Origin of the sequence: Herpetosiphon sp. (assembly GCF_003512625.1) — a bacterium.
Classification (GTDB): Bacteria; Chloroflexota; Chloroflexia; order Chloroflexales; family Herpetosiphonaceae; genus Herpetosiphon; species Herpetosiphon aurantiacus.
On record NZ_DOPT01000018.1, the window covers coordinates 34470 to 92140 of the forward strand.

At 49.6% G+C, this 57671-nt stretch carries 49 protein-coding genes and 3 tRNA genes (1 of these 52 only partly in view); 17 read left to right on the forward strand and 35 right to left on the reverse strand.

The genetic code is table 11. From position 1 onward, the window contains the following. Positions 1-194: 194 nt before the first annotated feature. The 5 genes from DEF47_RS03865 to glgP form a co-directional block, all read right to left on the reverse strand. Positions 195-1085, reverse strand: coding sequence for a carbohydrate ABC transporter permease (locus DEF47_RS03865; protein WP_012188707.1), 891 nt, complete (start codon positions 1083-1085; stop codon positions 195-197). A 7-nt stretch (positions 1086-1092) separates the two neighbouring features. Further along, the gene (locus tag DEF47_RS03870; RefSeq protein ID WP_012188706.1) at positions 1093-2037 is read right to left on the reverse strand and encodes a carbohydrate ABC transporter permease; all 945 of its coding nucleotides are present in this window, start codon (positions 2035-2037) and stop codon (positions 1093-1095) included. Positions 2038-2099: 62 nt separating this feature from the next. Then, positions 2100-3425: an ABC transporter substrate-binding protein gene (locus tag DEF47_RS03875; protein ID WP_012188705.1), complete on the reverse strand. Its 1326-nt coding sequence runs from the start codon at positions 3423-3425 to the stop codon at positions 2100-2102. Positions 3426-3770: 345 nt separating this feature from the next. Beyond that, on the reverse strand, positions 3771-4628 hold the full coding sequence (locus DEF47_RS03880; protein WP_012188704.1) for a hypothetical protein: 858 nt from the start codon (positions 4626-4628) through the stop codon (positions 3771-3773). A gap of 637 nt (positions 4629-5265) precedes the next feature. Then, positions 5266-7404 carry an alpha-glucan family phosphorylase gene (glgP, locus tag DEF47_RS03885; protein ID WP_012188703.1) on the reverse strand — a complete coding sequence of 713 codons (2139 nt, stop codon included), beginning with the start codon at positions 7402-7404 and terminating at the stop codon, positions 5266-5268. A 538-nt stretch (positions 7405-7942) separates the two neighbouring features. Between glgP and DEF47_RS03890 the strand changes: the two genes are divergently transcribed. The 5 genes from DEF47_RS03890 to DEF47_RS03910 all read left to right on the forward strand — a co-directional run bounded on the left by DEF47_RS03890 (position 7943) and on the right by DEF47_RS03910 (position 13473). Then, positions 7943-8413, forward strand: coding sequence for a hypothetical protein (locus DEF47_RS03890; RefSeq protein ID WP_012188702.1), 471 nt, complete (start codon positions 7943-7945; stop codon positions 8411-8413). Positions 8414-8947: 534 nt separating this feature from the next. Next, positions 8948-9079 (forward strand) — tRNA-OTHER (locus DEF47_RS03895). A 153-nt stretch (positions 9080-9232) separates the two neighbouring features. Further along, positions 9233-9340, forward strand: a tRNA-OTHER gene (locus tag DEF47_RS03900). A 151-nt stretch (positions 9341-9491) separates the two neighbouring features. After that, positions 9492-11078: a TROVE domain-containing protein gene (locus DEF47_RS03905; RefSeq protein ID WP_041304130.1), complete on the forward strand. Its 1587-nt coding sequence runs from the start codon at positions 9492-9494 to the stop codon at positions 11076-11078. A gap of 184 nt (positions 11079-11262) precedes the next feature. Next, a complete protein-coding gene (locus DEF47_RS03910) occupies positions 11263-13473 on the forward strand; it encodes an ATP-binding protein (protein WP_012188700.1) in 2211 nt (736 codons plus the stop codon). A 69-nt stretch (positions 13474-13542) separates the two neighbouring features. On the opposite strand, the gene DEF47_RS03915 is transcribed toward DEF47_RS03910, so the two are convergent. Both DEF47_RS03915 and DEF47_RS03920 read right to left on the reverse strand, forming a co-directional pair. Further along, positions 13543-14778 (reverse strand): patatin-like phospholipase family protein, encoded by a 1236-nt coding sequence (locus DEF47_RS03915; RefSeq protein WP_012188699.1) that lies wholly within the window; start codon positions 14776-14778, stop codon positions 13543-13545. Positions 14779-14840: 62 nt separating this feature from the next. Next, a complete protein-coding gene (locus DEF47_RS03920) occupies positions 14841-15347 on the reverse strand; it encodes a polyhydroxyalkanoate synthesis regulator DNA-binding domain-containing protein (RefSeq protein WP_012188698.1) in 507 nt (168 codons plus the stop codon). 200 nt (positions 15348-15547) lie between these two features. On the opposite strand from DEF47_RS03920, the gene DEF47_RS03925 reads away from it, so the two are divergent. Next, positions 15548-17443, forward strand: a complete 1896-nt coding sequence (locus DEF47_RS03925) for a PAS domain-containing sensor histidine kinase (RefSeq protein ID WP_012188697.1) — start codon at positions 15548-15550, stop codon at positions 17441-17443. Between the two features lie 275 nt (positions 17444-17718). Next, positions 17719-19140: a glutamine synthetase family protein gene (locus DEF47_RS03930; protein ID WP_012188696.1), complete on the forward strand. Its 1422-nt coding sequence runs from the start codon at positions 17719-17721 to the stop codon at positions 19138-19140. Positions 19141-19328: 188 nt separating this feature from the next. Here the strand turns inward: DEF47_RS03930 and DEF47_RS03935 are convergent, their stop codons facing one another. After that, a complete protein-coding gene (locus DEF47_RS03935) occupies positions 19329-20150 on the reverse strand; it encodes an expansin EXLX1 family cellulose-binding protein (RefSeq protein ID WP_012188695.1) in 822 nt (273 codons plus the stop codon). A 130-nt stretch (positions 20151-20280) separates the two neighbouring features. Further along, positions 20281-21468 (reverse strand): MFS transporter, encoded by a 1188-nt coding sequence (locus DEF47_RS03940; RefSeq protein WP_012188694.1) that lies wholly within the window; start codon positions 21466-21468, stop codon positions 20281-20283. A gap of 398 nt (positions 21469-21866) precedes the next feature. Between DEF47_RS03940 and DEF47_RS03945 the strand changes: the two genes are divergently transcribed. After that, positions 21867-22937: a DNA/RNA non-specific endonuclease gene (locus DEF47_RS03945; RefSeq protein WP_012188693.1), complete on the forward strand. Its 1071-nt coding sequence runs from the start codon at positions 21867-21869 to the stop codon at positions 22935-22937. Between the two features lie 62 nt (positions 22938-22999). Here the strand turns inward: DEF47_RS03945 and DEF47_RS03950 are convergent, their stop codons facing one another. After that, positions 23000-23881 carry a roadblock/LC7 domain-containing protein gene (locus DEF47_RS03950; RefSeq protein WP_012188692.1) on the reverse strand — a complete coding sequence of 294 codons (882 nt, stop codon included), beginning with the start codon at positions 23879-23881 and terminating at the stop codon, positions 23000-23002. A gap of 305 nt (positions 23882-24186) precedes the next feature. Between DEF47_RS03950 and DEF47_RS03955 the strand changes: the two genes are divergently transcribed. Continuing rightward, entirely contained in the window at positions 24187-25935 is a 1749-nt protein-coding gene (locus DEF47_RS03955) for a tetratricopeptide repeat-containing diguanylate cyclase (RefSeq protein ID WP_012188691.1), read from the forward strand. 244 nt (positions 25936-26179) lie between these two features. Here the strand turns inward: DEF47_RS03955 and lspA are convergent, their stop codons facing one another. From lspA to DEF47_RS03990, 7 genes are read right to left on the reverse strand one after another with little or no spacing between them, the layout of a single operon-like run. Further along, positions 26180-26680, reverse strand: coding sequence for a signal peptidase II (gene lspA / locus DEF47_RS03960; RefSeq protein WP_012188690.1), 501 nt, complete (start codon positions 26678-26680; stop codon positions 26180-26182). Continuing rightward, the gene (gene map, locus DEF47_RS03965; protein ID WP_012188689.1) at positions 26677-27429 is read right to left on the reverse strand and encodes a type I methionyl aminopeptidase; all 753 of its coding nucleotides are present in this window, start codon (positions 27427-27429) and stop codon (positions 26677-26679) included. Before map (DEF47_RS03965) ends, lspA begins: the two co-directional genes overlap by 4 nt. Positions 27430-27432: 3 nt before the next feature. Next, complete coding sequence (gene map / locus DEF47_RS03970) at positions 27433-28182, reverse strand: type I methionyl aminopeptidase (protein ID WP_012188688.1); 750 nt, start codon at positions 28180-28182, stop codon at positions 27433-27435. Between the two features lie 4 nt (positions 28183-28186). After that, positions 28187-28849 (reverse strand): phosphorylase family protein, encoded by a 663-nt coding sequence (locus DEF47_RS03975; RefSeq protein ID WP_012188687.1) that lies wholly within the window; start codon positions 28847-28849, stop codon positions 28187-28189. Further along, positions 28846-29607 carry an MTAP family purine nucleoside phosphorylase gene (locus tag DEF47_RS03980; RefSeq protein WP_012188686.1) on the reverse strand — a complete coding sequence of 254 codons (762 nt, stop codon included), beginning with the start codon at positions 29605-29607 and terminating at the stop codon, positions 28846-28848. The genes DEF47_RS03975 and DEF47_RS03980 overlap by 4 nt, the downstream gene beginning before the upstream one ends. Then, complete coding sequence (locus DEF47_RS03985) at positions 29604-30092, reverse strand: hypothetical protein (RefSeq protein ID WP_012188685.1); 489 nt, start codon at positions 30090-30092, stop codon at positions 29604-29606. The genes DEF47_RS03980 and DEF47_RS03985 overlap by 4 nt, the downstream gene beginning before the upstream one ends. Before the next feature lie 9 nt (positions 30093-30101). Next, positions 30102-30779 (reverse strand): maleylpyruvate isomerase family mycothiol-dependent enzyme, encoded by a 678-nt coding sequence (locus DEF47_RS03990; protein WP_012188684.1) that lies wholly within the window; start codon positions 30777-30779, stop codon positions 30102-30104. A gap of 144 nt (positions 30780-30923) precedes the next feature. Here DEF47_RS03990 and DEF47_RS25260 point away from each other — a divergent pair, with 144 nt between their 5' ends. From DEF47_RS25260 to DEF47_RS04005, 3 genes are all read left to right on the forward strand, one after another. Next, the gene (locus DEF47_RS25260; protein WP_287044976.1) at positions 30924-31346 is read left to right on the forward strand and encodes a hypothetical protein; all 423 of its coding nucleotides are present in this window, start codon (positions 30924-30926) and stop codon (positions 31344-31346) included. Beyond that, positions 31267-31917: a DNA methyltransferase gene (locus DEF47_RS25265; protein ID WP_287044977.1), complete on the forward strand. Its 651-nt coding sequence runs from the start codon at positions 31267-31269 to the stop codon at positions 31915-31917. Before DEF47_RS25260 ends, DEF47_RS25265 begins: the two co-directional genes overlap by 80 nt. Positions 31918-32012: 95 nt before the next feature. After that, entirely contained in the window at positions 32013-32780 is a 768-nt protein-coding gene (locus DEF47_RS04005) for a transposase (protein WP_012188682.1), read from the forward strand. Here the strand turns inward: DEF47_RS04005 and DEF47_RS04010 are convergent. From DEF47_RS04010 to DEF47_RS04080, 15 genes are all read right to left on the reverse strand, one after another. Next, positions 32757-33203: a hypothetical protein gene (locus tag DEF47_RS04010; RefSeq protein WP_012188681.1), complete on the reverse strand. Its 447-nt coding sequence runs from the start codon at positions 33201-33203 to the stop codon at positions 32757-32759. The two genes, DEF47_RS04005 and DEF47_RS04010, sit on opposite strands and share 24 nt — an antisense overlap. Before the next feature lie 12 nt (positions 33204-33215). Next, positions 33216-33698: a tetratricopeptide repeat protein gene (locus DEF47_RS04015; protein WP_012188680.1), complete on the reverse strand. Its 483-nt coding sequence runs from the start codon at positions 33696-33698 to the stop codon at positions 33216-33218. A 196-nt stretch (positions 33699-33894) separates the two neighbouring features. Continuing rightward, positions 33895-35085, reverse strand: coding sequence for an Rv3626c family coenzyme F420 biosynthesis-associated protein (locus tag DEF47_RS04020; RefSeq protein WP_012188679.1), 1191 nt, complete (start codon positions 35083-35085; stop codon positions 33895-33897). Positions 35086-35188: 103 nt separating this feature from the next. Further along, positions 35189-37072: a selenocysteine-specific translation elongation factor gene (selB, locus tag DEF47_RS04025; RefSeq protein WP_012188678.1), complete on the reverse strand. Its 1884-nt coding sequence runs from the start codon at positions 37070-37072 to the stop codon at positions 35189-35191. After that, a complete protein-coding gene (locus DEF47_RS04030) occupies positions 37072-39114 on the reverse strand; it encodes a glycosyltransferase family 39 protein (protein ID WP_012188677.1) in 2043 nt (680 codons plus the stop codon). The genes selB and DEF47_RS04030 overlap by 1 nt, the downstream gene beginning before the upstream one ends. Before the next feature lie 21 nt (positions 39115-39135). Next, the gene (locus DEF47_RS04035) at positions 39136-40017 is read right to left on the reverse strand and encodes a class I SAM-dependent methyltransferase (protein WP_012188676.1); all 882 of its coding nucleotides are present in this window, start codon (positions 40015-40017) and stop codon (positions 39136-39138) included. Between the two features lie 9 nt (positions 40018-40026). After that, a complete protein-coding gene (locus tag DEF47_RS04040; RefSeq protein ID WP_012188675.1) occupies positions 40027-41187 on the reverse strand; it encodes a glycosyltransferase family 4 protein in 1161 nt (386 codons plus the stop codon). A 251-nt stretch (positions 41188-41438) separates the two neighbouring features. Continuing rightward, positions 41439-42254: a Cof-type HAD-IIB family hydrolase gene (locus DEF47_RS04045; RefSeq protein WP_012188674.1), complete on the reverse strand. Its 816-nt coding sequence runs from the start codon at positions 42252-42254 to the stop codon at positions 41439-41441. 92 nt (positions 42255-42346) lie between these two features. Continuing rightward, positions 42347-42967 carry a hypothetical protein gene (locus DEF47_RS04050; protein WP_012188673.1) on the reverse strand — a complete coding sequence of 207 codons (621 nt, stop codon included), beginning with the start codon at positions 42965-42967 and terminating at the stop codon, positions 42347-42349. Positions 42968-42989: 22 nt separating this feature from the next. Then, positions 42990-43739, reverse strand: a complete 750-nt coding sequence (locus tag DEF47_RS04055; RefSeq protein WP_041304124.1) for a VirB3 family type IV secretion system protein — start codon at positions 43737-43739, stop codon at positions 42990-42992. A gap of 18 nt (positions 43740-43757) precedes the next feature. Then, complete coding sequence (locus DEF47_RS04060) at positions 43758-45446, reverse strand: VWA domain-containing protein (protein ID WP_012188671.1); 1689 nt, start codon at positions 45444-45446, stop codon at positions 43758-43760. Positions 45447-45462: 16 nt separating this feature from the next. Beyond that, a complete protein-coding gene (locus tag DEF47_RS04065; protein WP_012188670.1) occupies positions 45463-46626 on the reverse strand; it encodes a substrate-binding domain-containing protein in 1164 nt (387 codons plus the stop codon). A 204-nt stretch (positions 46627-46830) separates the two neighbouring features. Beyond that, the gene (locus tag DEF47_RS04070; protein WP_012188669.1) at positions 46831-47901 is read right to left on the reverse strand and encodes a dipeptide epimerase; all 1071 of its coding nucleotides are present in this window, start codon (positions 47899-47901) and stop codon (positions 46831-46833) included. Positions 47902-47939: 38 nt separating this feature from the next. Then, the gene (locus DEF47_RS04075) at positions 47940-49376 is read right to left on the reverse strand and encodes a tetratricopeptide repeat protein (RefSeq protein ID WP_012188668.1); all 1437 of its coding nucleotides are present in this window, start codon (positions 49374-49376) and stop codon (positions 47940-47942) included. A 1-nt stretch (position 49377) separates the two neighbouring features. Continuing rightward, positions 49378-50721, reverse strand: coding sequence for an NB-ARC domain-containing protein (locus tag DEF47_RS04080; protein WP_012188667.1), 1344 nt, complete (start codon positions 50719-50721; stop codon positions 49378-49380). A 211-nt stretch (positions 50722-50932) separates the two neighbouring features. Between DEF47_RS04080 and DEF47_RS04085 the strand changes: the two genes are divergently transcribed. Then, positions 50933-51364: a CHAP domain-containing protein gene (locus DEF47_RS04085; protein WP_012188666.1), complete on the forward strand. Its 432-nt coding sequence runs from the start codon at positions 50933-50935 to the stop codon at positions 51362-51364. Between the two features lie 66 nt (positions 51365-51430). Here the strand turns inward: DEF47_RS04085 and DEF47_RS04090 are convergent. Next, positions 51431-51505, reverse strand: a tRNA-Cys gene (locus DEF47_RS04090). A 138-nt stretch (positions 51506-51643) separates the two neighbouring features. Between DEF47_RS04090 and DEF47_RS04095 the strand changes: the two genes are divergently transcribed. Continuing rightward, positions 51644-52216 carry a PspC domain-containing protein gene (locus DEF47_RS04095; protein ID WP_012188665.1) on the forward strand — a complete coding sequence of 191 codons (573 nt, stop codon included), beginning with the start codon at positions 51644-51646 and terminating at the stop codon, positions 52214-52216. 156 nt (positions 52217-52372) lie between these two features. After that, positions 52373-52792 carry a hypothetical protein gene (locus DEF47_RS04100; protein WP_012188664.1) on the forward strand — a complete coding sequence of 140 codons (420 nt, stop codon included), beginning with the start codon at positions 52373-52375 and terminating at the stop codon, positions 52790-52792. Between the two features lie 391 nt (positions 52793-53183). Here the strand turns inward: DEF47_RS04100 and DEF47_RS04105 are convergent, their stop codons facing one another. After that, entirely contained in the window at positions 53184-54962 is a 1779-nt protein-coding gene (locus DEF47_RS04105; protein ID WP_287044978.1) for an EAL domain-containing protein, read from the reverse strand. A gap of 175 nt (positions 54963-55137) precedes the next feature. Then, on the reverse strand, positions 55138-56262 hold the full coding sequence (locus DEF47_RS04110) for an SPL family radical SAM protein (RefSeq protein WP_012188662.1): 1125 nt from the start codon (positions 56260-56262) through the stop codon (positions 55138-55140). A gap of 259 nt (positions 56263-56521) precedes the next feature. Here DEF47_RS04110 and DEF47_RS04115 point away from each other — a divergent pair, with 259 nt between their 5' ends. Together DEF47_RS04115 and DEF47_RS04120 are read left to right on the forward strand one after the other, a co-directional pair. Further along, on the forward strand, positions 56522-56989 hold the full coding sequence (locus tag DEF47_RS04115; protein ID WP_012188661.1) for a hypothetical protein: 468 nt from the start codon (positions 56522-56524) through the stop codon (positions 56987-56989). Next, positions 56973-57671 carry the beginning of a sensor histidine kinase gene (locus DEF47_RS04120; protein WP_012188660.1) on the forward strand. It continues 942 nt past the right edge of the window, so 699 of the gene's 1641 nt are visible here — the first part of the coding sequence; the start codon lies at positions 56973-56975; the stop codon falls past the right edge of the window. Before DEF47_RS04115 ends, DEF47_RS04120 begins: the two co-directional genes overlap by 17 nt.

Below are 57671 nucleotides of genomic sequence, written 5' to 3' on the forward strand. Positions count from 1 at the left end.
CTTCCGTCCCGCCTCAAGGCGGGAGACGCAGGGGGCTTTAATCCCCCTGCACCCCCTAAAGTACATACAGTGGTAGTTAACCATTCACCGATGAACCATGGATTCCGTGGTTCGCAATGGAAACCTACTCTTGGAAAAACCCCTCTGCCACGGCGGCGGGAGAGGGGGCTAGGGGATGAGGGCAATCAGTATGTTTAGCCCTTGACCCCCGATGAGGCCACCGATTGAACGAACCATTTTTGGAACAGCAGGAAAATAATCAGCACTGGTAGCGTTACCATCGTGGCGAAGGCCATAATATCGCCCCATTGGCGTGGCATTTGGCCAAAAAAGGCTTGCATACCAACCGTCAATGGTCGCACCGCTGGATCACGTACCACCATCAATGGCCACAAGAAATCGCCCCAGTGGGTCAGAAATTGCAGAATGGCGACGGTCGCAAAAACTGGGCGTGAAAGTGGCACAATGATCTGTGAATACATCCGAAAACGGCTGGCTCCATCGACCAAGGCCGCTTCCTCAATATCCTTGGGAATATTTAGGAAAAACTGGTAGAACAGGAAAATCGAAAAAGCATCGGCAATAAATGGAATGATCTGCACATGATAGCTATCGAGCCAGGTCATGCGGCCATCAAACCATGGCAACTGATTGACGATCAGCAGCAAAGGCACGGCAACTGCCTGAAATGGAATGATAATCAATGCCACGACAATTGCCAAGAGCAATTTTTGGCCGCGAAATTGCATACGGGCCAAGGCATAGGCGATCAAGCTATTGACAAACAGCCCACAGATCACAATTGACAAGGCAATAATTACCGAATTGATTAGATATTGGGCAAATGGTACGCGCTCAAAGACATCGCGAAAGTTTTGCAGCGAAAGTTCTCCAGTTGGCAAAAACGCTGCAAATGTGCTCATTTCACGCAAAATCTGCGATTCATCAGCTTTGATCGCCGTGACCAACATAAATAGGATGGGAAACAGGGTAAACAGCGCGATTCCCGTCATCAGCAGGTAGATGCCGAATGTGCGTGAGCTTTTTTGCCAGCGCTTGGTTGGTTCAATTGCAGGACGTTGCATGATTAACCTACCTTTCTGAGCGGGTAAAAATTCGTTGGCCCAGCGAGATCAGCAACACAATGATGAAAAACACTACCGAAAGTGCCGAGGCATAGCCAACTTTTTGGGTACGAAACCCGCTATTGACGATATGCAACATAGCGGTGACAGTAGCATCGTTAGGGCCGCCCTTGGTCATAATCTCAACTTGATCGAACAGCTTGAAGGCCATAATTGTGGTTGAGATCACCACAAAAATTGAGGTATTGCGCAATTGAGGCAGGGTGACAAAGCGAAACTGTTGCCAAGCACTCGCTCCATCCAACTGAGCTGCTTCGTATAATTCGCCAGGAATTTCTTGCAAGCCCGCCAGATAAATCACCATCTGAAAGCCAACGCCCTGCCAGATCGACATCAACATAATCGCCGGAAACGCTAATTTAGGGTCTTCGAGCCAGCGATAGGGGCCAAGTTGACCAAAGCTAATCGTCTGAATAAATTTGTTGATAATGCCCTGATCGGGATTGTAAAGAAACGTCCAAACGACCGCCACAATCGCCATAATTGTGACGACTGGAATAAAGTAGATTGTGCGAAAAAAGTTGATTGCTTTGATTTTTTGGTTGACCAAAACTGCCAGAAATAAGGCAAAACTGGTTTGAACTGGCACAACTACCGCCACAAACAAGAAATTATTCAGCAAAGCACGGACAAAGGTCGCATCTTGCCACATTGCCAGATAATGTTTGAGGCCAACAAAGCGCGTTGGTAAGTTGGGATTGGGCACGAGGCGTTGGTCGGTCAGCGAAAGATAAAAAGCCAAGCCAAAGGGCGCGATCAAAAAGATCAGGAGCAATAGCAGTGCCGGAGCCACAAATGCCCACGCAACCCGTTGTTCGCGGCGTTTCCAACTAAGCATTGGGCGGCTGGTGGTGGGTTTGGCGCTGGCAGTTTGCGATTTTGAAATAGCCATCAGACACACTCCTTGTGAAGCACCAAGCCGCTGAAATCAACGGCTTGGTGGTTGATCAACAGTTACTTCACGGGATAGCCTTGATTATCTTCAATATCGGCATCGATCTTTTGGGCCGCTTTATCCAACTCGGCTTGCACATCGGCTCCAGCCACAATGTTATCGACGGCTTCGGCAAAGGCGACGGTAATGACTGGGTAGGCTGGGGTAATTGGGCGCGGCATGGCAACGCCATTGGTCAATTGTTGCACATAGAGGTTCAACGGAGCGCCATCACCAAACAATTTGGATTTGGCAATTGCTGAAGTACGCGCTGGCACAGCGCCATTGGCATCGCTCATGCGCAGCACTTCTTCGGGCGAGACGATGAACGAAAGCACTTCAGCGGCAGCCGCCGGATTAGCACACTTGCTGGTAATGCCCCAATTCCACGAACCCATGCCCGTTTTCGCACCCTTGCCCAAATCGGCGGCAGGCAGCACCAACAATTTATCGCCCAAGGCTTTGGCATAATCAGGGTAGGCCCAGTGCCCAACCCAACTCAAAGCCGCTTTACCCTCAGCAAAATCGGTGCTGCCAGCAGGCTTAGGATTAACATAGCCATTGGTGAAGAGGCCTTGGAACCACTTCATTGCTTCGACCGAAGCCGCGCTATTCAAGCTGCCGCTGGCTTTTTGATACGTTGAGCGATCGATCAAATCGCCGCCAAAAGATTGCAAGAAGGGTGAAAAGCCATAACTAAACCACTCGCCACGGCCATAGTCCATTTTCAAGTCAAGTGGATATTCCAAACCATTGGCTTTAAGTTCGCTCAAGGCCTCATCAAGCTCAGCGCGAGTCCATGGCTGGGCTAAAGTTGGAATGCGCACCCCAGCTTTTTCCAACAATTCCTTGTTGGCATAGAAGCCTAAGCCCGAATCGAACTGCCCAAGGCTATACAATTTGCCGTTGTAAGTGCCTTGTTCAATGATTGAAGGCAGAAAATCGGCTTTGACATCGGCAGCGATCAAACTATCCAATGGTTGCAAATAGCCCGACCATGCATAGTTATAGACAAATGGGCCATCAAAATCGAGCAAGCAGGGCAATTCGCCAGCCAAGGCAGCAGCATTGACTTGATCGTTATATGCGCCTTCAGGCAATTCAATGGCTTCAACTTTGATTGCTGAGTTTTTGGCTGCAAATGCTTGGAGCGTTGCGTTTAAGGCATCGCGTTCAGCACCTTGACCGGAGTGAAACCACAACGTGACCGTGCCACTAGCCGCACTGCTAGCGCCAGTTGCCGTAGTTGGGTTGGTCGGGGGCGTGGTTGGCGTAGTCGCCTCGCCACATGCCGCCAAAATTAAGCCGATCAGCAAGGTAAACGAGCGAATCCATGGTCGTTGCATAGTGGTACATCCTCATTGATTAAACCAAACGTCAAGCTAACAGCGAAATTGGGTGGATGCGGCAGATTGGCAGCGGCGAGGTATCCTCCTATATCATACGTCAATTTTTCATGAAAACGTTTCCATAATTATGATAAAAAAATCCCGCATTGGGAAGGCATTTAGGGCTAATACCAAACAGGAATAACGGTCACTTGACGGCCAACGTTGGTGATTCAGGCCTTGATTGAGCATTTGAAGTAATGGAAGCGTTTCCATTACAATACGCCAAAAGTAGATCATTGTCAAGGGGGAGTTTTGATCACGAAAGGTATGGTCACGTCACCGACGACAAACAGGGTGGTTTTAGTGTGGTTTGTGCCTGCTGAATCCACGCTGTACATTCGTATTCGTCACAGTACCGACGACCAACAGGGCGGTTTTAGCGCTGCGCGGTGTGCTGGTACTGCCACCACTAGTTGGCGTGGCGGGCACGGGCATGATGCTGGTTGGTGTCGCAGTGACCGGAATTGGCGTGCCATTGGGATCAAGCCATTGGCGCGTTTCAAGATTGAAACGTAGAACAACCGTGGTTGTATTGGCGACGGTTGCAAAATAAATCTGCGCACCATCCGTATGATGAATATATAAGGGTTCTATTGTGCGAGGAGTACCATAGCGTGCTGTAGTAACATCCTGTGTTTGGATCGTCTGCGTTTCAACCAGTATATATGATACGCTAGGGTCTGCATCTTTTGTATAGAGTACCAATTCATATCGGGATAGATTATCCACCATGAACCAACAATCATGGACGGTTATCGTTCGATTAGGAATATCAAAACATCCATAATGCCTCCCAATAACTCTTGGCACTGGTGACAAAAATGGGGTAAGAAGAGTGCCATTTGCCTTTGCTGTTGCGATATCAGCGGAATCAGGGCTGAGGGTGCGCGTCGGTCTACCCGCCGCGACAGTCGCTGCATAATATTCTGATTCGCGATTCCGATCAGCCCAGTAGGTTGCCTCAGCAGCTGGTTCAAGGGTTGGGCTTTGCGCAAATGCCGTTGCTTGTGCATGCAGGGTTGCATTAATCGCATCAACCGTTTCAGTTGGATTGATCGCGGTCGTAGGCAATGGCAGTGCTTGGTCACAACCTGTTAATACCCCTAGCGCTAAGCCTATCGATAGCAATCGATGTGCTGTATCCTTGCTCAATTTCATGAATTTAGTACCCCATGCAATATCAGTTAACCACGGCAACTGAACAGCTGCACATGAAGAACACCACCCACTTAAGCGGCACCGTAGACAACATTTCTTGCCAATTGGTCTTGATTGGGCACAAAGCCACCGTTACTAGCCATGGTAATTTTGCTTATGTCAGTATCGAGCGGTGTTTGCAGCAGATTGACTAGTTGGAGCTAGTGGGAGTATTAACCACCCAAGGCCACATGGGCTGCGGCCAACGGGCACGATTGTTTATGAGGCATGTCCTCCATCAACTCACAACACTTGTTCAGCCTAGCACACCGGTTGCAGGCGGGTCAATGATAGCTGGCTGAAAAGTGAGGGATGAAGGATGAAATTTAACCACGAAGGACACGAAGGAGACATGGCGTTTGGCTATCGGAACAATGGTTGGTATTTCCTATCAATCTCCGATAGCCCATAGCCAAAAGCCTAGAGCTTCACCTGCATATAACAAAGATCGGTAGGCGAACGAAGTTTAGGGCTAAAAATGCCAAACGAGCAAGATTTTGCGCTTTTTCAAAACCTTGCTCGTTTGTTTGACTGACAAACATTGTCAAAAAGCCAAAAAAGCCTTGCTGTAGCACAGGCTCACGCTACAAACGGCGGCTTATTCGGCTTGCATGCCTGGCACGTAGTATTGGGCTACGTAATCTTTGAGCATGCGACGGAAGCTAAATTGTGGGGCAACCGTGCGAATCGATTCCTTCATGGTCGCAATCCATTTGTGGGGCAAGCCATTGGCATCACGATCATAGAACGATGGAATAACTTCGTTTTCCAACAAGCTATACAACGATTCAGCATCGTCAATATCTTGTTGTTCAAGATCGTCGTAGCCAGCTTCGCGCCCAATCGCCCAACCGTTCTTGCCGTTGTAGGCTTCGCGCCACCAGCCGTCAAGCACGCTTAGGTTTGGCACACCGTTCATGCCCGCTTTTTCGCCGCTGGTTCCCGATGCTTCCAATGGTCGGCGTGGGTTGTTCAACCATACGTCAACACTTTGTACCAAATGGCGGCCAACGTTAATATCATATTCTTCGATAAAGAAGATCTTGCCACGCAGCTCTGGGTCGCGAGCCATATTGTAAACGGCGCGAATAAAGCTCTTGCCTGGCTCATCGGCTGGGTGCGATTTACCAGCGAAAATGATTTGAACGGGACGCTCAGCGTTGTTCAAAATCCGCTTGATCCGATCCAAATCGCGGAAAATCAAGGTCGCCCGTTTGTAGGTGGCAAATCGGCGTGCGAAGCCAATCAACAACGCGTTGGGGTTAACATCGCCGCTAATTGCATCGTCGCGATGGTAGCCTAAACGACGTTGGCGCTGCCAAGCGCGTTCGCGAATAAAGCGAGCCAAATCGTGCTTTTGGCCTGAGTGTACGCCCCAAAGCACTTCATCGGGCATCGTCGTGATGCGATCCCATGTTGCAGGGTCGTCCATCCGTTCGCGCCAACCAGCGCCAAGCACCGAGTCGTACATATTGGCCATGGCTGGAGCCAACCACGTATCCGAGTGCACGCCGTTGGTCACATGGCCAATTGGCACTTCGTCAACTGATTTGCCTGGATACAGGAATTGCCACATTTGACGAGCCACAGCGCCGTGCAATTCGCTCACGCCGTTATGATATTCCGATAAGCGCAATGCGAGCACGGTCATGCTGAAGGTTGGCCCCCAGCTTTGTTGCTGCAACGCAATATTCATAAAGGTGTCGCGATCAATGCCCAATTGTGGCCAGTAGTTGTGGAAGAATTGATCGATCAGATCGAGTGGGAAGGCATCGTTGCCAGCAGGCACTGGCGTATGGGTGGTAAAGACTGAGCGTTTGCGCACTTCGCTGACGGCATGTTCAAGGTTTTCGCCACGTTGAACTCGTTCGCGCAACAATTCCAAGCCCAAGAATGCTGAGTGACCTTCATTCATGTGCCAAACTGTTGGATTGATATTGAGAGCGCGTAACACTCGCACGCCAGCAATCCCCAAGATGATTTCTTGAGCGACCCGCAGCCATTGATCGCCGCCATACAAACGAGCCGACAATTCGCGATCTTCAGGGCGATTTTCGTCAACATCGGTATCCATCAGCAGCAGCGTGATGCGGCCAACCTGGAAGCGCCAAACTTTGACAAACACCATGCGCCCGGGCAAATCGACGCTCACGCGTAATTCGCTGCCATCGCTATTGCGCACAGCCAAGGCTGGCAACTCAGCAAAATTCAAGCGTTCGTAGAGCGCTTCTTGGGTGCCTTCGCTATTGATAAATTGGCGAAAATAACCTTGAGGATATAAAAAGCCAACCCCAACGAATGGCAAACCAATATCGCTGGCTTCTTTACAATGGTCGCCCGACAAAATGCCCAAGCCACCAGAGTAAATTGGCAACGACTCGTGAATGCCAAATTCAGCCGAAAAATAGGCAATCGTTTGATCTTTAAGCTCAGGATGGGTGCGGGCAAACCACGTTTGATCATCACGCATATAATGATCAAATTTGATCGTTACCCGATCATACTGGGCCAAATAATTGCTATCAAGGGCTTTTTGTTCGAGGCTAGCCAAGCTAACTTCACGCAAAAATTTCACCGGATTATGGCCTGTGCGCTCCCACAACGTTGCATCAATCGTTTGGTAAAGCGCTTGGGCTTCTGGTTGCCAGCTCCACCAAAGGTTATAAGCCAACTCATAGAGTCGGTTGATCCGTTGGGGTAGGGGGGCAAACAGCGGTGGTAATTCAGCAACGTTCATTGCAACTCCTTGTACTACGATTAATTAAAAAACGATGCCGCCAGCCAGAAAAAGCCTGTCGCAACATCGCGTTGTTTGTTTTGAGCCTGAACGTTAGTGCCTATTATGGCTTAAAAGCGGGGGAGTTGCAACCGTTTTGCCAGAAATCAAAAGTCAAAAGTCAGAATGCAGAGATATGTTCTTTCCTCAGCCTAATGGCTTAGAAATTTCCGCCCGACGACTGATGCAAGCCTGATTAACAGCGCTTATAGTTAGCCCATCACCAAATCAGAGTTCGATTGCAAATTAGGAAAGGGACGAGCACCATGCGACGGCTACTCACTAATCCACAACCAAAACGCCAGTCAAGCACACATTACGCGCCAATAGCCCACATTTGTGGCTCATTGCGTAATGTAGATTTAGGCTATGGTTTTGCTGGCGAGCTGAGTTGGACGAAGGATGGATGGCGACCAATAGTGTGACGCGTACTGACACACGCTAATGCTATGGTCGTCACAGCAGTGACGACTATTTTGTTTTAGCTAGAGGTTTGCTCATGACGCTCGAAGATCCTACCCGCATTGATATTGTTGCGGGTTCACTCGACCCCGCCCGGCCTGGGTTGGATTTATGGATCGTAGACAATGGTTCAGTCGCTGATGACAGCCTCCGCTATCGTTTGCTGATTGCGAAAGTCTTGATCTATGCCAATTATATTGCCAGCCCTATGTTTACCGTTCAACATCCTAAGATTAAACGCTCCGATGTTTTGATTCGGGTGGTTTGCTTAACTGCGCCAACCAAAACGATGCGCGATGTAACTGGGATTGTTTCTTGGTTTGATCAAACCTTGCGGGTGCCTGTGGTGGTGGAAGATGCCGCCAAAGTTGCCAAGCGCTTGGATGCTTGCCAAGGTGAAGTGCGCCGCTATGTGCGTAAGGTGTTGGAATTGGCGCAGATTGAGACAGCGCCCGAACCAACTTCATGGCGTTTACCATGGCGCGGAAAAGCCAAAAAGACCGCTTGAGGGAGAGAACGAGCGGAGTAGGAATTAACCAATAGCTTGAGGTATCGCTAGCCAATGATCGATTGCAACATCAAGGGGTTAGCGCTTGTGGGAGAGAATCAACAAGTTGGCGAGGTGAAGTGTTTACGATTTAGCCAGCTTCCTCGCCAGCTTGTGGGAGACAAGTGAGAGTTTGCTGAGGTGCTTGTGGGACATACTTCGCTTGAACCACGAAGTTCCACGCCTTTTCCTCAGCAGCCCTGAACGTTCAGCATACCGATTGAAGGAGTCGTATGCCGCTACCAGAGGAACCAACCAATGTTAATGTGGCGAATGCGGGCTTTAATCAGCCGCTTCTTGGAACCCTTGTAACACGATGGTAGTCTAGCAATAGATCTTGATCCACGAAGGCTGTAACCGCGAAGAGCGCGAAGATCACGAAGAAGGTTTTAGGCTGATAGCTAGTGGTTATCGGGAAATTTGCAGGTTTGGTACGTGTGGTTGGGATGGAAAACGTTACCGATCCCCAGCCCCTGACCGCCGAACTATAAACGTGAGCACATAGTTTAACGGCAGAACATCAGGATGTGCTTCGGCACAGTACTTCAACAACTCTTCCTCAATTTGAGGTGATCGTGGGAGTTACTTCGTTGACCTGACGTATAGGTTCGATTCCTATTGTGCTCACCTACATTGATCCACGAAGGCTGTAACCGCGAAGAACGCAAAGGGCACGAAGAAGGGTTTAAAGCAGAGGCGCAGAGAGCAAGGCGCTGAGCTATTGGCAGCATCTGTGGGTTTGGCTTCATCCTTCATCCCTTATCCTTCATCCTTAATTTCGGGCCTATAGCTCAGTTGGTAGAGCAAACTGCTTCTGCGTCAACTTCCTCGTTCACGAGGTGATAGTAGGGGCTACTTAGGTCGCAGGTTCGAGTCCTGCTAGGCCCGACCTATTCTGACACCATGGTCTAGACGAATCAGCTGTGATGTAGTTGCCCAAACCAATTCATAGCGTTTGATCCGCAAGTGTGATTCGGGCTAGACCATGGTTGCTTTGTTGAGAAGAGTCGTTTTCCTACCTTATAACTTGGAGGTGGCCATGAACATTGTTCGCCGCCTGTTTGCTCGCACGCCTGATGCAGCACATGGGCTTAACCACGAGGGCTTCCCTACCTATCAACGCAGTTTGGCTGAACGGTATATGCAAACTTTGTTGACCAATACCATTGGCTCAACCTTTTACGCCTCGCAAGGTAGCAATTATGCCTTGGCCTTGGAGTTGCATCAAGCCATGTTAGCCCATAACCCACTCTTTGCTGCAAAAGCCTTAGTGTATGCTCGCGAACAAGGAACCATGCGCCTTCAGCCAATTATCGGCTTGGTTGTGCTATCAACTGTCGATTTGGGCTTGTTTCACCTAATATTCAAGCGCATTATTCTAACGCCAGGCGATTTGCAAGATTTTGTGCAAATTGTGCGTTCGCGTCAGATTCGGCCTGGTATGGGTCGGGCAATCAAGCAAACAATCAATGATTGGTTGCTTAACCTGAGCGAATATCACGTAATTAAATATGGTGGCACGAATGCAGGCAGCATGACCCTACGCGATGTGCTACGCCTAACGCGTCCGCAACCTATCGATGATCGTACTAATGCTTTGTTCAGTTATTTGATCGATCGTGAGCGCTGGCGCACAACTTGGGCTGAGCAAGCATCCACGCTGTTGCCGCAAATCGCAGCGGTCGAGCAACTCAAGCGCACGAGCGATCCGACTGAGCAGCGAGCGTTGGTTGAGGCTGGTCGTCTGCCCTACGAAATTGTCACAGGTACGGGCAAGCCAGATTTGGCCATGTGGCGAACGTTGATCGAGCAAATGCCCTATTTGGCCTTGCTACGCAATTTGGCTAGCCTACAACGAGCAGGTGTGTTCCACGATGCGGCGATGATTGAGTATGTGGTTGGGCGTTTGGGCGACCTTGAGGCCTTGCGCCGCGCCAAGATTTTGCCCTTCCGTTTGCACGCAGCTTGGTTGGCCTTCACGCCACTAAGCGAGCAGGAAAAGCTGATTCAGCAAACGCTTGAGCAGATGATCGAAATGGCCTTCGTCAACATGCCCGAAATTCCTGGGCGGGTCGTGGTTGCCCCAGATGTTTCTGGCTCGATGCGCGGCTCTATCAATCCGAAGTCGCAAGTACGTTATGTCGATGTTGCAGGCATTTTCGCTGGCTCGCTCTATCGCAGCAACCCAACCGCCCAACTGCTACCTTTTAATACCAGCATTGTTCAGATGGAGACTTGGCGCGAAACCAAATTGATGTGGTTGACAAAGCAAATTACGGCCAAACTTGGTGGTGGAACCGCGGTTTCCGCCCCAATTTCCTACTTGTACGAGCGCCGTGAGGTGGTCGATGTAGTAATTGCGATTACTGACAACGAAGAATGGGCACGTGATAGCGATAGTGGAACAAGTTTTGTCAGTGTCTGGCGTAAATATTTGGCCAAGGTTAATCCCAAAGCTCAAGCATTTTTAATCACGATTGCGCCCTATCCACACGCGGTTGCCCCGCCCGATGAGCCAAATGTCAGCTTTATTTTTGGCTGGGCCGAGCATGTGCCAGCCTATATCGCCCAAAGCTTGCTTGGATATGCCGATCAGCTGAGCACGATCGAGCAGATTACACTCTAATCAAGCCAATGCTAACAATCCCTGTAGCACAATTCTACAGGGATTACTGCATTTAAATTGAATTTTCGTGTATGATTAACCAATGCAACGGCTCATCGATTGGGCTACGCACGACAACTAACATGCAACGGAGCATGGCAGCTATCAGTGCTGATGGCTTTAGCAGAAACCAATTGGTGTGAATATGCAGACAGAACATTCCGATCTCCTTCCACGTTACACCACTGCTCTAATTGGGCGTGATGCTGAAACTGCTGAAATTGGGGCTTTATTGGCCCAAGGTCAGCGGTTAATTAGTTTAGTTGGGGCAAGCGGCGCGGGCAAAACCCGTTTGGCGGTTGATTGTGCCCGTTTATATGCCGACCAATTTGTTGGTGGCTGTTTTTTTGTGTCGTTGGTGCCGATTCGGGCGGCGGGTTTAGTGCTAGCAACGATTGCCGAAAGCCTCGGTATCGCTCCCACCTCCGATCAACCATTGCTCACCACGATTGCCGCCCATTTTCCACATCAACCGAGCTTGTTAATTCTCGATAATATTGATCATGTAGTCGAGGCTGCCTCGGATGTGCAAGCCTTAGTCACAGCCGTGCCGCAATTAACCATTTTGGTCACTAGCCAAGTGGCGCTGAACGTGGCTGCTGAAACGATCTATCGGGTGCCATTATTGAGCGTGCCTGCCGAAGATGCTCGCTTGAGCGCCAGCGAAATTTTGCAATATGGCGCTGTGCAATTGTTTAGCGAACGATTGCGACGGTTGCAGCCAATGCTCAAAGTCGATCAACCACAAGCTCAGGCGATCGCCGAAATATGTCGTTTGGTGCAGGGCTTGCCGTTGGCCGTCGAGCTTGTCGCTAGCCATAGTCGCAGCTTACCGCCCTCTGATTTGGTGCGCATGGTGCGGCATCACTTGCGCTTGGGTGCGGCTATGATCGACAAAAACAGCACCATGCAACGCAAAGAAATTTTGTGGCCAGTGCTCGATTGGTGCTATCGCCTGCTTTCGCCAACGCTGCAAGTGTTGTTTATTCGCTTGGGGATCTTTCGCGGCAGTTGGACGCTCGAATCGGCTGAAGCGATTTGCGCGGGCATTCCCGACGTACCGATCAATGTGGTTGAAGGCTTACAAACCTTGGTCGATAAATCGTTGGTACAGCTTGAAACTCTGCCCAACGGCGATCATCGCTATCTGATGCTTGATGCGGTGCATGCTTATGCCGAGGGTCGTTTACAACGTCGCCGCGAAGCTAACCACTTGCAACGATTGTATAGCTCATACTTTACCCATTTGGCTGAGAGTGCCGAAAAACCCTTGCTCGGAGCCGATCAACCGCTATGGATGGCTCGCTTGCAGAGTGATATTTACAACTTGCGCTCGGTGCTGGATTGGGCGGTTGAGCAGCATCCCGCCACAGCCTTGCGGATTGCTGGCTCGTTGTGGTTGTTTTGGTTTACCAAAGGCTATGCCCAAGAAGCGCGGGTCTGGATTCGCCAAGCATGGCGGCGCGAACACGAAATTGAGCCTGTGGTTCGCGCTAAAGCAGCGATTGCCGCAGGCATTTGTGCCCAATATTTTGCCGATCATGCTGATGCAACGTTATGGTATGAGCGTGGTCAAGCCTTATTCAAGCAAGTTGGCGATACCTTTGGCGAAACCCGCGCCTTGCATAATTTATCGTCATTGGCCTATCAACAACGCTACTATCAAAAAGCAGTGGAGCTTGGCGAAGATGTTGTGGCACGCTGGCAAGCCATGGATGATCGTTCAGGTGAAGCTGCGGCCTTGAGCAATTTGGCCAGCTCCTACACTGGTTTGGGTCGTTTCGATGATGCTGAACGTTGCTACCAACAAAGCTTGCAGATCAATCGTAGCCTTGGCAATCAAGTTGGGATTATTCTCTGTCAGAGTGCTCGTGGCTGGCTCGCCTGTGCGATTGATGATTTGGAATTAGCCCAAGAGGCACTGGAGGAATCACTCAATCTAGCCCTGCAAAACGATGCTCGCAACTTAATTCCTGGTTCGCAGAGTGCATTGGCTAGAGTTTGGTATAAAAAAGGCCAAATCCAACGTGCTTTCGAGCTTTTGCGCCCAGTTTTTGATATTCAAGCTCAATTGCAAAATTTGGAGCAATCGGGCGAAGAGATGATCACTCTCGCGGCAATTTTGGCTGAGCATTATCCCAAATTGGCCCAACAAGCCTTGGAGTTTGCTGAGCGCATGCAAGATCCTTATAACCAAGAGCTTCAGCCTGATCCAGCCACACTGCTCTTTTTCAAGCAAACTGCCGAGCAGGTGAGCCATTTTGTGGGGCAAGCTGCGGCTACATCAACCCTGCCAACAATTAGCGAATTTCTCGATTCGGTCGATCAAACGGTTGATCCACGAGTTTTAGGTTAGCTAACGAATCAAAACAACCCCTCTCTTCATGGTCACGAGAGGGGTTGGGGTAAGCAAAGCAAACCTTCGCTATTCCAAATTGCCGAGTCGGGCATCGAGGTCGTCGAGGGTGTGGGCGAGGTTGACCGTGCGCCAGCTTTTTTGGGGGTGGGTCAAACGCTTGCCATTGGGATCGTTCTCTAATAATGAGTGCAAAGTATCGGCATCATCGCTCGCAAACAGGTGATGTAATTCTTTGGCAACCCGTTGGCGACTGATCTGTACGCCGTGTTTGGCCAAAATCGCCTTGTAATCTTGATATTTATCGGCTAGGCGAATTGTAGCTGATTCGTAGCCATGGCGAGCTAGCAACATGCGCTCATCGTAATGCAGCACATGTTCAGCAAAGACAATTGCATCGTCGGCGCGTGGCTCGATCAAAATAATATCAACATCAGGGTGCTGTTGGCGCAATTTTTTGATGTGATAGTGCAAGCCAGCCTGAATAAACGTGCGAAATACCTGATTGCCAATCGCCTGAATGCCAGCATCGGCGATGCGGCTGCCAAGCTGATGTTTGCGATTATCAAAGGCTACCAGTGGATTGACACAAACAATCAGTTTTGCTCCACGATCAATCGCCACATCGAGGCTGGCTGTGCCGCGCACCCCACCATCAATATAATCAACCCCATTGATCCGAACTGGCTCATAAACGATTGGCATGGCGCTAGAGGCTGCAACCGCCGCCGAAATTGGCACATTACGTAGGTTGCCCTCGCCAAAAACTGCGCGGTCGCCGCTATCCAGCTCGGTCGCTACAATATAAAGCTCACGCTGTAACTCAGCAAAGTGGTTGCTACCGCGCTCAGTCAAGAAATGGCGCAGATAACGTTCTAAGCTATTGGTTGAATAAATGCCATTGGGTAAGCCTTCGAGCAACTTCCAAGCCCAATCGAGGGGGGCAAAATCTTGCGGGCGACGCAAAGTTTCGATTGCTCGTTGGGCTAACAGGCGTGGCAAACGGCGACCACGCTTGATCAAGCCGCGCAAATTGAGCGCCAGAATTTGGTCGCGTTGTAGCCGTTTGGCATCGGGCAAAGCACCTTCGAGAATGCGCAACAACTCGCGGGTGGTGATGCCATTGGCCAAGCACGAGCTAATTAGGCTGCCAGCACTTGTGCCAACATACATATCAAAATCGTTGATGCTTAGGGTTGTGAGGAGATCATCGATGGCACGGAGAGCGCCAATTTCGTAAACGGCACCAGAGATGCCACCACCAGCGAGGACAAGAGCGCGTTTGGATGGGGTTGATTTCTTCATTGATCGTGGCCTCATTGCCATTGGCGATAAATCAGCAAACGAAATGGTGAAACGAAGATTGATTATTTATCGTGCAACAGTTGCTCAACTAGATTGGCTAGTTGCTCAACTTGGCTTTTCAAGCGTTCAACATCAGAGCGATCAGGCAGGTTTTCGGCGTGGGCATGGCCCGAATCTTTCAGCAATAATTGACCCATATGTTGACAGACATCTTCGCTAATTTTGCCTTCATCGAGCAAATGTTCGAGACGTAAGCGAATTTCGGCATCAACAATTTGGCTCCCGCCCAGCGATTGAAACAGATTCCGGCGCATCTGCGAGAGCGTCTCGCCGCTGGTTTGAATCAGATCAGACAAAATCGGAATTGGCAGCGAGCCTGAACGGCGGCCTTTGCTATTGAGCAAAATTTGCGATAAGGTTTGCACCGTCAAATCTTCGCCAGTCACATTATCGACGACCCGAACATCACTGCCTGCCCGAATCAACTTGGCAATGCCATGCAGGGTAATATATTGTTTGGCATTGGTATGATAAAGCTTCCGATTGCCGTATTTCTTAATTAATTCCACAACGCCTCCTACGATCTGAATTGTGCTGCGGGAAACTCATTATAGCACGGTCGTTGCGGGTTGCTGTGCAGTGCGTCATATATTAATAGTGTACCGCTAAATTGGCTTAAAAAGCCGCTAAAACTACTTGGATCGTGGGCTTTCTCATACTACAATACAGCATAGACCTTAGGCTTGAAACTTGTGTTGTGAGGATCGTTATGCCTCGGAAATTGAAATGGCCACTCGCTGGAGCATGGCAACGCCGCTTGATTAAAGCAACTCGCCGTAAAGATGTAACGCTTGAGCAATTTCCGGTTGGCTTGGTTTGGTTTCAAGGCTCACAGGTTTTTTTTAATCAAGCGGTCACGGCGATGATTGGCTATAGCAATGCGGAAATTGCGACAACTGAGCAATGGTTTAGCACCTTGTATGGCCCTGAAGCCGCCAGCATGCGCCAATTGTATGCAACAACCTCGGCAGCGACCTTAGGCCAGACAATCCATGGCTTTGTCGTGAATCGCCAGAACCAAAGTTGCCTTTTAGAATGTACGTTGGCTTCCCATGGCCATCGTCAGGTTTGGTTGGTACGCGATATTACCGAGAGCAATCGGCTTGAGCGCTTGCTGTTGCAAACTGAACAAACCGCCCGCGTCGGCGGCTGGGAGATCGATTTGCGCACCAACCAAGTATTTTGGACGCGCGAAATGTACCATATTTTGGATACCACAGCACACGAATACACGCCCACGATTGAGAATCAGAATTTTTTCCATACCAATGCCACGTTAATCCAACTTGAGGCAATTTTTCGCCAAATGATCGAGCAGCGTGGCTCGTTTGATATGAGTGTGGAAATGCGGACGTTTCGGGGGCGTTCGTTCTGGGGTCGTTTTACTGGGCGAGTTGAGCTAGAGTTTGGCCAGCCAATCAAAATTTATGGCTCGTTGCAAGATGTAACTGAGCACCATCAATTAACTGAGGCCTTGCGGGTGGCCGAGCACGACTATCGCACAATTTTTGAAACCACCAAAATTGGCATCTTTCGCATTACTCCCGATGGACGGGTGTTACGGGCTAATCCGGCGTTGGTGCGCTTGGCGGGCTTTGCCCATGAACATGAATTGGTCGATTATGTGGCCGATTTAACCACGATGTATGTTGAGCCGCAGCGCTTTGAATACTTGCGTGAGCTGCTGCAAACCAATGGCTCGTATGATGAAATTGAATCGGAAGTTTATCGGCCTGCCACTGGCGAACGGATTTGGATCAGCGAGACCTCGCGTTTGGTGTATGCTGAGGATGGCTCGATGCTCTACGCCGAAGGCACGATTCAAGAAATTACGGCACGCAAACAGGTCGAAGAGGCGTTGCGCCATGCCCGTGATGCTGCCGAAGCCGCCAATCATGCCAAAAGCACTTTTTTGGCCAATATGAGCCACGAGCTGCGCACGCCACTGAATGCAATTATTGGCTATAGCGAATTGCTGATGGACGATACTGATTTTGATGATCCGACGATGGTTGAGCAGTTTCGCCATGATATTGCGCAAATTAATGATGCAGGTCATCAATTGCTCAATTTGGTCAACGATGTGCTTGATTTGGCCAAAGTTGAGGCTGGCAAATATCAAGTTGCTGCTGAAACCTTCGATCTCAACAGCCTTGTACGTGATTTGATTGCCACAATTAACCCAATGGCTCAGAAAAATGCCAATAGCCTTTACTTTGAGCCAAACAAACATCTGCCGTTAATTCATACTGATCGCTCGATGTTGCGCCAGATTTTGCTGAATTTATTGAGTAATGCCGCCAAATTTACCAAAGCAGGCAGCATCAACATCAGCGTCAGCTTTGATCCAGCCAGCCAACATGTGCAATGTCGGGTGCGCGATACTGGCATTGGTATGAACGATGAGCAAATGCAGCGTTTGTTTGAGCCATTTACCCAAGGTGATGCCTCGACGACGCGGCGCTATGGTGGCACTGGCTTGGGCTTGGCGCTTTGTCGCCATTTTATCGAACTATTGAATGGCTCAATTCAAGTTGAAAGTGTCTTTGGCCAAGGCTCGATCTTTACCATTGTCTTTCCATGCTTGGTTGAGGCAATTGATTAGGCAGATTGCTACATACTTTGGGAATTTAAGCATGCTGGCTGAGGCCGCTAGCGGCAAGCAATTTAACAACCTTTTGTGCACTTTGTACAAATAGCGTGATTTAAAGTTTGGATAGAATACACAAGTTCTGGTGTGGTGGGATTGCGTATAATGCGACCTGTTGAATGGATCGCGCGTTCCTTGGCAATATCCCAAAACTTTCCCAAGCACAATACTAAACCACCATGCTCGCGGGACACCGAGTATGGCTTTGTTAGTACAAAGGATGACACACCATGACACTTCGCGATTTTCTCGAAATTCCCTACGAAGAGTTGGAAGAACTGAACCTGGCTGCTAAAGCCCAACGGGTTGGCCGCACGCCATTGGACAAGTTGCAAGAAGAGCGCATGCGTTATTTGAATGACGAAAAGCGCATCAAGGCCGTGACCGTCTGTTTCACCGACCTTGAAGGCCGCTTGCATATGCTCGATTACGACAAGAAATTCTTGTTGAAATCAGCTGATAACTTGACCTTTGATGGCTCGTCGATCCGTGGCTTCTCACAACAATCAGAATCCGACTTGCGCTTGGGCATCGATTGGGGTGCATTCTATTGGTTGCCAGCCGATATCTTTGGGCCTGGTAAAGTCTTGGTGTTCGGCCAAGTGTTGGAACGCGATGGTTCGGCCTATCCTGCCGACTTCCGCTCACGCTTGCAAGCCTACACCGCTGAATTATTTGCCAAACAAGGGATTGTTTGTAACGTTGCTAACGAAATTGAAGGCTTCTTGTTCAAGGGCCGCAACGCCGAGCAACACTATCGCGATACTGGTCACTTCGATTTTGTGAGCACTGGCGGCTATTACAACTCATTGCCAGGCGATCCACTGCGCTTGTTCATCGATGCTGCTGCTGAAGCACAACGCGCAATGGGCTTTGCCAATGAAAAAGATCACCCAGAAGTTGCGCCTTCACAGTTCGAAATGAACTACTCCTACACCGAAGCTTCGGTCGCAGCCGACCAAGTGTTGCTGTATAAATTGATTTGTCGCCAATTGGCCTACAAACTCGATTTGACCGCCAGCTTCTTGCCCAAGCCAGTGACTGGTGTCAATGGTAGCGGGATGCACACCAACATGTCGTTGGCCAAGGGCGATACCAACTTGTTCTATGATGCTAACGGCGAAGAAGGCCTCTCAGAATATGGCTGGAGCTATGTTGATCGCATCTTGACCAGTGGCTTGGATCTGTGTTTGTTGCTGAATTCCAGCGTCAACTCATATCGCCGCCTCGACCCACACTACGAAGCGCCAAACCAAATCAAGGCTTCGGCGATCGACCGTGGTTCGATGGTGCGGATTCCATTGGGCAACGCTCGTTCAGCACGGATCGAAGTGCGCTCGATTGCTCCAGATGCCAACCCACACATGGCGATTTACTCGATCTTGAAAGTTGGTTTGGAAGGGCCAAAGGCCGATACTTCAGTTCGCAAGGGCGCAAAAGTATTGCCAGACAACATCTACGATGCAATTGATGCCTTCCAAGCAAGCGAAATTATCGCTTCAGTCTTGGGCGAAGAAATTCAATCCAAGTATGCTGAATTGAAAATTGCCTCGGCTGATCGCTGTCCACATCGCTTGGGCACGTTGATCAAGCGCTCGGAAGTTCAATTCCACCACGAAGTGACCAACCAATTCCTCTGGAGCAAGTTCTAATTCTTGGTTCGAGGTTAAGTCAACGCCCAGGGCAATTGCTCTGGGCGTTGCTGTTTTTAGGCTTTTCATGCCCTCACCCCCTAGTCCCCTCTCCCGCCGAGCAGGCGAGGGGGAAACCTTCGATCATGATCATTGGATCTCCCCTCGCCCGCCGCAGTGGGCGAGGGGTCGGGGGTAAGGGCACTTATCTATTTACGAGTATAAGGCAGCCAAACATGTTCAGTTAGGCTTTCGGGTGGGATGGTTGGCCGTGGCGTTGGGCTGGGGGTTGGGGTGGCCGAGCCAGGCGGAGCCATATAGGGAAATTGCTGAGTCCCAGTGCGAATTACATCATCACCAAGCACAATATTTTCATCAACAATCATATTGCCATACACATCGGTGGTGCGAAAGCTGTAGGGGCCAGTACCCATGCCAGCCTCGGCAATAAAATAATTGAAAATAAAGCGTGGAGCAACTTTATACGCCGCCTGACCCATGCGATATTCAAATTTGGCAATCGCATTACGATGATTGCGGGGCTGCACCGCCGTCCACCATTGACTGCTACCATCTTTAAAATGATAACTGACCTTGCCTGTGGTCGCTGGATTGCTGATTAATTGCCAAGTAATTGGCACAATGCCCGTAACTCGATTAGCGATGCGATCGAAGGCTTGCGGGCTGAGGTCGATATGCCCAGTTTGGCATTCAGGGCAGCGGTCGGTAATTTGAACTGTGACCGATCCTAATGGCCCTGTAATTTTAACGAACGCGCCACAATAATCAGCGGTGGCATAATCGGGGTTATTCATAGCTCCAAATAGCAAATCGCTGGGCACAGGAATACTACAATTGCCCAAACCAGTGGCGGTGTAATAGGTAGCTTGGCCTTGGCGAATTGCCCATGGATTGGTGATTGTGGCCGGATTTTGGGCAAAGCTCTGTTGCTGCCAAGCATAACTCCCAAATATCACCATGAACAAACTTACAAACAATAGCCAACGTACAGCATGAGTGCGAACAAGCATACAACCTACCTTTAACTAATAATTAATAGTTGCCACTCTACGCAATGCGGTGGTTGCTGTCAAGTTTGGTTAACATCAAAACAGCACCACCCGTTGATGGGTGGTGCTGCGAGTAAATCACATAGCGAATTTAGGCGTTGGTTTGCGCGATTGGTTTGAACCAATTCAGTTTTAAGCCTAGCCAAACGACCAAGGTTGCCAAGCCAATGCACAAGCCTGATGCAATAAAGACCAATTGTGGCCCTGATATATCGAACATATAGCCACCCGCTTGGGTAGCCAACAACGGCGACAAACCACCAGCAATCGCACTGATCAAGCCTTGCGCGGTTGCCAGCAAGGTGGTTGGAATGCGCTCGGTAATTAGGCGAATGATCGCCACCGAGTACAAGCCAAATCCACAAGCCCGAAACATGCCAATTGGAATTAACATCCAAGCTTCGCTCACCATGCCGCTGCCAATAAACCCTAGCCCAAGAATCAAGGTTGAAACGGCTAGTGTTTTAGCTGTGCCAAAGCGAGCGATCACCCGATCGGCGTTGAGCATCACTGGCACTTCGGTACTGGCGATGACACATGGCAAAACCCCCAGCATGATGGTGCTCCCACTGATCCGTTGAATCAGGTTGCCATCGAACATTGAAACCATGCTAAAGGCAGCCCCAACCAAACTAGTGATCACGACAATTGCGATAAAAGCGGCATCACGGGGCGCTTTCGCCGATTTGGCAGCAGTTTTGCGCAATTCAGGCGTATGATCAAGGCTATTGGCTACGATCGCGACCAAGCCAGTCATCAAGCCAGTCAATATAAACATGGTTGGATAGCCCGTTTTGGCCCACCAAATACCACCTAATAATGAGGTGACGGCATAGCCAACTGAACCCCAGAGCCGCAATTTGCCATAGGCCAGTTGATGACGCACGGCCATGCCTGCGATCATGCTATCAGCCAATGGCGCAATTGGCCCGCGTACCACTGCCAAAACGACCATCACTGGCAAGATTGTAAAGAAGGTTGTTGGAAATGCCAAGGCAATTTGGCTTAACCCCGTTAAGGCCAACATGCTTAGGAGTAACTGCACATGCCAGCCACGTCGATCGGCTGTTGCACCCACCAATGGGTTGAACAACAGCACTGCTAGCGGGCTAATTGCCCCAAACATGGCTATTTGTTGCCCACTTAAGCCAAGGTTGGTGAAATATACATTAATGAATGGAATATACATCCCAACGCTTGACCAAAAACATAAATAGTACAAACTACCCCGAACCCCGGGACGTGCATTCGACCGCCAGAGCGCCAAACGGCTGCCCATACGCTGACTCCTCATAGATTCCAACAATATGCCAACGAGTGAAAGGAAGCCATGCTGGGTATTTTGCGCATACAACAAAGCTGGCGAGTGCTACGCCTGCCTCGCCAGCTTCATTGCCGCGGTTCTGCATCTGTAGATTGCAAAAAAACGAGCGCTTTCTAGAGCGGCTCGTTCTTGCAAAGCATGGGTCTTACTTCACTTCTGTAACGATACAGCTAATTTCTGAAATTGCAAGTATGATCATATGATAACGTTCGAGTAGTCCCTCATCCCCCACGCAGGTGAGGGGATAGGCAAGCGGGATTTTGCTGAGGCCGCATTGTTGATTAACGCCTAGACAGCTATGGTACAGTATGCAAGCTATCATCATACTTTCATTGCGAAAGGACATTGCTGTCATGACTGGTCTGCGTCGGCTTCTTGGTTTACTCGTTTTAGGATTGTTGGCGCTAGGCCTGCGTCAACCGACTACTCAAGCGGCTCCCAACGATAGTTTACACCTCACGCTGGGCAACCCTAGCAATGCTGTAGCTGATCCTTTAGTGCCAAATAATTATTTAATTGAACGTACCCAGTATGCCTTGGCCTATCAGCGCGATGCGGGAATTCCAGCATGGGTCAGTTGGCATTTGGAAGTGCAAGATTTGGGCAGCACTTCGCGCGGCGATTTTGCGGTTGATACCAGCTTGCCCAGTGGTTGGTATCGTGTCGCGACCAGCGACTATAGCGGTAGCGGCTATGATCGTGGTCATATGACCCCATCGGGCGATCGCACCAGTTCGCGGGCAGCCAACGATCAAACCTTCATTATGTCGAATATTATTCCTCAAGCGCCCGACAACAACCAAGGCCCATGGAACGATTTGGAAAACGATAGTCGTACCTGGGCACGCGCTGGCAATGAGTTATACATTATTAGTGGTGGCTATGGTACGAAAGGCACGATTGCTAGTGGTCGGGTGTTAATTCCTGCGGTAACGTGGAAGGTGATTGTGGTGCTGCCAGTGGGGAATGATGATGCCAATCGTGTGGCCGCCAATACCCGCGTGATCGGGATTTGGATGCCAAATGATCAAGGAATTCGGAGTAATGCTTGGGAGCAATATCGGGTCAGCGTCGATTATATTGAAAGTATGACTGGCTACGATTTTCTCTCGAATGTACCAACTGCGATTCAAGCGATTGTCGAGGCGCAGGTTGATGGTTCGCCGGTAGTAACCGTCACGCCTGGAACGGTTTCGCCAACTGCGACGCGCACGCCAACCGCGACTCCAACTGCTACCCGTACCGCTACCCCTACAGCAACGACTAGCGCAACCGCTACGCCAAGCAATACGCTTACCCCAACTGCGACAGTAACCACAATTCCTAGCGTAACCCCATCGATCACGGCCAGTGCTACGCCTTCAGTCAGCGCAACTGTGGTTATTCCTCAATATTATTCGTTTTTGCCCTACGTCACTCAATAACTAAAAAAATGCCGCATCCTGCTAGCGATACTCCTAGCAGGATGCGCTTGTCGAGCGGTTCATCAGGCAGCCAATAACTCAGTTAAAGGCTGCTCGATTTCAGCAAGATTGAGCCAATAGAGGCCAAGATTGGCGTGTGGATTCAGCAGCGTAATTAAAATATGGTTGTGAATTGGCCGAATCAGACACAAGCCTTGCTCCGTCCGAATAATGCTTTCTTCGGTTTGTCCTAGGGCGGCACTAGCCGCAACTTTATCGGCAATCCGCAGCCATGGGCTACCGATTGCGGCAAGTTGCTCGGCATTAATCGCTTGGGGCAAGGTTGAAACCAGCAGATCGCCATTAACAGCGATTAATGCTGCGCCAATCAGATCGGTGCTATGGTGGGCTAATTGCTCAAATAGCGCTTGCACTTTAGCTGATTGATCAAAGTGATTGGGAGTAATATATTCTTTTTGGATAGAGCTAGCGGTGGGAAGTGTACCACCCAAGGCGGTCATGATCCGTTGGATTGATTCTGGTTTATTCATGTTGTAACTGTCTACTATGTGATGGCTTGAATGATCTAAGGCGTTGCGGAGATGGTCGGGTAAGTTGGATTGCTGTGATACAAGCAAAACGACAGGGCCAGTGATCCAGGGCTGGATTTGGTCGGCCAATGTGAGCATAGCTGCATTATCGTTGATTGAATCGATTAACACAATACAGCTAGTTACGGTTTGCGCGAGGTCATGCAACACAGGGCTAGCACTCGCGGGGATGCCATACCAGACTGAACGCTGTTCGGCGTAGTCTAAATGGCCTATATCCATGGCGATGCATTGCGAGCTTGGCATGCTCGAAAGCTCTAGCTCATGGCTGCTCCAGGTGTCACAGATTTGCTGAATAAACTGGGTTTTTGGTGCTGCTTCAGCACCAACGACTAAGATTCGCTGAGTTGTCATGGCTACGATGCTCCTGTATGATCGTTGGTGTTGAGCCTAAACTGCATTTAGTATGCAGCTAAAAAGAGCGTTTGTAGACAGTCTATATCAATTTCCTAACAAAATTGCTTACGTAAGCAAACTAATCACCTACGTTGCAAAAAATCTACCCTAAGCGGTAGATTTCACCAAATATGGGTTGCACCATATAGGGGATGGCACAAAGATTATGCTTATGTTAAAGTTTTGTTATTGATTATAGGTTGATTGCTGAATCGCAATTTTAGCTATCTATAGAGCAAGAAGCTTGCCAACGAAAGTTTACTATGGTAGTAACACTCCAAATCCAAGACGCATTAAAACAATCGACAAATCCTGCCCATACGATCGATTTATTGAATGTATGGGCCGCAAATTTACGCCACACCGATTTAGCGCAAGCTTGGAAATTAAATTATCAAGCCGAACATCATGCTCGTAATGGCATGTTTGCCCATACTCCTTATTATCAAGGTTTAGTTGAATGTTGGTATTGGCGCGGCAAATTTTATAGCGTGCATAAAAAATATGCTGATGCACTTGGTTGTTTTTATAAAGCAATCGAATATTGTGATTATGTTGATGATGCATTACTTAGCTTTGAGAATCAGGCTGCTTGCTATTATCAAGATGCGCCCGATCAGTTTATTGAAAATTGGGTTGATAAATTAGCATTGCATAATATTCTTGGCGTAACCTTAGCCTTGCAGTCGCAGCTTGATGCAGCTCTGGAGCATTATCTGATTGCTGAAGAAATTGCAATTATGCACCAAAATGAATGGATGCAAACAATTCTCAATAGCAATATTGCCTATTTATATCGTGTGCTTGAGCAACCAATCGAGGCCGAAAATTATTTGCAACGGGCTTTTCAGCGCTTACCCGAAGCTTTAGAAACTCAAGCCCAAAAACGTTTGTATGCCACGATGCTAGATAATACCTGTTGGGTTGCGCTTGAACATGGTCAATTGTACGATGCTTTAATCTATGCCAATGCCAGCTTGGAATTGTATCAAGCTCTGAATTGGTCGCAGGGCATTGTCGAGGTTTTGAATATTCTAGGGGTGGTTTATCAGCGATTTGATCAAGCTGAACGGGCCATGGCCGAGTTTGAAGCCAGTTTTGAGTTAGCTCAACGCCTTGGCTTTCAAGAAGATATGATTTTTTCCTTGATCCAGCGTGGTATGCTAGTAGCAACCCAACCGGATTACACCCAAGCCCTAACCTTGATTCACGCTGGTTTGGCCTTGGCCTTGGATACCGATGATCTTAGCCAACAAGCCTTGGCTCATAAAGCCCTAGCCGATGTGTACGAACAAACCAACGCTTGTGCCGAGGCCTTGTACCACTTCAAACACTACCATCAGATTCGCGAAAACCTGTTTAACGAGCGCTCAGATCAACGGTTACGGCTATTGCAAGTGACACATCAAGTACTTCAGGCTCAACATCAAGTACGGTTTTATTATCAAAAAACACAGGAATTGGTGGCTGAGATGCAAGAACGTGATCGCCAACGAATTGAATTGGAACGATTAGCAACGATCGATAGCTTAACTGGCTTATACAATCGTCGCCATTTTTTGGGCTTGGCTCAAAGCTTGTTGGAGCAGGCTTGGCAGGCTGGCAATGCTTTGGCCATTTTGCTGTTTGATATTGATCATTTTAAGCAAATTAACGATCGCCATGGCCATCATATTGGCGATCAAATGTTGCAATTGGTGGCCACGACGGCCCAAGCAGCCTTGCGCCAATCTGATTTGCTTGGGCGTTATGGCGGTGAGGAATTTGTGGTGATGCTGACGCGGGTGAGTAATGCCGAGGCGCTGTTGGTGGCCGAACGCTTGCGCAGCGCGATCGAACAGCTAATATTAACCGACAACCAGCAATCGGTTACGACTTCGATTAGCGTTGGTTTGACGCTGAGCTACCCGCATGCTGAAATCCCCTTGGAGCGCTTGATTCAACAAGCCGACCATGCGCTCTACCAAGCCAAAGCCGCTGGCCGCAACAATGTGCAAATCTATTCAGCCTAAATTGATTGCGCTCACCCTCTAGTCTATAAGGGTAGTGTATTGTTCACCACCCTTCCGTCCCGCCTCAAGGCGGGAGACGCAGGGGGCTTTAATCCCCCTGCACCCCCTAAATGACAATTTAGGGTTTAGGTGCATTCACTAATGAACCAGCGTATTGGTGGTTCTCAATTGAGACCTACCCTATTATGAAGACTGGAACACCCCTCGATCGCCGCAGTGGGCGAGGGGTTGAGGTGAGGGTCATCTAGGCAGTTTGTTCGCTGCGCCGTTTGGCCGCATCTTCGCGCCAGAGGGTGATAAACAAGCCCACTGCGCCAAACGAAATCGCCATATCGGCAATATTAAACACTTGGAAAATTGGCAGCGGAATCAAATGAATCATATCGACCACAAAGCCATAGATAAAGCGATCGATAACGTTGCCCAATCCGCCAGCAATAATCGCTGCCACCGAAATTTGACCAAGCAAACCCGCCTCGCCAAACCATGTGCGTGAACGAATCAACATAAAAGCAATTACGCCCAGCGCCATAATGCCAAGCAGCAGCGAGTTATTTTGCAAAAAGCCAAACGCCACGCCGCGATTTTCAACATAGACCAGCCGTAAAATGCCAGGAATTGGCTCATGGCCTGGATTGCCCAAGGGCGTAAGCGTGTCGAGCGCCCACCATTTGACCCAGCGATCAAGCGCCAAAATCGCCAAAACCATTATTCCAAGGCTTAGATAGCGTTTGGTTAATTTCATAATTTGGTTAAAATTTCCGGATCACCAGTGGTGATCGCTAGTTGATGTTCAAATTGAGCCGAACGAGAGCCATCGGCGGTTTTGGCAGTCCAGCCATCGCGTAGCAAGCGAGTGCGGGCCGAGCCGATGTTGACAATTGGTTCGATTGTGAGCGTCATGCCTGCTCGCAGTTTTAGCCCTTTGCCCCATTCGCCAAAATTAAAAACATCAGGTGGCGTTTCATGCATTTTGCGGCCAATACCATGGCCCGTGTATTCGCGCACCACCGAAAACCCTTGGCTTTCGGTGTATTCTTGCATTGCTGCGCCAATATCGCCGATGGTTTTGCCGGCGCGGGCTTGGGCGATCCCACGCCACATCGCTTCCTCAGTTACCTTCATCAACTTGGCGCTTTGCGAATCGAGCTTGCCTACCGCGTAGGTTACACACGAATCGCCATGCCAGCCATCTAAACATGCTCCAATATCGATTGAAACAATATCACCATTGCTCAGCCGCGATTTATCAGGAATGCCATGACATACTACATCGTTGACCGAGATACAGGTTGAGGCTGGAAAACCGCCATGGCCTTTGAATGATGGGGTTGCGCCATGATCACGCAAAAATTGCTCGACCCGCTGATCAAGCTCCAGTAAGACTGCTCCAGCCACCACATATTCGCGCAACATCGCATGGGCTTTGGCAACCAATTGGCCAGCTTTGCGCATTTCATTAATTTGCGATTGATTGTAGATTCTGATTGCCATTGTTTAAAGCACCGTTAAAATATCTGGTTCACCATCGGTGACCGCTAGTTGATGTTCAAATTGAGCTGAGCGTGAGCCATCGACCGTTTTAACCGTCCAGCCATCTTTGAGCAAGCGCGTGGCATAGCTACCAACATTGACCATTGGCTCGATTGTGAAGGTCATGCCAGCGCGTAAGCGCAAGCCTTTGCCCCACTCGCCATAATGCAAAACGGTTGGTGCTTCGTGCATGTTGCGGCCAATCCCATGGCCTGTGTATTCACGCACAACGGAGAAGCCTTGACTTTCGGTATATTCTTGGATGGCCGCGCCGATATCGCCAAGCGTATTGCCAGCCCGCGCTTGGGCGATGCCCCGCCACATGGCTTCTTTGGTGACATCCATCAATTTTTGGCTTTGCGCGTCGATCGTGCCAACCGGATAGGTCACGCATGAATCGCCATGCCAGCCATCGAGAAACGCGCCAATATCGATTGCCACCAAATCGCCATCTTTTAAGCGCGATTTATCCGGGATGCCATGGCAAATCACATCATTAATTGAAATACAGGTTGACGCTGGAAAGCCTTTATAATTTTTAAACGATGGGGTTGCGCCATGTTCACGCAGATATTCCTCGACCAATTGATCGAGATCAAGCAAAACTGCGCCAGGAACAACATATTCGCGCAGCATGGCATGGGTTTGGGCAACCAAACGGCCTGCATTGCGCATTTTTTCGATTTGTGTGCTGTTGCGTAAAACGAGTGTCATGTGTTTATTCCCCAATCCATGTACGCCAATCGTCGCCAACCAAGCCACGATCCCGCGCAGATTGCATGGTCTGGCGGCAGGCACAGGTTGGTGCTGTGGGCAAATGTTGTGCAACGCTTGCAATTAATGTATTGCCAAGTTTACTGGCGGCTGTGCCGACAATTCCGACAACAGCGTAACATAATTCTAATTCTTTCGCGAGGTAGGCCGCTGGTGCTGCGCTGCGACTCAGGCCATGGGCTTGCCAAGTTTGGGCAGCCTCAAGCGTGGTGTCGGCCTCGCCAACCGCCAGTGTACCACGACTAAACACCCGTTGGCTGATGCTTTGGGCGGCGGTTAATAAACTAGCTCGCAAATCGGGACACCAAACCGAGTTCTGGCCAATAAAGCCATAGCCGCGATTGCGAAAGAAGGTCGATGACCGTTGCTGGGTCAAATCCACCAGTTGGTCTGGAATTAAGATATCATCAGGTTGCAGCAAGCCATCGCACGGCAGCATGCTGACCGCTTCGATGATCCAAGTGACCCCTTGGGATTTAGCGGCATAAATTGCGGCATGCGGATTTGGTTCATCAAGCAGAATTGCCAAGGAGCCGCCAGCGCTGCTTTTGGTGGCAAACATCGCCAGCCCAAACGGGGTATTGAGTGAGGTTATGGTAAAGCTCATTGGGTGCTCACCTCGTTAGTTGCCAACAATTGCTCGGCAGTCGCTAGCACAATTTGCAGACAAGTTTGGGCGACTTCGACTCCAAAGAAACGTGGTGCGCCAGTGCTTGGTTCCACGCCAGTGGCAAAATTGGTCACATAGGCCAACGAGGCAAATTTAATGCCTAATTCGTAGGCCAATAATACTTCTGGCACCAGCGTCATGCCCACCACATCGGCTCCAAAATTGGCCCAAGCCCGAATTTCGGCGGCGGTTTCGAGGCGTGGCCCTTCTGAACAGGCATAGGTGCCACAATCGAAGCTGCGGGCTTGATAGCGTCGCGCCTGCTGGTAAAGCACGCTGGCGCTGGCTGGATCAAACACCCGCTGAGCAATCTGCCAAGCACTGGCGTTGGGCAGATCGCCAGCAAAATTGATCGGGCGGGTTTTGGTGCCATTCAGCACATGGTTGAGCACGACCAAATCGTGTACTTGCAATAATTGATTGATTGCCCCGACCCCGTTCCAGCTAAGAATGTTTTGGTAGCCCAGCTCTTTGGCGGCCCAAATATTAGCGCGACTATTGACGAAGGGCGGCGAAACATCCAAACGGCCCCAACCGTGGCGCGAAGCAAGGCCAATTTTGCCAGCAAAACGCTCTGGTTGATAGATCGAGCCAGCTGTGCCGTAGGGCGTTTCAATCGTTTGGTAATTGCCAGCTCCCAGCGTGGCCTCAAGCTCAAGAAAATAAGTTCCTGTGCCACCGAGCAATAAAATCATGCGCCCCCCAAATACATCAAATCATCGTCATCATCATGCTCATTGCTCGGCGCTGATTCATCCAAAAATTCAGCATCAGCATACTCAATTAGATGGCCAGTAAATTGGCCATTCAAGGCGAAGACTAAGCCAATACAACCAAAACTGATTGCATGCGGCAGAATCGTCAAGAAATCAATCCCGCTGCTTTGGCCTGTCCAACGAGCATGGACTTGAATCACGATGATTAAAAATTGGGTGGCTAGCAACGCAGCGATAGCGCTGGGTGGGGCGCTAGGCAGACCATCCCAAGCGTCTCGACCAGCTTCAAGTGCTCGCCATGCAATAAAACCAGACATAATTAATAAAAACCAACCAGTCCAGCCATCTTCGGTAAAGAGGAAGCGTAGCAGGCCACACCAAACTACAAAAAATGCGCCAAATACCAAGCCGAGCACCAACATCAATCCAGTTACAATTATATGGGCGGCCTTGCGCTGTTGCATGCTGCTCTCCTATAACGCCATCACAGCTTCGCGTAAGGCCTGAACTAAATGTGGATCGCCCTCGATGCTGACATTAGCGGCACTTTTGCGACCAAATAAATACAGCAAAATCTCACCTGGCTCACCAATTAATTTAACCGCTGCATCAGCGAGGTTAGCTTGGCGTGGAAATCCAGTGCCAACCTGAAAGGCCAAGGACTTGCCATTGGGCCGGACTAGCGCAATAATTCCAGGCGTTTTGAACGAGCGCAACATCATTCGCGCATTGATATGGAGCAATTTCCAAATTAAATCTTGGACTGCTGGCGGCGAGACGCGGGGTTTATTCAAGCCAGCACGGCGTAAATCTTCGTTATGTACCCACTGCTCAACAAAATTAGCCAAGGCTGCGCCAGGTAAGCGAAACGCTAATGGCGGGCCATTGCGCAGTTTTTGCAATAAGGCAAACCGACCTTGCTTCAAGGCCTGTTGCATCAAGTCGTCGGGGTGCAAACCGAGCTTGCCTTTGGTTGATTCGGCGAAGATAAAGCGGATAGGTTGAGTTTCACGGGCGACCATATGCGCCACCAAATGCGTGACAGTCCAGCCTTCGCAAAGCGTCGTGGCCTGCCATTGTTCTTCAGTTAACGATTCAAGTAATGCCACGGCATCAGCGCGTTCTTGTTTAAGCAATTGCGAAGCATTCATGGCAACTCCAAGCACTAAAATTCTCAAGATATTGTATCATGCTTCACATTGTGGCGATGGCTAGAGGTTGATCTGCCAATGGGTAGTATTCCAATTTGCTAGTGCTCTATGCTATACTACATTTGTGCTAAATCGGAGTGAATTATGCCATCAAAACGCCAATCGCTATCAGGATTGAGCCAATCCAAGCCTGTGCTTTCTCATGCTGCTCCAAGCACAGTTGGCCGCAAAAAAAACTTTGAGTTAACTATTGCCCCAGCCCAAACGCTTTGGCACAATGAAACCATTAACTTGCATTATGGTGATAGTCTGAACCTGTATCAAGCGTGGGATGCACCAACGGTGATCATTTCTGATGGTGCTTATGGAGTATTGGGCTTCGATGGCGATCCCACCAATCATCAAGATTTACCCGATTGGTACGAACCACATATCCAAGCTTGGACAGAGCGAGCATTGCTATGGACAACACTATGGTTTTGGAATAGTGAAACTTGGTTGGGCTGCGGTGCATCCAGTTTTGGAGCGTTATGGCTGGCGCTATGTGGGCACAAATATTTGGGATAAAGGCAAAGCTCATATTGCTGGTAATGTAAATACCAAGCAATTACGCCAATTTCCGGTTGTTACCGAACTATGTGTTCAGTATATTTTTGAGCCAAAGATTAACGGATTAAGCTTAAAACAATGGTTGCTTTACGAGTGGCGGCGCACAGGTTTAGCATTGCGTGAAGCCAATCGAGCCTGTGATGTAGCCGATGCTGCTACACGTAAATACCTTAATCAAGGGCATTTGTGGTATTTTCCGCCGCCTGAACGCTTTGAGTTATTGGTGGATTATGCCAATAGCCATGGCGTTGTCACAGGTCGGCCCTATTTTTCAATCGATGGCAGTCGGCCTGCAACAGCTGCAGAATGGGCTACTATGCGGGCAAAATTTTACTGCCCATATGGCTTTACCAACGTTTGGCAGCGCGATGCTTTACGCAATGCTGAACGAATTAAGACACCTCAAGGCAAGGTAATTCATCTTAATCAAAAGCCGCTCGATTTGATGGAACGGATTATTGCCGCTAGTAGTGATCCTGATGATGTAATTTGGGAGCCATTTGGTGGGTTATTTAACCACTGTTGCTAGTTAAACGACGATTCTTTGTGTACCTGAACAGACTTGCTTAACGCACGCATGTCCTCGATGATGGATTTGCTACAACCCCATCAGGAGGACATGCCATGCGTACCGATGAGATTATCATCCGCTTATTTTGTATTGTCGATGATCGGCTCGGTGCTGTCAAAAAGCATCCGCTCGCCAACCTGCACCCCAGTGAAGTCGTCACCATCGGGTTGTTGTTGGCGCTCAAAGGGCGCAGGTATCGATCGTTTTATCGGTGGTTATCCGCAAATTATCGCCATCTGTTCCCGGCATTGCCAGAACAATCGCGGCGCTATCGGGTGCTGGTTAAGGCCCACGGCTATACCGACCTATTTTTGGCCGATCCCACGATCCTCGGCATCATCGACTCATTTGGCATCGAACTGGTGCATCCCAGGCGCGAAGGGCGCAGTGCTGCGCCGCTGGGCAAGAAAGGCATCTCGAATCACCGCTGGATCGTGGGTATTAAGCTGGCGTGGCTGATTAATCAGCGCGGCGAGGTCGTCGAATGGTCGTGGATGCCAGCCAATGTCAGTGATCAGGAATTTCGCGATGTGGTAGCGTGGCAGGAGGGCCAAACCATCGCCCTCGGTGATCGTGGGTTTCGGGTACGCGCTGATGAGGATGATGGCGTGCCGATCAAAATTTGTGCCCGTGGGGATTGGAACTGCCGCTTTTTGATCGAAACGACCTTCAGTTTATTGGAACGCGTGTTTCAGATCAAGCAACTCACGCATCGGACGGATCGGGGCATTGATCTGCGCTTAGGCTTTGTTGCGGCATGCTTTAATTGTTTGTTACAGCTCACGCATGGCAAACTATCATTCCTTGATTTTGTGATTTGAACTAGCAACAGTGGTTACATATTCAGGAACCCAAGCGATGAGCACCATATAGATATTTTGATTATCAAAATGGTTTACGCTATCCTTAAATCGTACTGTGATTTCGGTAGCTAGCGGAAACCACGCTTTGATTTCAAAACCTGGACTAGGCTTAATTAGACCTTGAAAAATTGCATCGGGAAACCCTGGATCTTGGCGAACCCAAGCCCCAAGGTCTTTAAATTGATTGTTTTTATTGAGTAGTTCAACAATATTGAATTCAATCAAATTCCCAATTAATGGAGATAGTTTTGAAATAATTTTAAGTAGGTTCAGTGCAGCAGCGGTAGAAATTGGCTTGCTCAGTTGAAGCACATCAAATGTATGGCCAATCATTTGATTAAGTTGGATAATCGCTTGTTTGAGAATTGTATTAGTATCCATATATTCTCTCAATTAAAAGAATCGAATGTAGCTAACCAATAAAAGCACACCTTCCACAACCCGCGATTGCTCGCTAGCAGTTTCAGGTAAACCGCGCAGCACCACGATTGCAATAACCAAGAGAACTAATAAGACTAGGCCAATTGAAATAATCGAAATTGGTGGCATGGTGGCTGAAGTCGGTGTTTGTGGCGCAATTATTGGTTGTGGTTGGCGCAGTTTTAGGGGCGTTGGCGGTTGGGCGGCTTGAGTTACAGTAGTTGGTTGATCGAGGGCGGCGAGGCGTTTTTGGGCGGTTTGGTTTTGTGGTTCTAGCGTCAAAACCCGCTGTAAACATTCGCGCTGGCGTTCAGGCTCGTGCACTACTTCGCTGAGCATCAGCCATGCTAAAACATTCAGCGGTTCTTGTTGAATGACCTGAGCTAGATGACCACGGGCACGGCTGAGATCGCCGCTGAGTAAGGCTGCTTGGGCTTGATTGATTAATTCGTTCATGGAATTGCACCTATTTGGTTAAAAGAGCAGCAGTATTTTAACCAAAAACCAAGGTTCCATGTTGGTTCTAGGCTCCCCTCACCCCGACCCCTCTCCCACTGCGGTGAGCGAGGGGAGTTTCAATGGTCATGATCTGGGGGTTCCCCCTCGCTCGCTCGGCGGGAGAGGGGGCTAGGGGGTGAGGGCCGTGTATTATTTATGCGCCAACGCGGGCGATCCATAGTTGTGGGTTGCGAATTTCTTCGAGGGTTGGCAACATTGCTGGGCCTTCCCAAACACGGGCAGCTAATTCCTTGCCACCATGATCAGCAATTGCATTAACGAAGCGTTCGCCTTGTTCGTATTGCTGCATTTTGAGGCTCATACCTGTGATACGATTGAACAATTCATCGAAGATCGAGCGTTTTTCTTTGCGATCGCTCATGCGAGCTTCGATCTGCTCGAAGTTTGGCAGAATTTCGCGGCCAACCGCATTCATAATGTGGTTGCTATAGCCTTCGACCAACGACATCAAGGCTTGGAGTTCGCTAAATACTTGGCGTTGGGTTGGAGTCAACAGCTGCTCCATCCAATGGCCATCGTTGGGGGTTTTGCTATTGTTGAAAATGCGGTTGATGAAGTTGCCAACGCCATTGCGCAGCGCATCGAGTTGGCCGCCAAGCTCGTTGAAATAGCGCTGAATTAAGTTGCTGAAATGGTCGCGCACCCAGCCATAGGCTTCAAACTCATAGGCATGGGTGGTTTCATGCAGCGTAATCCACAAGCGGAAGTCATGATCATCAACGCCCAAACCTTGTTGCACGCGGGCAATATTTGGCTCAACAAAATAGAGCATACCTGGCTCAGCTTGCGGCGAAAGCAAACTGAGATCGTATTGACCTAGGACTTTTCGCGCTAAAACCCCAACCATTGCCCCAACTTGTGCGCCGACAAATGCCCGATTGATCGCATTGACTGATGGATTACGGCCTGCATTTTGAGCTGCTTGGCGATAAAGTTGCTCAATTGGCTCAAACAAGCGCTCAAATGAACGCAAATTGGCATCGATCCACTCTTTGCGATCAACGACTTTGACCCGCGAGAGCGTTTCGGGCAGCTTGACGTTCAAATAATCGTCGATTAAGGGCTGGCTGCGCTCAACCATTTGATCGTATTCGGCTTGGCGCTCAGCCCGATTGATCACGGGATGCTCTTGCCATTGCGAGACTCGCAGGGCAATCATGCGGGCAACCGACCAATCGATCAGTTTTTGTGGGGTTGTATAATCGTAGATTTTTTGGCCTTGTTGGCGGGTTTTATTGGCGAGATAGCGTGCGCCAGCGCCTGCGGCGGCACTGATCAATAGCACACTCCCAAGTTGCTTAATTGATAAACGTTTTGTCCTCACGTTTCGACATCCTTTCCGCTGGCACAAACGCCATTCACTTCAGCATAACACGAGCATTTGGGTGGGGCTAGGCGTGCCAAGCTTTTCTAACACTTTGTTAAGCTCAATAGGCTACCCGTAGATCGCCGACGCGGCGGGTAATGCGCAGTTGATCGCAGTGTTCGAGCATGGCTTGGGCATATTTACGGCTGGTTTGCCAAGCATCACGGGCTTGGGCAAGACTGATGCTTTGGCCAGCAGCAAGTTGCTCTAGCACCCAAGTATGCATCTGGTGGTATTGCTTCGGCAAGAAATAGACCTCTGCGCCAATCTGAATCAATTGCTCAGTTTGTAGTAGATAGCGCCATAGTTCTGGATCAAGCTTGGGCCATTGCTCACGGCTTGGCGGTAGGGCTGGGTTGCTCTGCCACAATCCCAACAAGGCTTGGATTTGGGCTTGTTGACCGGGGCTAGGTTGGGCTTGATGTTCAGTCAGCTTAATCTGCGTAGCTTCAACACTTAGCCATGGTTGTGCAGCTAAAGCATTTAATATTTGATTAAAGCTGTTGGCTGCTAAACCCATCCGTTTGCGTAATTCCTCGCGGGGCATAGCTGTGCGCAACGGCCACATGGCATGATATTCGGCCAGAATCTGGCGCAAATTGGCTTGTAATTGGCTCCAATAAGCTGTGCTCGTAATTAAACTGCTGGCCGTGAGTGTCGCCATTGTTGCTGAGACGATGCTGATTAAGCCGTTGTTGCAGCCGATATTGAGCGCGGCTAGGGCAGTTGGCGAATCGAAGCCGCTGCGTTGTTGCAGCTCCTGCCAGGTTAAACATTGCTGTTGAATGTGCTGTAACAGAATTTCATGGGGCAAGCCATTGGCTAGTTGTTGCAACTGTTCAATCACAGCTGGGCGCATACGCCGATGCCGTTGTGGATGCGCATCGAGCACCCGTATTCCCGCCACTGTGGCGGCTGGCGAGGCACGCCGTAAAATTCCACGATCGCCGCGTTGGGCAATGGTTGGGTGTTGTAAACGCAATTGGCCAAAGGCTTGCTGCTTGGCTGGCAACGTGTCGCAATCGAGCAAGGCGAGGGTGCAACTCAGTTCGGCGCTCCCGAGATAGAGTTGTAGAGGCTGATTATGGCTCAAGCTTGGGGCAGCGGTGGTGGTTTCAATCAACACATCAAGCAAGTTGGTTGGCTCAAAAGTTTGAGGCAATGTCAATACATCGCCACGCTTGAGACTTTGGCGTTCGATGCCGCTCAGATTAACCGCCACGCGCATGCCTGCCTGCACGCTGACGTAACTGATTTGCTGCGATTGCAAGCCGCGAATTCGCCCACGCAGTTGTTGCGGCAAAATTTCGATTTCCATGCCCACGCTTAAATTGCCGTCGCGCAGCGTTCCGGTGACGACTGTGCCAAAGCCATCGATGCTAAACACCCGATCGATCGGCAAGTGCGGATGCTGTTTCTGGATTGTTCGGGCTGGCAATTGGCTGATTAATTGGTCAAGCGCTTGGAGCAATTGAGCCATGCCAGCCCCAGTTCGCGCCGAAACTGGCACGATTGGCGCATTGGCCAGGCTGGTAGCGGCAAATTGCGCCTGAATGTCGCCGCTGATAAATTCAAGCCATTCAGCATCAACCAGATCAATTTTGCTAATGATGATCAGCCCATGCTCAATGCCCAATTGATTGAGAATTTGTAAATGTTCATGGCTTTGTGGCTGCATGCCTTCATCGGCGGCAACGACGAACAACACTCCATCAAAACCAGTTACCCCAGCCAACATATTTTTGATTAGCCGTTCATGGCCTGGCACATCAACCAGATTGACCGAATGACCAGCGGGCGTGCTGAACCAGGCAAAGCCCAGATCAAGCGTCATTTGGCGGCGTTGTTCTTCTTCCCAACGATCGGGGTTGATGCCTGTCAGGGCTTGAACGAGGCTTGATTTGCCATGATCAACATGGCCAGCAGTGCCGAGCGTAATTGCCATTAGCGTAAATGAAACACCAGAAAATCCTTGCCAACGGCGCTGCTGATGCGGCGCAACTCGCCTTTAGGATATTCCTGTTGCAATTGATCAATATGGGCTTGATCGTCAGGATTGAGAATGTAAATTAATGGGCGATTGCCAGGCACAACCAGCGCCATTTCGGGCTTAATCGTGTTGTTGACATACCATTGCATATCATTTAGATGCACGCTGATATTGCGCGATTCCTTCCAGAAATAGCTGTTGAGCATGAGGTAGGCGTTTTCGTAGGGTACGCCTTGAGCATCGCGATAGTAGCGAATCGCATCGGCAACCTCACGATTATTCGGGATAAAACCGGTGTATTGGCGGGCCATATCAACAAAGTAGCGCTGGAAATTTTCGCGTCCAGCCCATGCCAGTAGCCAGATTGTTAAGCCAATGCTCAGCAATCCACCCAAGGCTGATTTGCCGCGCCACCATTGCTCAAACGGCTGGCCTTTGGTTAGCCATTCAAGCGCCAAGGCTAGCGGTGCAGCGGCCATGGTAAAAATCACTGGCATCAGCACGCCAGTCCGCGCTGCGCTGGGGTTTTCGATTGGGTATGCTAAGCTCAACGTTGTGGCTAAACCAAGTAATGGCAATGCGACGACCAGCATCCACCAACGCCATGAACGTTCAACTAACAACCGCCACACGACGATTGGCAAACTTAACAAGAGCAAAGCCGCGCTGACAACATCAAGCAATGGATCGAAACGCACATTATTAACTTCGTTGCGATCGCCACGCCAGTTAAACGCGACCGCTAAATTAACATTATTGGCAACGAATTTTTTAATATCGCATTCACGTTCGCTGCTGGTAGTTTGGCAAAATTCGCGGCTAATATCGTCGGTATGGTTGCTGGTGCGGGTGCTGACGCGAAACCAAAAAACATCGGGGTAATCGAGCATAAAATGGCCGAGCGGCAAGAAAATCAAGGCGGTTGTGATTAACGTCAGGCTGCCATGGCCGAGCAATTTGAGCCAGCCTTTGGGGTTGCGTCGTCGTCGCTCAAACAGCATCAGGCCAAATACGGCGGCAATGACGAAGGGCACTGCTCGAACGCCGATATAGCCATATAAACCCATGCCCATCCATAACCCGACCAGCAAGGCATCGCTGCGTTTGCCCAAGCGCACATAGCGCCAGAGTGACCACAACACCAGCGCGGCGGGCAAGGTGGCATAAGGAAAGCGCAACCCCATGCGAGTGGTTTCGAGCGGCCATTTGCCTAGCGCATACAAGGCGGCACTCAAAATGCCCAACTTGCGACCGCCCAGCTCACGCGCAAACAAATAGATAAACGGAATTGTTAGCGTGCCGATAATCACATTGCCAAGTTTGAGCGCGATAAAACCAAACGGCACGCCAAAAAAGCGAATCAACATGGCAATGTAATAGAATTGGCCTGGCTCGCGACCTGTGTTATTGGGCAAAAATAATGGGCGACCACCCTGCAAAATGGTGTAAACATCTTCCATCTTCCAGCCGTGGTCAACCGTCATGTCATATGGCATTTGATCCAGCCGATACAGCCGAATCCATAAACCAAAAGCGGTGACAATCAGCAAACAGCCGAAGGTCAGCCATGCCCGTTGGGTTTCGGCTCGATCAGCTTTGGGCAAGCGTGGGCGTTGCCAGGGCATCCATGCCAACAGCCATAAGCCAATCGCAAACAGCCATGTCCAGGTCGAGAGTGAGTTAAATTCATTGCCAAAGAGATTATTCCATGCGACGAAACCGCTAAGCAAGGATACAGCGCTTATGCCAAGCCGCAACGTTAGGTGATCTAACGGCTGATCATGGAGTTCAGGCAAGATATCAGCTTGTGGCGGTTGGCGCTTGATCAGCCACCACCAAATGCCGAGCGCAACCGCTGCCCCAAGCATAACTGCCCCATTGAAATGGCGGAACTCAAGTTGGGCTTGAACCTTGAGCATGAGCGCTAGGGCTGTTCCAAGCAAGCCTAAAAGCCAAAGCCAGCCTAGGCGCTGGCTTGGGAAGACACCTCGTAGCATGGACACGATCTCCTGACAGACTTAACTCAAGGGCTTGCGGGCTTTGACAAAGACATTCACAAAGCTGCGTTTATCTAAAGTTTCTGGGCGTTCATTCAGTTGATCAACATAATTGATAATGCCGCGTGCAAGATTGAGCGGATTCAATTTGCTGCCTTGGTTTTGGTCGCCTCGCATACGGTCGGCGCTTTTCATCCAGCTTTCGGGCAAGATACCCGATTCAATTAAAGGCTTGCCAATGCCATACACCACATAAGGAGTCATCGGAATAGCGTAGTGGGTGGCTTCTTCGCAGCATTCAACCTCGAAATCGGCCATACGCACTTGACGTACCAATTCGGCTGGCTCATACAAGCGCACATGGTTTTCCCAAATGCTACCAAATTTGGTGTGGGTGAAGGGCTTACCACCAAGCCGCGTCCAGATCCAGCTGGCGGGGTCCCACCATAGCGGATAATTGGCATGCGGCACTGAAATGGCCAAGATGCCACCAGGCTTAAGGATGCGGCGCAATTCGTGCAAGGCTGCCTGTTGATCGGGAATATGTTCGAGCACTTCTGAGAGCAGAATTTTATCGAAGCTATTATTGGCAAAGGGCATGCCTTGGCCATCGCCACGTACAAAGGTTGCGCGATTGGCATGTTCTTGCCCAACTAGGAGCCGATCAAAGGCTTCATCAAAGCCCACAACATGCAAATCACGCAATTTATCGATCATCTGGGTATAGAAGCCATAGCCACAGCCACAATCCAGTACCGTATCGCCATCCTGCAAATCAAGATATTGCATCAAGCGGCGGGCGCGGCGGCTATAGGCAGGATCAGCCTCGTTGCGCAACATCGTATCCATCAGGGATGCATCGCGTGGGGCTAGCGGGACATAGGGTTGTTCGGTCATGTTCATCGCTCTTCCTTATACAACCGAGGCAGAAACGGGCTGACCACACATTTCGGCCATCGTCCGCTCGTAGCTATCGAGAATGGTTTTGACTGAAAAGACTTGTTCAACTTTGGCGGGTTGCACTTTATAGGTTTCAGGGTTTTTCAGCACTTCAATAATCCCATCGGCTAAGGCGCGAGGATTTTGAGTTTGCACCAAGCGCCCAAAGCCAGTTTCCTGCACGACAACCCGTGCGCCTGGAATATCGCTGGTGACCAACGGCGTGCCCGCCAGTAAAGCCTCGATCTGCACCATCGCCAAACAATCGGTGCGGCTGGGCAAGGTAAACAAGTCGCACATTGCATAAAAATTGGCAAGTTTTTGCGAATCACGCAACAAACCAAGGAACACAATTCGTTCACGGTTTTGCTCGATCAGCGGCAAACATGTGGAATAAAAATCTTCATAGACCATTTTGTGCTCGCCCGCAAACACAAAGCGCACCTCAGGAAAGACCTCGGCGATCATTGGCATAGCTTTGAGCAAGAAATCAAAGCCTTTTTCTTCAACGAAGCGCCCAGCAAAGCCAACAATCGGCTTATCGCTGATCCCAAGTTCGGCTTTCCAAGCGGCTACTTGGCTTGGATTGGGGGTTGGTAAATCAACCGGTGGGTAAATATACGTCAATTTTTTGGTGAATTTTTGCAAAAAGCTGGAGTTTGCGGCGTAATCGCGACTATAGGCACTAACGCGCCGCGCCAATTTGCCTGCTAAAACCATCTGGCCAATCATGACCTTCTCGATCGCCCGATTAATCAAGCCAGTTGGCATGACCAAATCGCCATGATGGCTCATCAACAAGGGCTTATTCAGCACGCGGCATAACCCTGAAAGCAGCAAGGCTTCAAGTTGGGGCGTATGCACATGCACCACATCGTGGCTACGAATCAATTTGGCGGCGACAAATGGAAAATTGAGTGCGAGCATGCCACGGCTAATTTGAGCCGCAGGCTTAAGCCGCAATACATGCACCCCATTCAAGATTTCTTCAGTTGGCAGCGTTGGCTCATGCTGGATTGTTAAGACGGTGACGTGGTGTCCACGAGCTGCGAGTCCTTCAGCCACCCGTTGGGCATGCATGGTCAAGCCCGTCCAGTGCGGCGCGTAGTAGGTCAAGGCAGATAATATTTTCATGGGAAAAGTCCAGCCATACTAGTTAAACGTGGCTCATTATACCTTATTCAATTAGAACAAAGAACATAGAACATAGATGTAATGGTTCATTGGGTTGGCAATGTCTTGTGTCCCCTCACCCCCTGACCCCCTCTCCCGCACGCGAGGCGAGGGGGAAGCGCTCCAACAGTGCTCCCCTCGCCCACGGCAGTGGGAGAGGGGCTGGGGGTGAGGGGAATATCAACGGTTGTTAATGCTATGTATCATTACAGCTACTCTTCGCCTAACACAAAATGGCGAATGCCATAGGCCGCACCATCGTCGCTGAGCGCAGGCAACACATAATTAGCCGCAGCTAAGGCAAAGCGATCAGCATTGCCCATAGCCATGCCAAAGCCTGCCCACGCCAACATCGAAGCATCGTTTTCGCGATCGCCAATTGCGGCAACTTCGGCCTGGGGAATGTCCAAATGTTCGGCAAGCACGGCTAAACCAACACCTTTGGAGCTACCAATCGCCGCCGCCTCACCAAAATGATCGTGCGAACGAAAGATCTCCAAGCGACCTTTCCAGCGTTCACCCCATTCGTGCATTGTGCGCTCTAATTCAGTTGGGTCGGTAATCCAAACCAGCTTGGTAACAGGTTTTTGGCGCACAATTTCAACCAAGTTGGGGGCAATATTTACCGGAATATCGACCAGCGAAAAGCCCAAATATTCTTCAACCTCAGGGCTACGCTCAACAATCCACAGCTCATCATCGATATAGGCCTGAATATACAAGCCCTCAGCTAAGGCCAATTCGACCACTTCGGCGGCCAAATCGGCGGGCAAGGGATTATCGTAGAGCACCGTGCCATCGGCGGTTTGCACATGTGCGCCTTGGTAAGTAATCAGCGGGGTGGTTATCTGCAACATATCGGCAAACGGCTGAGCGGTGCGAATCATGCGGCCAGTGGCAATTGTGACATGCACTCCGGCGGCTTGGGCATCAGCAATCGCAGCTCTGGTGGCGGCGCTTGGCTCTAAGCGTGAATCAAGCAAGGTTCCATCAAGATCAAGCGCCAACAAACGATATTTCGGGGTCATGAACCATCCTCTAAAACGCAACAACGACGTGCGATTAGTATACCGCAGCGTCGTTGAGTCGATATCCTGTAATGCTGGTTAGTATAGCACCATCACTTACCTTCATCCTTGGGCGGATCGATCATGATCATTGGTTGCAGATTTGGGTCTACATAGACGATCGGCTGGCCTTGAAATAATTGCTCGGTTTCAACGGGCAACGGCGAACCTGCTTGATCCAAGCGCCCGCGCAATTTGGCATTCAGCAGATAAATCGTCAGCGCAATCATAATCAGATAGCCAACGACCAAGAAGGTATTGATCCATGGATGCAAATCAGCACTCAAAAGAAAGCCTAGGCCCAACAAACATCCCCAACGGAATAAACCTATCAAGCCTGCTTGCCAAGCAACACTACGCACGACAGCTTGCTCATCAAACAGCAACAGCAATGGCAGCAAGGCCAGCCCAACTGAAACTGTAGCAAGCACGCTATTCAGCACATCATTCGAGTTGATCAACTGATAGCTAGCAATACTAATCATGTTTTCTTGCCAAGCCCATTCTAACAACACCGGATACATCCCAATCAGCATAATTACCGTGATAATTGGCTCGATCAGGCTAATGCCCAATAAATGCTGCATGCGCCCAATTGAATTTTTGGAGCGGATCGACCACCAAATTGCCCCTGCCAGCGCCAACCAGATTGCAAGATACATTCCGATAAACATTCAATTCTCCCTCGTTATAAACCTAGGCTACGCCACTTTGTGACATAGCGCCTTCTAAAACATGCTGAAACGCATCCATGTCGGCGTTCAAATTGCTTAGCCGTTCGGCAACTTCTTGCGAGGTTTGAGTGGCACTAGCCGCCTCGGATGCTCGCAAACGCACGGTTTCAGCCAAGACATTATCAAGGTTAGCCGCAATATTTTGCAACTGAGCCGTAATCCGATCATAGTAGGTTGCTAAAGCTTGGGCATTTTGCTGACGATCAATCAAGGCCGCCCGCGTTTCTTTCAATTGATCAACCGTATAGCTATCCTTGGTCATGGCGATCCGTTGATCAAGGTTGTCGATTTGGGGTTGCAAGCCATGCGGTTGCGAGGTTTGCAAATATTGCTCGATCAATTGGCCTTTATCGGCTAACCCATGAGCTTGCTGAAATAATTCATTGGCTTGATCAGCAATTGGCTGGAGCAGGCGCTGCAACGGGCCAGCAGTCACATTGGTGGAGCGCACAATCTCGCGGCGCGTGCGATCGATCGCTTCCAAATGCGATTGAAAGGTGCGGCTAGTAATTTTGGCCAATTTTGGCGCTTCTTGCTTTTGCACTAAAATATTCGGATCATTCGCCAACATCCAGACCATCAGGGCATAGGCGATAATCGCAACCACAATCAACCATGGATAAATTGTTAGCGCCATAACCACCCCGATTGCCAAAACAATCAAGGGCAGTGGTTTGGTGGCGGCAACTTGTAAAGGGTGGCGTGAATTCATAATGCGCGATCCATTTCTCTAGAAAAATGTAGCAATTTCATGATAAACCTGACGAATTGTCGCCGGATCGCCAGTATATGATTTGGCTCCAGTGATTTCGGCAATTCGTTGCAAAACCTCTTGATTGGCATCAGAGCCATAGGCAATCGTGAAAATTTTAATCGACGTGCCAGATTCATCTTGGCGAATTTGTTCATTCAATTGCTCTAAACTCAATGAGCTAGCCGTATCTTCGCCATCAGTCAACACCACCAATGCGCGAATCCGCTGCACTTCAGTTTGTTGCTGAATATCGGTATAGACTTCGCCAATTGTGCTGTACAAACGAGTTTCGCCATCGGCCACCAATCCATCGATGCGAGTATGCAAATCGGCCCGTTTGGGGCCAATCGGCGAGAGATCGGAAAGCTCGGTTGCATTGGTGCTAAAAATCGTCACTTGCACATTATCTTGATCGGCAAAGATATCGATAAAATCGCCAAGCGCCGTTTTGGCTTCGCGCAAACGGTTTTCTTGACGCATTGAGCCAGAAGTATCAATAATCAACGCTACATCAACTTGCTTTTTGTGCTGCTGCCACAATTGAGTTATGGCCTGCAAAACCTCTGCCGAAGGCGTTGGCAAGGCGACTTGCAATTGGCTTGGGTCAACGCCATGCGCCGTATCAATTGGCGCAGCGAGGCTAATATCAACATTGGCTGGCCGAAAACCATATTGCATGGCCTTGGCTTGTTGAGGCTGAGCCAGCAAAAACTCTTGAAATACTTGCGCTGCAGCCCGTTTGTCGGCATTCATGCGCTCGGTTTCCAGCACCACCAAGGGATGGTCGCTCCAAAATGAGCCTTCCTTGGGGTAAATCGCCACCATCGGCAACTCAAGGTTGGGATACAACGCTTGATCATACGACTCGATGATGAGATTTTCATACAAAATTGCCGCCGACAAATACGAAGGGCCATGCTCATACATGGTTTTGGCAAAAAAGCCTGTGCTTGAGCCATAGTGAATCACTGATTGCTCGACAGCATTGATCAAACTGGCAGTTTCGGGTTTATCCAAATCAGCGACAGTCAGATCGCTGGTTTTTTGATTGGCAGCATAGGCCATCGCCACAATCGTGGCAAGCCCACTATTGGAGAACTCAGGGTGCGTGTGGCCAAACTGAAATGCACCCCACTCTGGATGACCAAAATCGGCCCAAGTTTTGCCACTGGTCGCCAAATCGGCCAAATCCGCCCAGCCAATTTGCTTATCGGGGTAGCCCAAGGCTTGAGCCATCGGCTTCCACATGCCAATCACAACTGGGCTAAGCACCAACGAGGTGGGAGTTTGATCGCTAAACAGCAATTCGCCTTTAGCCGTCTTCCAACGTTGATTGGCTAATGGCAAGGATAAACTGCTCGCTGGGCTCCACAAATCGGCCTGTTGCGAGCCATCAAGTAAGCCGTTGATCGTTTCGAGCGAGCCAACGGGCACTGCTTCGACCTGAATGCGTTGGCCGCTAGCGGTTTTAGCTGAGCTGGCGTTAAAATCGCTCACTACCGCATCAATCCAGAGTTGCTTTTCGCTGCCATAGAGCAACCGCAACACCAGATCATCACTGCTCGCCTGGCCGGATTGGCTTGGTTGCATTGGGTTAGCCGCCTGACCACAGGCGCTCAAAAATATGAAGAGCAATAATAAGCGTAGTATAAATCGAAAACGCATTGGTGACACTCCTTGATTAGCGTTTAACACTGGCCGCTAACGAGTTCCACAAATCCAGCACTGCCTTGATTGTGGCAGCATCTGGCTCAGCCGCCAAATTTGGAATGCTCATTTGCACTCCGGAACTTTGATATTTAACAAAAGGCGAATCGGCGGCATCGATCGCAATATCGGGATCGACAGGGCGAAAGCCTTGTTGGACAGCCGTGGTTTGTTGTGGCTTGGCTAGTAGAAATTCGCGCAATAATCCAGCTGCTTCCCGTTGATCATCGCTGCTCCATGAAGCATCCAAAATGGCCAAAGGATGGTCGCTATAAAGATTTTGCGGTGGATAGACCAAGATTAATTTACCAAAACGGCCTTGGGCCTTGGGCAAATACTCAAGCGCCGTGCTTTCATAGACCACGGCTGCGCCATAGCTACTTGGCCCAAATTGCACCATTTTCTGCATTAACGAACCAGTGCTTTCAGCAAATTGCTCAACATTTTTGGCGTAGCCTTGGAGCCATTCCACAAATTTAGGATCATTAACATCTCCAGCGGTTAAGCCACTAGCTTTATTATGGTAAGCATAGGCCATCAAAATCCAGGCCTGAAAACCGCTATTTGAAGTGGTCGGGCTAGTTTGGGCAAATAGAATTTTTTGACTGCGCTGGGGAATGAGAACCCCATCGTGCAAGGCTTGCCAAAGCTGGGGATCTTGCGATTTCAACAAGCTGGCGGCGGGCGAACCTTCGTAGGCAGCTAGCACCAATGGCGAAATCAACATCGGTTCGGCATCAGCAGCCAAATTGGTTTTAGCATCGATCTGGGCGACATTAATTTGGGTAATTTGTAAGGTGCTAGCGGGGCTGATCGCGGTTGGTCGCAAACTGCCATCCTGCAACTGCGTTACAATCTCTTGCGAACCACGCGAAATCAATTCGACTTGAATCGGCTTGCCATCGACAGTCGGATTGGTTGCCTGCCACGCATTGACCGATTGCTTGAGCCAAACCTCTTTTTCACTGCTATAGACCAATTGCAACTTAATTGCCTGGCTTGGGTCGGGCGTGCCAGGCACCCGGGTGGGCAAAATTGCCAAGGGCGCTGATGAAGCCAACCAACCTTGGCTCACCGCAACCACGACTAACGCACAAATCAGAAAAAAGCCAGCTGCAACCACCCATGCCTTACGCATAACAACTCCGTTCTATCCAAAAATCCAGAATGCTAAAATGTTATGGTTTTGTTAAGCAAAAATAGCATTTCAGCCCATTAGAATGGGCAATTTATCTACGCCACCAATGTGGTTTGGTTACAGCAAGTCTAGTGCAAGTAGGGGCAAAAAGCTAGCCCGAAAATAGCATAAATTGCCATGATCGGGCTAGAATAGAGGGTTAGCTTAGGCCAGATTCACGCCATGGCCAGCAACATCGGCTAATTGCAGGGTTCCGCCAGTTTGAGCAAAGCCACCAATAAAGGGATGCTCGGCAATAAATAATGGCGTATCAAGATCGATAAAATCGAAGCCGCCATTACCAGCCGCCAGATTGGCCGAAAAGCTCATGGCCAAAATACTTTCAACCATGCCGCCAATCATCAATCCCAAGCCAGCAGCCTGGGCAATTGCAATCATCTTCAAGCCTTCAGCTACGCCAGCCTTCATCAATTTAATGTTAATCACCGAGGCTGTACCTTCGCGGGCGATCCGTAGCACATCGTGAGCTGAACGCGCAGATTCATCAGCAGCAACTGCAAAGCCTGATTGGGCCGTAACCTGGGCCATGCCTGCCCAATCCTCGCGCGGCAACGGTTGCTCAAACAACACCATCGGAATTGACTCGGCCTTACAAGCAGCGCAAAAAGCTAGTGCCCGTTCGACATCATAGCCGCAATTGCCATCAACAATTAATGGTGCGGTGGGCGCTGCTTGATGAATGGCCCGCAGTCGCGCCAAATCATAGGCCACATCAACCCCAGCCGTTTTAACTTTGATCGATTTGATGCCACGGGCAAGAATGGCCTTGGCTGAGGCCGCCGCATGCACCTCATCACCTGCGGTAATCGTCATGTCAGTTTCAAGTTGCTTACTCACGCCGCCAAAAAATACGTGTAATGGCATGTGATAATGGCGAGTTAGCGCATCAAGCATGGCCATTTCAAGGCCACAACGAGCGGCAGCCGCCTCATGTTCAGCATGATCCAGCATCGCCGCTAGTTTGCGCCATCCACGCACATCGGCTCCCAGCAAATGGCTTTGCAAGCGCTCAATCGCAGCGCTTGTGCCAGTCTGGGTTTCGCCGCTGACAGCGGGAAAAGGAGCCGCCTCGCCTAAGCCAAGCGTGCCATCAGCCAACTGAACTTTGACTAAAACATTGGCAGCGACCGCTTGCGCCCCGCTGGCAATTGCAAACGGCTCGGTCAAAGGCAAATTAATCGCTTCGGCACTGATGGCCTGAATCGTCGTCGGCATAGCAAAGCTCCTATCCTACAAAGCTGTTGATGCTTGTATTATAGCGGCGTTAGCTGGGCAACCCATGCTTGAACTTCGTTGGTGCGGCGATGGCCGATTGCCTGCAATATTGCCAAACTAGCCCGACCAAATGCTAAGGCTTGCTCAGGCTGGGCTTGGGCCAAATAAGTACGAGCCAAACCATAGCCCATCAAGCCTTGCCACTCTTTGAGGCCGATCGCGCTGGCTTGCTCGTAGCCTTGCTGAAACTTCTCCAAAGCTAAGCCATAATCAGCTTGTGCCAGCCCAAGCTCAGCAAAATTATGTAAATAAAGACAAATAATTAAGGGAATATTCAGACTGGTTGCAATCGGATAGCCTGCGTTAGCCACATCCAAGGCCTCAGTATACTTGGCTTGTTGACGTAAGGTTTCGCTCAAATGGCCTTGCGAGAAGGCGATGATTAATTGATTGCCAACCTGACGGGCTAGCGCTAAGCTCTGATTAAGCTGCTGTGCCGCTTGATCATATGCACCTTTATGGTTGCTAATACTGCCCAAATAGACCAATAAAAAGCTCATCCGCTCTTGTTGGCCTTGGCTACGAGCAATTTCAAAGGCTTCGTTGAGATAGGCCTCAGCTTGATCATCAAGCCCTTGGCGCATACAAATCACACCTAAATTATTCAACAATTCACTCAAACGCTCAGGAATATTCAATTGGCGACAGATCGTCAAGCCTTCGGAAAAATAGGCTTTGGCTGCTGCATAATCGCCGCGATTGGTTTCAACCGCACCCAACAAAGCCAAGGCCTTGCCCATTACATCAATATAATTAGTTAAGCGAGCTGCGGCTAGGGCCGCTTGCAAGTCGGCAAATGCTACATCGTAAGCGCCGCGATTGGAATAAGCAGCTCCACGTTTGACCAAAATATCGGCAATTAGTTCGTTATCATGATGATCTTGGGCAATTTCTAAGGCCTGTTCTAAATAGGCATAGGCTTGATCATAAAAGCCTTGGTTAATCGCACTCGCCCCTAAATCATTTAATAGACTGGCTTCGATTAAGCGTGATTGGGCTTGGCGTGCGCGTTGTAAACCTTGCTCAAAATAATGCATTGCCACCGCATACGATTTAGAAAACGTCGCTAAACGGCCAGCGTACAACAATGCCGAGGCAGCACTTTGATGATCATTACTGGTTTGGGTGGCTTCAACTGCCCAATTAGATAAATTATGCCGACGTTCGATATCGCTGCTATATTCAATAAAATAGCTAAATGCCACAGCGCTGGCTAAAAATTGTGGATGCTTTTCGCTATAAGCGGTTGCCAAAGCATTATAAATATTATCAGCATCCAGCTCAAAAGCAGCGAGAGCACGCGGGTTTTCAAGCACAAAATTAAGCCAGTAATTTAAAAATCGCTGATGACATTGCTGATAATATAATTGCCAATCAAGATTGGGCTGTTGGATGGTTGGTTCAAGAATGCTCATATCACAACACCTGAGCAATTTCAGAAAGCACAAAATGCTGAGTTAAGGGGTGCAGGTAGTAACGTAATTGACCAAAACGTTCGCCTTCATTCAATTCTAGTAGCGATAATTTCCACAGCATATCAATACTATGGGCTAATTCAGCCGCAGGTAAGGCGCTAATTTGCTGCATTGCTCGCCAATCGCAGCCATTCGAGGGGACAAATCGCGCTAGTGAAACTAATAATTGCTTGGCACTTAGCTCCAGTAGCGTCCATGAACGTTGAAACAGGAACATATAAAAACGCACATAGGCATCTTCATCGCCAGGGTTGAGTTGGGTCACACTTTGAACATGCTGCAACACCACATCCAATGGCAACGAAGCCAATTGACTGACAACCAATTTCATAGCCAAGGGCGAGCCACCAGTCGCCTTGATAATTGGCTGAAGATCGTCGAGGCTGGCCTGTTGCAGCCATTGCACGCCCTTTTCATTAGCATCTTGGCGAATAAACAGCGCTGCTTGTTCAGCTTCCAAGCCAATCAAGTGCACGCTAAATACTTCGCCCTTGAAGCGCTGACGGCTGGTCAAAATAACTTTGCTTGGTTGCAACAGCGGACGCAATTTTTCTAATAACACTTGCTGTGGTTCGCCTGAAGTTTCCAAATTATCAAGCACTAAAAGGATGGGCTGATGTTTAAGCACCTGTTGCAGCCGTTGAAATTTTTCTTCAACGCTCAACTGAGCTACATCGGCCAAGGCCAATTGCCGCGCCAAATTGGTGATCAGGCTATCGAAGGTGAGGGGTTGATTGGGTAAAATGCCGCCGCCCTGCTGAGGCTCAGCGCTAATCCAAATTGGGCGATATTCGGGCTGTTGCGCCACAAAACGCTGCATTAAATCCATCGCTAGCGCGGTTTTGCCAATGCCGCCCATGCCATCAATTGCAATCACCCAATAGCCTTCACGATCACTGAGGTGTTGCAACACTTGGCGCACAAGGCTATCACGGCCAACCAATTGGCGATAGCGTTTGGGCAAATTTGGATCAAGCGCTTTGCTAGCCGCCACTGGCTGGATGAGCGTTTGAGTTGGTGGATAACCACCAGCCGTCAAAAAAGTCTCGATCCAGCGTTGATCGTGCACGCCACGTTGTTGCAGCGTGCGGGTCAGCTGCTCCAAATCGGCTAATTTGGTCGGGAGATTACCACGCCGCCAATAATCGATTACACTGCCGCCATTGCGCCCCATGGCATAGCCCAATTCATCTTGGATCACTTGGAGCGGTTTGGATTCACGCAGGCGAATCTGATAGAGCGCCTCGGTTAATAATTGGGCAAATTTTTCCCCTGAAGCAGGCATAGCAAACTCCCAACAAGCAAGATTGACAACTGGTAGTAGCAGCAACTATAGCATAGCTGGCTAGCTGGCTAGTATGACTTTTTGCACACTGCTCGGATCATTTCTGGAGCAAATTCGGAGCACAAAACCAACTCCTCGGAGTCGGCTTGCGTTATGCTTTGGCTACAGTAGAAGCACGGCGAAGGTGCTGTGTGAGTAGTAAAAGGATGCAATGATGTCACGAATTTTCGTTGTTGGCTTGTTGGTATTGATGAGTTTGTTTAGCTTGATGGCTGTGCCGTTGGCCGCCGCCAAACCACAGGCTGCTCCAGCATTTTGTGAGTGTACCCAATATGTCTATGCCAAAAAAGGCTTAAGTGGTAGTTATGGTCATGCGCATACGTGGGATGACAGCAACGGTGTACTTCCACGCAACGGCTATCGCCAATATTCAATCCCGCAAGTTGGTGATGTAGTCGTTTTCTCACAAGCAGCTATGGGCAATCAATATGGTCATGTTGCGATTATTACGGCGGTCGCGCCAAACTATGGACCAATCAGCGTGCGTGGAGCAAACCAAGGTGGTAGCGAAACGGAAGGCAATTGCAATAATGTCAACACTCGGAGCTACAGCCGCAACGGAGCAACCTTCTGGCGCAAATAAGCAAAAATATTGCTAACTAAAAAACAACAAACGCTGGTTGAACAATTCAACCAGCGTTTGCGCGTTTGGAGGCGACAATGGGATTCGAACCCATGGATCGCGGTTTTGCAGACCACTGCCTTACCACTTGGCTATGTCGCCAACAGGCGGGATTATACCACAGCATCGGTTTGACTGCAAGAATAACGAAACTGGTTGAATACTCACTGCAACAATTCAAAATAGCCTAGCGTCCTAGCTACCAGATAATCAATCAATTGCTTTTGAAGGAGCTAGACAATGACAACCCAAGTTTCTAACCGTTTGACCCGTAGCGCTACCGACCGCCGTTTTGCAGGCGTTTGTGGTGGGATTGCCGAATACTTAGCTATCGATTCAATCTGGGTTCGCTTAGCCTTTGTATTCTTGGTCATGACGGGGATTAGCATTTTACTCTACCCATTGTTGTGGTTTATTATGCCACGTGGCGCAGTCAGCTACTTGGCTCAAACAACCCAAGCCGTCCAACAACCAGTTAGCTACCAAGTGGCCCAAAGCGTTGGCGTACAACCAAGCGTCAATGCTCGCTTCGACCCAATGACTGGCCAAGCCATCAAAGCTGAACCATATCGCTTTGATCCAGTAACTGGTCAACCAATCGGTCAAGGCATTCCGGTCAACAACATCGCAACCCCTGTTGCCACGGTTAGCCCAGATGTGATCAAAGCTCGCCGTAACTTGTGGCTCAAGAGCGCCTTGGTCATCGGTGGTGCCTTGTTCCTGAGCAGCATCTTGGTCGAAATCGCTCCAGTGCTGATTCCAGTTGGTTTGGTCGTCGCTGGGGTTTGGTTGATCCGCAACAACAAAATCTAATGTACTCCATTCAACCGCCCTTGGTGTTAAGCACTGAGGGCGGTTTTTTGCGTTCATAAATGGCAATGGTTCAACACTTGACGAGCCTAGGCTATGCTATGATAGCATTCAGCCCAGTGCTTTCGATTGAATTTTGTTTTGGAGGAACACCGACTCATGCAAACGTTTCTGCTGAGCGCTCACTCAGGTTGGCGTTGGATTGTTATGCTGGCAGTCTTGGTTGCCATTGGCTATGGTTTGTGGGGTTGGCTAACTAAACAACCATGGAATGATCTCGCCCGCAAAATTATGCTGTACACCACAATTGCAATTGACATTCAATTGCTTGGTGGCTTAGCCTTGTATGTTGCCCGCGAATCGTGGAACCAACTTAACCCAGCACAAGTGCGCTTTGAGCACCCAACCATGATGGTACTGGCCTTGGGCTTGGCCCACGTGGTCAGTGTCAAAGTTAAGCGTGGCGAAATTCCAGCCGCCCGTTATCGCTTGATGGCCTTAGGCACACTTGCGGTTTTGGTCTTGGTTGTGGTTGGGATTTTGCGCTTGCCAGGCGATCGTTTGTTCGCAATGTCGTAAATTGGGCTTCAAAACTCGCAAAAACGCCCTGCTCCGTGTGCCAATGGAGCAGGGCGTTTGGTTGATCTAATTGATTAAATGCAATACTGTGAAGATAATGCTCAGGCCTAGCGAAGCCCAAGGCAACGTCTTATAGCGCTCACTGATGACCCCAGCCGATTGGAAGCTTAGCAATAACAAAAAGCTGCCAAAAAAGAAGTGCTGAATTGCGTTAAACCAGTTAGCCTCGGAAGCGAATGCTCTGATTAGAGCCAACATCCAGTATATCATTCCGGCCATGCGGAGCAACCTTTGTCCCTCTTTGGTGATCATCTTTAAATACCCTCAAGTATCCACTTAATTTCAACTACAACAATAATCCTCTCCATTACGAGCTAAATTCATGCGGGTTTCAAAGACTCAACGGTTGGCTATGCAGCCACGAGGTAATATCGGGCGCTGTCATGGGGCGGCTAAAATGATAGCCCTGACCATAATCACAGCCCAAATCGCGCAAGGTCGCCGCTTCTTCAATTGTTTCGATGCCCTCAGCAATTACATTCATGGCCAATTGCTGCGAGAGCATGATAATTGCCCGCACAATTTCGACGTTGCGGCTGCCATCGCTCATGGCATTGACGAATGAGCGATCAACTTTGAGCGTATCCAAGGGGAAGTGGTGCAAATAGCTTAATGATGAATACCCTGTGCCAAAATCATCAATCGCCAGCTTTACCCCCAAATTTTTGATTGCGCCCAACTGTGCCCGCGCCAATTCAAAGCCATGAATCACCATACTTTCGGTAATTTCTAGCTCCAACTGAGCCGGATTGATTCCAGTGCGCTGAATAATCTCGCCCAAGGTTTGAACTAAGGCTGGGCTGGCCAATTGACGCGCCGAGAGATTGACCGAAAGCACTTGTAAGCGGGGCCGCGAATAATCAGCTTGCCAAGCCAAAAATTGTAGGCAGGCAGTTTCTAAAGCCCAAAAACCAATTGGCACAATTAAGCCACTTTCCTCGGCCAAATGAATAAACTCGTTGGGCAGAATCATGCCGCGCTGCGGGTGATGCCAGCGCAACAAAGCCTCAACCCCAACCATCTGGCCGGTAGGCAGTGCCGTAATTGGCTGATAATGCAAAATTAATTCATGGCGCTCTAAAGCTCCGCGCAAATCAATTTCCAGTTGCCAACGCTCAGCCAGCGCCGCATGCAACGCACGATCAAACAAAAAGATTTGGCTAATGCCATTGGTTTTGGCTTGATACATGGCCGTATCAGCCTCACGCAGCAAAGTTTCAGCCTGGGATTGGCCATCGCCGAGCGTCACACCAATGCCGAGGGTGGTATAAATTGGCTTATCGCGTAGCACAATTGGCTGGCTAAATTGCTCTTGAATTCGTTGAGCATGCTCAAGCGCTTGTTGCGCATGTTGCACGTGGCCAAGCACAACCACAAATTCATCGCCACCTAAACGGGCAGCTAAATCATTGGGGCCAAGCGTTGATTGGAGGCGTTGGGCGATCGTTTGCAGCACTTGATCGCCAACATCGTAGCCCAAGGCATCGTTAATCGCACTAAATCGATCAACTTCAACAAACAAGACGGCAAAGTGTTGTTGATCGAGTTGGCGCTGGGCGATCAAGCGTTGTAGTTGAATAACCAAGCTCTGGCGATTGGGCAAGCCCGTCAGCCAATCGCAGGCAGGCGGTGTTCGTTGCGCAGTTACAACAGGCTCAGTTTCACGGCAATTGAGTAGCCAATAGCGGCCAACTTGATGCCGACAAAACTCCAGCCCACGCCACGAGCCATCAGCATGGCGACAGCGCAGCATTTGCCAGTGAATTTGGGTAGTTTGGGTATGCAGCAGTTGTTCAAAATAGTTGGATGAATCAGGATGCAGGAGGTGCTTGAATGATTGACCGTTGAGGCTGAGGGCTGGATAGCCAAGCTGTTGATTCAGCAGCGGGCTGATTGCAATAATCGTCGCATGCTGATCGATAATCACCGTTTGTTGACTGTGCGGCCAGTGCCACAAGCCTAATTGGGTGCTAATGCGCTGAGCGGTGCGGCGGCGCTGCCAACGCCAGCACAACCAGATTCCCAGCCCGCAAACTAAGCCGATTAATAACCATTCGGTTGGCAACATGGCCGCTTGGGCAGCCGAATCGGGCAATCGGACGTTGGGCATTTGAACACTCATGACACCTACGTGAATCAGCCGAAACCTGCGGTCAGGGCAGATTTTGGCATTAGGAACTCAGAGCTACATACTACCTGAGTTCGTAGCTTTGTCGAGTAGTATTTTTAAGCTTCTAGAGGCGGTTTTTTCTTCACCTCATGCGTACCGCTGACCACTGCTTGGGTCACTCGCTACTGGGATCGTTAGGGGTATCAGGGTTACGCACTTTTTCAAGAATTTGGTCGAGTCGGGCGCGGGTATCACTAATATTCAGCACTTCGCGCAACATCGGCCACAATGGGCTAACCGCCAAGGCTGGCTCATCGGCTTTGCCATTGAACACCGCTTCGGCCAAATTCGAGTGGCGGCTGGCCAATAGTTCGCGACCCTTGATTTGGTCGATAAAGGCTTGATGTTTGAGCATCAATGCCGCCACATTATTGGGAGCCAAATGCTCGCGATACAACTCCAGTGGTGCTCGCGGGTTAAGATTCAGCTCTTCAAAACGCCCCAAAATATCGCGATGCATCTCACGGCGATATTCGAGGCTCGGCTGCATATCCTTGCCATACAATTCACGATAATATGAGGCGGGATAATTGCCCAAGCGCGAAAGCAAATCGGTAATTCGTTGGCGATGGCGTTCATTCGGCTGCCATAGATATTCCCAAACCACAAAATCGGGCTGAACATTGGCGATCGCATTCAAGGTCAAAGGCAATTGGCGATCAGTGTCGGTCAGATACGGAATAACTGGCAACATCGCCACGCCAGTTGGAATGCCTGCACGTTTGAGGGTATTCAAGGCTTCCAAACGAGCTGAGGGGGGGGCAACTTTGCCCTCTAATTTTTCCGAGAGCAAGGGATCAATCGTCGGAATGCTCATCACCACAATCGCCAAGCCCTGCTCATTCATGCGTTGCAGCAAGCTCAAATCATCCATCACTGCCAAGCTTTTGGTCAAAATTAACACTGGTTGCTTGGCAACTTGGCAAGCCTGGAGCATCTGGCGGGTGAGGCGATAGGTTTTTTCGGCAGGTTGGTAGGCATCGCCAAGGCTGAAGGCAATTAGATCGCCGCGTGAAACCACGCTCAGTTGCTCGGCAAAGCGATCAGGCAAATCAACATTAGCGCGGATAACCTCGTTAAATGGCCGCTGACTGAACGACCAGCCATCGCAATAGGCACACCCAAACTCGCAGCCCACATATGGACCAACTTGATAGGTCGAGAGAAAAAATTCATTAATTGTGGGGCGACGAGGTGCTAGCGCTGGCCCACCTGGGCGCTCTTCAACATAATAGGCCATAGGTTGACTCCATGGTGTAGTTATTCCTGCGCATTATACCCAAACTTTGGCTAGGCGAATTGCACCATACGTTGTAAAACCACCGTTGTGCTTGATGTTAACTCAATGCTAACCCAGCAACCAGCCCATGCTAATGCTCGTACTTAAGGACGATGCTCAGTTGCAGATTTTACAGTTCCGATTGGCCCCAGATTCGGATGTATAATCCAACAGCCTCGTTTATAGTAGGATTCAAGCTTTGTAGTCGTTGGAGGATACCATGCTTCAAGCTAAGTATAGTAGTTGGACTGGCAGAAAACTTGAAATTCGTAGCGCCTATGCCAACCAAATTACGGTTGAATTTAAAGGTTGGCGTGATAGTGCGCAATGGCAAATTGAGCACACAAATTACACCCTCAGCCGAGTCAAAGGCAAGGGCTACCCACTTGTTATGAGCGCCAATGGCCAAGAAATTATGCGGGTTGCCCGCGTGAGTATTTGGAAAACCACGCTTGAAGGCCATTATGCCAACCAACCCTTACGCTTCGAGCGGCCTTCAATCTGGAAAAGTGGCTATCAGGTGTATCTCAATGGGGTCATCATTGGCGAAGTTAAAGCTGAAGGCTTTTGGCAACGCACCATGATCGCCAATTTCAATAACCCACAGCCCTACGATTTTCAACTTGGCTGTTTGATGATTGCAATCAGTATTTGGCGACAAGAGGCAGCGAGTGCAGCAGCATCGTAAATTAACCCTCGTTCAACGCTTTGGGCAGCGCTTTGGCACGCTACGCTGGAAACTCACATGGTCGTATGTGTGGATCAGCGTAGCGTTGACTTTGTTGATTAATGGTTTGGCGTTTGGTTTAGTGATGGGTGCTGCTCCACCGCTCAATGCTCCCGCCTTGCTTAGCGCCGCCCAAAATCATGCCGCTGAGTTTAGCGAGGTTTTGCAAGAGCCAACCGATCAGCACACAATCCAACAGTTGTTACGCTATCGCTTTGGTTCGTTGCGCGGCCAATTTCTGCAAAATAACCTTGAATTAGCGATTAGCAATACTATCAATAATTCTCCCAGCGATCTTTCGCAGGAAATGATTTTGATGCCAGCTGAGGTATTTTCGCCTGAAGCGACCAATGTGTTTAGCGAGAGCTACCACCTCTTATTGCTTGATGCGCAGGGTAATGTGCTCGGCGGGACATTTCCCAGCCGTACTCCGGCGGGCCAGCCCTGGAACGATGCGATAGTGGGCAATGATCGACGGGTTGTGCAGGCAGCACTTGCTGGCAGCGACGATATCGATCAATTAACTTGGAAGTATGAGAATTATTTAGTGATTGCCACTCCAGTTCGCGATCAAGCCAACCAAGTGATTGGGGCACTGTATGTACGTTCGCGGCCACTTAGCCAAAATCAAGTGATTGTTGCA

What these genes read in the sequence shown, in the direction of transcription:
- DEF47_RS03865 (WP_012188707.1), bottom strand. Translation starts at nt 1,085, where the DNA reads ATGCAACGTCCTGCAATTGAACCAACCAAGCGCTGGCAAAAAAGCTCA.
- DEF47_RS03870 (WP_012188706.1), bottom strand. Translation starts at nt 2,037, where the DNA reads ATGGCTATTTCAAAATCGCAAACTGCCAGCGCCAAACCCACCACCAGC.
- DEF47_RS03875 (WP_012188705.1), bottom strand. Translation starts at nt 3,425, where the DNA reads ATGCAACGACCATGGATTCGCTCGTTTACCTTGCTGATCGGCTTAATT.
- DEF47_RS03880 (WP_012188704.1), bottom strand. Translation starts at nt 4,628, where the DNA reads ATGAAATTGAGCAAGGATACAGCACATCGATTGCTATCGATAGGCTTA.
- glgP (WP_012188703.1), bottom strand. Translation starts at nt 7,404, where the DNA reads ATGAACGTTGCTGAATTACCACCGCTGTTTGCCCCCCTACCCCAACGG.
- DEF47_RS03890 (WP_012188702.1), top strand. Translation starts at nt 7,943, where the DNA reads ATGACGCTCGAAGATCCTACCCGCATTGATATTGTTGCGGGTTCACTC.
- DEF47_RS03905 (WP_041304130.1), top strand. Translation starts at nt 9,492, where the DNA reads ATGAACATTGTTCGCCGCCTGTTTGCTCGCACGCCTGATGCAGCACAT.
- DEF47_RS03910 (WP_012188700.1), top strand. Translation starts at nt 11,263, where the DNA reads ATGCAGACAGAACATTCCGATCTCCTTCCACGTTACACCACTGCTCTA.
- DEF47_RS03915 (WP_012188699.1), bottom strand. Translation starts at nt 14,778, where the DNA reads ATGAAGAAATCAACCCCATCCAAACGCGCTCTTGTCCTCGCTGGTGGT.
- DEF47_RS03925 (WP_012188697.1), top strand. Translation starts at nt 15,548, where the DNA reads ATGCCTCGGAAATTGAAATGGCCACTCGCTGGAGCATGGCAACGCCGC.
- DEF47_RS03930 (WP_012188696.1), top strand. Translation starts at nt 17,719, where the DNA reads ATGACACTTCGCGATTTTCTCGAAATTCCCTACGAAGAGTTGGAAGAA.
- DEF47_RS03935 (WP_012188695.1), bottom strand. Translation starts at nt 20,150, where the DNA reads ATGCTTGTTCGCACTCATGCTGTACGTTGGCTATTGTTTGTAAGTTTG.
- DEF47_RS03940 (WP_012188694.1), bottom strand. Translation starts at nt 21,468, where the DNA reads ATGGGCAGCCGTTTGGCGCTCTGGCGGTCGAATGCACGTCCCGGGGTT.
- DEF47_RS03945 (WP_012188693.1), top strand. Translation starts at nt 21,867, where the DNA reads ATGACTGGTCTGCGTCGGCTTCTTGGTTTACTCGTTTTAGGATTGTTG.
- DEF47_RS03950 (WP_012188692.1), bottom strand. Translation starts at nt 23,881, where the DNA reads ATGACAACTCAGCGAATCTTAGTCGTTGGTGCTGAAGCAGCACCAAAA.
- DEF47_RS03955 (WP_012188691.1), top strand. Translation starts at nt 24,187, where the DNA reads ATGGTAGTAACACTCCAAATCCAAGACGCATTAAAACAATCGACAAAT.
- lspA (WP_012188690.1), bottom strand. Translation starts at nt 26,680, where the DNA reads ATGAAATTAACCAAACGCTATCTAAGCCTTGGAATAATGGTTTTGGCG.
- map (WP_012188689.1), bottom strand. Translation starts at nt 27,429, where the DNA reads ATGGCAATCAGAATCTACAATCAATCGCAAATTAATGAAATGCGCAAA.
- map (WP_012188688.1), bottom strand. Translation starts at nt 28,182, where the DNA reads ATGACACTCGTTTTACGCAACAGCACACAAATCGAAAAAATGCGCAAT.
- DEF47_RS03975 (WP_012188687.1), bottom strand. Translation starts at nt 28,849, where the DNA reads ATGAGCTTTACCATAACCTCACTCAATACCCCGTTTGGGCTGGCGATG.
- DEF47_RS03980 (WP_012188686.1), bottom strand. Translation starts at nt 29,607, where the DNA reads ATGATTTTATTGCTCGGTGGCACAGGAACTTATTTTCTTGAGCTTGAG.
- DEF47_RS03985 (WP_012188685.1), bottom strand. Translation starts at nt 30,092, where the DNA reads ATGCAACAGCGCAAGGCCGCCCATATAATTGTAACTGGATTGATGTTG.
- DEF47_RS03990 (WP_012188684.1), bottom strand. Translation starts at nt 30,779, where the DNA reads ATGAATGCTTCGCAATTGCTTAAACAAGAACGCGCTGATGCCGTGGCA.
- DEF47_RS25260 (WP_287044976.1), top strand. Translation starts at nt 30,924, where the DNA reads ATGCCATCAAAACGCCAATCGCTATCAGGATTGAGCCAATCCAAGCCT.
- DEF47_RS04005 (WP_012188682.1), top strand. Translation starts at nt 32,013, where the DNA reads ATGCGTACCGATGAGATTATCATCCGCTTATTTTGTATTGTCGATGAT.
- DEF47_RS04010 (WP_012188681.1), bottom strand. Translation starts at nt 33,203, where the DNA reads ATGGATACTAATACAATTCTCAAACAAGCGATTATCCAACTTAATCAA.
- DEF47_RS04015 (WP_012188680.1), bottom strand. Translation starts at nt 33,698, where the DNA reads ATGAACGAATTAATCAATCAAGCCCAAGCAGCCTTACTCAGCGGCGAT.
- selB (WP_012188678.1), bottom strand. Translation starts at nt 37,072, where the DNA reads ATGGCAATTACGCTCGGCACTGCTGGCCATGTTGATCATGGCAAATCA.
- DEF47_RS04030 (WP_012188677.1), bottom strand. Translation starts at nt 39,114, where the DNA reads ATGCTACGAGGTGTCTTCCCAAGCCAGCGCCTAGGCTGGCTTTGGCTT.
- DEF47_RS04035 (WP_012188676.1), bottom strand. Translation starts at nt 40,017, where the DNA reads ATGAACATGACCGAACAACCCTATGTCCCGCTAGCCCCACGCGATGCA.
- DEF47_RS04040 (WP_012188675.1), bottom strand. Translation starts at nt 41,187, where the DNA reads ATGAAAATATTATCTGCCTTGACCTACTACGCGCCGCACTGGACGGGC.
- DEF47_RS04045 (WP_012188674.1), bottom strand. Translation starts at nt 42,254, where the DNA reads ATGACCCCGAAATATCGTTTGTTGGCGCTTGATCTTGATGGAACCTTG.
- DEF47_RS04050 (WP_012188673.1), bottom strand. Translation starts at nt 42,967, where the DNA reads ATGTTTATCGGAATGTATCTTGCAATCTGGTTGGCGCTGGCAGGGGCA.
- DEF47_RS04055 (WP_041304124.1), bottom strand. Translation starts at nt 43,739, where the DNA reads ATGAATTCACGCCACCCTTTACAAGTTGCCGCCACCAAACCACTGCCC.
- DEF47_RS04060 (WP_012188671.1), bottom strand. Translation starts at nt 45,446, where the DNA reads ATGCGTTTTCGATTTATACTACGCTTATTATTGCTCTTCATATTTTTG.
- DEF47_RS04065 (WP_012188670.1), bottom strand. Translation starts at nt 46,626, where the DNA reads ATGCGTAAGGCATGGGTGGTTGCAGCTGGCTTTTTTCTGATTTGTGCG.
- DEF47_RS04070 (WP_012188669.1), bottom strand. Translation starts at nt 47,901, where the DNA reads ATGCCGACGACGATTCAGGCCATCAGTGCCGAAGCGATTAATTTGCCT.
- DEF47_RS04075 (WP_012188668.1), bottom strand. Translation starts at nt 49,376, where the DNA reads ATGAGCATTCTTGAACCAACCATCCAACAGCCCAATCTTGATTGGCAA.
- DEF47_RS04080 (WP_012188667.1), bottom strand. Translation starts at nt 50,721, where the DNA reads ATGCCTGCTTCAGGGGAAAAATTTGCCCAATTATTAACCGAGGCGCTC.
- DEF47_RS04085 (WP_012188666.1), top strand. Translation starts at nt 50,933, where the DNA reads ATGATGTCACGAATTTTCGTTGTTGGCTTGTTGGTATTGATGAGTTTG.
- DEF47_RS04095 (WP_012188665.1), top strand. Translation starts at nt 51,644, where the DNA reads ATGACAACCCAAGTTTCTAACCGTTTGACCCGTAGCGCTACCGACCGC.
- DEF47_RS04100 (WP_012188664.1), top strand. Translation starts at nt 52,373, where the DNA reads ATGCAAACGTTTCTGCTGAGCGCTCACTCAGGTTGGCGTTGGATTGTT.
- DEF47_RS04105 (WP_287044978.1), bottom strand. Translation starts at nt 54,962, where the DNA reads ATGCCCAACGTCCGATTGCCCGATTCGGCTGCCCAAGCGGCCATGTTG.
- DEF47_RS04110 (WP_012188662.1), bottom strand. Translation starts at nt 56,262, where the DNA reads ATGGCCTATTATGTTGAAGAGCGCCCAGGTGGGCCAGCGCTAGCACCT.
- DEF47_RS04115 (WP_012188661.1), top strand. Translation starts at nt 56,522, where the DNA reads ATGCTTCAAGCTAAGTATAGTAGTTGGACTGGCAGAAAACTTGAAATT.